The following is a 57671-nucleotide window of genomic DNA, read 5'->3' as shown; positions in this document are numbered from 1 at the left end:
GAGGGATGAGAGGATGGGCTGGACAGGAGATGCCCAGATCTTCTCAGGGACAGCCTGCTACAACATGGACACATACGCCTTCTATACAAAGTACGGCCGTGACGTGTACAGCGAGCAGCTGAAATTAAACGGCAGCGTGCCGGATGTGGTCCCGCTGGTAAATTTTGAGGGGGACGGCTCCACTGCCTGGGGAGAAGCGGCAACTGTGATCCCGTGGAATGTATACCTGCACTATGGCAAGAAGGGGATACTGAGGCGCCAGTATGCCAGCATGAAGGCATGGGTGGACTACATGAAGGAACAGGATGACAAGTACGGCTCAAAGAGGCTGTGGCAGAGCGGCTTCCACTATGCTGACTGGCTGGCTTTAGACGGCAGGGTCGAGGGCGGAGTGTATGGAGCTACGGATCCGTTCCTTGTATCATCTGCATACTATTATTACTCAACTGATATAGTCGCAAAGGCTGCGAAGGTACTCGGAAATGAGGAAGATGCCGTGAAGTACCAGACTCTGGCCGAAGAGATCAAGGCAGCTTTCCAGGAGGAATACTTTACAAAGACAGGGCGTCTCTCCGTGGATACGATGACGGCATATGTCATGTCCCTGTTCATGGGCCTGACTCCTGAAGGGGCGTATGAGAGGACATGCAAGGGACTGCTCAATAAGCTGAAAGAAAACAATTACCATCTCTGCACAGGATTTGTGGGGACGCCGTATCTGTGCCGTGCCCTTTCAGACAATGGAATGAATGACCTGGCATACCACCTGCTCATGGAGAAAGGTTTCCCGGGCTGGCTCTATGAAGTCATCATGGGGGCAACTACAGTGTGGGAGCGCTGGAATTCTGTTCTTCCCAATGGAAAGATCAGCGGAACGGAGATGAATTCCCTGAACCACTATGCATATGGTTCCATCGTAGAATGGATGTACAGGGATATGATCGGTATCTGTCCGGCAGAGGGAGAGCCTGGATTTCGGAGGGCGGTCATTGCGCCTAAGCCAAACTATGTGATCGGATGGGCCAAGTGTACGCTTGATACGGCATCCGGGACATACAAGGTAAGCTGGGAGCTGAAAGACAAGAAATTAAAGTTCTGTGTGACTGTTCCATTTGATACACAGGCTAAGCTTGTACTGCCTGATGCAGATGCAGGCAGCGTTGAAGTAAAAGCGGCAGAAGGCTGCAGTGAGGCGGCTAAGGTCCAGGCAGGTAAGAATGTTGAGATCGAACTTGCTCCGGGAGAATATGAGTTCACTTATGAACCTACAGTGCCTTACAGAAAGATATACAGCATATACAGCCCGGTGGAGGATCTGATGGAGAATGAGGCCGCCAGGAAGATCTTGCAGGAAGATTTCTTTGATGTGTACGGAAGGATCCCGTTTGTGAAGGAAACTCCTGTACTTTTGGATCTGGCAAATGGGCCGTTCACACAGATGCCTTATGAGAAGCAGGCTGAGATAGATGCAAAGCTGAGACAGGCAGAATAAAATAAGAATTAGAAAGCGGGCAGGGAGTGCTTTATAGACGTTCCCTGCCCGCTTTTCTGTATTCACCAGGTGTCATGCCATAGGCGGTTTTAAATGTCCTCATGAAATGCTCCGGATTTTTGTATCCGGCCAGTTCGCAGACAGAAGAAATGGGGAGCCGTGTCTCCTTTAAGGCGCGGCAGGCCTGTCCCAGTTTTATGTCCCTGATGATCTGCAGAAAGGTCCTGCCTGTCCCTTCTTTGATCAGGGTACTGAAGTGGGGCGCGGAAAATCCGAAATGTCCGGCAGCCTCGCCAAGAGTGACGGATTGGTAGTTGGCGCTTAAGTAATTCAGGATGCTTGTGATAGATGCGCTGCCATATTCCTTAGTCAGCATACATTGGATATCATTCTCATGGTAGCGCAGAAGCTGCGCCCAAAACATCATCAGCATGGTATTTAAAAAAGCAGTGCTGTATTTCTGGCGGCTGAGGTATTCAATATAAAGGTCCTCAAGTGAAGAACGCACTCTGTCATCACAGCCTGTATGAAAGATCAGGTAGTTCCCCTTCGTCTTTCGATACAGCACGTGGGTAAAAAACTGTGACAGGGCATTGTCAGCGGCCAGCAGCTGGAAGAAGGTGGATTGAAACGTACTTCTCCGCACAATGATGTTGATGGCAATGCTGTCATCAAAGATCTCAAGCCGGTGGCTTGTATCAGGGGGGATAATGCAGATGTCCCCGGCTTTGAGGTGATGCTCCATCCCCTGTATTAATGTACGGACTTCCCCCTCATAGATACATAATATTTCAAAAAATTCATGCTCATGAGTATAGCCCGGAGTATACCTGTAATGTTTGGACAGCAGGATATTGCCGGGAATATTTAAAAATGTGGCTGCCTCATCCAGGTATGGGATCCACTCAGGATTGCCCAGAGCGGGAACGAACAGCTTGCGGTCGCGTATATAATTTCTGTCAAGTGAGGCTATGTATTGAGGGAAGGTCTCCGGATGTGTATGCTCCTGTATATAGAGGTCCCTGTAAAAGAGCTCATCTTCCTCATATGCAGTAATATATTCATAAAAATTTTCTTTCCTGATCTCCATTTAAAGTCTCCTCTCTGGGATTTATTATATCATGGAGGAGGGAATTTTGCTGTGATATCTGAAAAAATATCAGTTAAATCTCTTAAAAGCCTCAATTGGATATGCCGGAAAAAGAGGTAAAATAGTTATGACAGAGTATCTGATAATTTAATTAAGAAAATTAATTTTAACGGGAGGTTTTTATGGCAGCTGTAAGCAGTGATATCAATATGGTGAGAGTTACAAATGAGGAATTCGTTAAAAAGGCGCGTGACTGTGAGCCTGTACTTCTGGAAAAGACAGTCTATCCGTCACATATTGTAAAGATTGAGAAAAACGGGAAGACATATCCGGATGTATCTGTGACTGGCACCCCGGAAGATCTGCCGGATCATCATATGAAAAAGGGAGACAGCATCTGCATGGATTTTGGTGACCACCAGGTAGGATATGTGACTTTGAAGCTGGCTTCAACAGGCAGCCCCCAGGATTCACCGGCGTATTTCAGGCTGAAATTCGGGGAGATAGCAAAGGAGATGACAGAGGTCTCGGAAGAATATGACGGCTGGATCAGCAGAGGCTGGATACAGGAGGAATTTATCCACGTGGATGTGCTTCCGGCGGTTGTTGTCCTGCCAAGGAGATACGCGTTCAGATACCTGGAGATACTGGCCATTGACACAAGCCCGAAATGGCAGCTGGTGGTTGAGGAGGTGTCATGCAGGAGCGTATCAGCAGTGGATATGGAGAGCGTTTTGCCTGTCAATACTGAGGATGAGTTACTGCGGCGTATGGACCAGGTGAGCCTGAGAACCCTTCAGAACTGTATGCAGTCTGTATTTGAGGATGGGCCTAAACGTGACCGCAGGCTCTGGATCGGCGACTTGAGGCTGCAGGCCCTTGCAAATTATGAGACTTTCAAAAATTATGACCTTGTAAAGCGCTGCCTTTACCTGTTTGCAGGCCTGACAAGGGATGACGGCAGGGTGGGAGCCTGTCTGTTCATTGAGCCGGAATATATCGTGGATGATACTTTCCTGTTTGATTATTCACTTTTCTTTGCCCCTATCCTCCTGGATTATTATGAAGAGACAGGCGATAAGGAGACACTTAAGGAGCTGTGGCCCTGTGCATACAGGCAGATAGAGCTGCTAAAGGGGATGTTTGACGAGAATAACCTGATGGTCTGCGCTGAGGGATTCTGGTGCTTTATCGACTGGACAGAAGGGCTTGACAAGCAGGCAGCTGCCCAGGCAGTCTACATTTATTGTGCCAGGAGGGCGGCAAAGATCGCGGGCATATTAGAAGAGTTGGATAAAGTGAAGGAGCTGGAAAAGGAGATCGGTGATAAGGTAAGGGCATCTTTGGAATATCTGTGGGATGAAAATACAGGGCTGTTTACAAGCGGAAGCAGCAGGCAGATCTCCTATGCCAGCCAGGTGTGGATGATACTGGCGGAAGTGGTGGATCAGGAGAAAGGCAGGGCTGTATTAAAAGAGCTGGAACGCCGGAAGCCTGAAAAAGGAATGGTTTCCCCGTACATGAACCATCATTTTACAGAAGCGATGATCCAGTGCGGCATGAAGGAAGAGGCACTGGAATATATGAAATACTACTGGGGAGGAATGATACGGCTGGGGGCAGATACTTTCTGGGAGCTGTATAATCCTGAAAATCCGGCGGAATCACCTTATGGCTCCAGTATCGTGAACAGCTACTGCCATGCATGGAGCTGCACGCCTACATACCTGCTCAGAAAATATTTTCTCAGCTGATCAGGTATGAATGTTTCTTTTTATTAAGACCTTTCGGAAAATCAGTGCTATAATAACGATAACAAAATAAACACCGGGAGGCAGCAGCTTGAACAAAATTGTAAAAGATATCCTTGAGTATATAGAAGACAATCTGGATGAAGAACTTTCACTTGACAGGATCGCAGGGAAACTGTGCTATACAAAATATCATATAAACCGTCTGTTTTCACAGGAGACGGGGACCAGCATCTATAAGTATATCCAGACAAGGCGCCTGTCAGAGGCAGCCAGGAAGCTTTCAGAGACAGATATGCCCATTGTTGATATAGCGTATGAGGCGCATTATGGTTCACAGCAGGCGTTCACTCAGGCCTTTGGCAGCGTATATATGTGCAGCCCCATGGCTTACAGGAAGATGCATGCAGGATGTGCAGTACAGATCATTGAGAGATTTGGCAGGCTTGAAAGAGCAGGAGGAAGCAGCGGATTTACCGGCTGCATGAGAGGAGGTATGGCGGCATGAGCATAGTGCCATATGTGATCCAGAGGACAGGCCAGGGGGAGCGGAGTTACGATATATTTTCCAGGCTTTTGTCTGACAGGATCGTATTTTTGGGAGAAGAGGTCAGCGATGCCTCAGCCAGCCTGATCATAGCGCAGATGCTGTTTCTGGAGGCGGAGGACCCGGGAAAGGAGATACAGTTCTATATCAACAGCCCGGGAGGGTCCATCAGCGCAGGGTTTGCCATATATGACACAATGCAGCATATCAGGTGCGATGTGTCAACCATATGCCTGGGGATGGCGGCCAGCTTTGGGGCGTTCCTTCTGGCAGGCGGAGCAAAGGGCAGGCGTATGGCGCTCCCCAATGCAGAGATCGTGATACATCAGCCCCTTGTGGGAGGAAACGGCATTCAGGGGCAGGCGACTGATATCATGATCGCCTCAGAACATATCTTAAAAAACAGGGAAAGGCTGAACCGTATCCTGGCTGAAAATACAGGACGGACTGCAGAGGAGATCGCCAGAGATACAGAGAGGGATAATTATATGAGTGCGGCGGAAGCGCTGGAATATGGGCTGATCGATAAAGTGCTGGCTCCGCGCCAAAATTAAAGAGCAGCAGGGCTGGGATGAGTGTATGTACTGGTTACAAGGTGAATAGTAAGGCGGGCTTTCAGGCTGTTTTCAGGTTTCTCTAAAGAGGTGCTATCTCCTTGACAGATTGAGAAGTTTATGATTAAATATGGCCATAGGGCACTTGAACTGCAGGTGTTCTGATCTAACTGGTGACATGTGAAAAGTGATCAATATCACCCGGTATGCAGGGCTGGATCCGGGATATTGACTGAACCAAGGGGATAAATATATGGTATATTTAAAAAGAACTGCCGGGATTGCCGTGCTGCTGGCAGCAGCGCTTGGCATTACAGGCTGCGGAGATACGATGCTTGAGCTGCCCGCCTCCGCCCAGCTGGACATACCGGAGGTGTTTCAGATGCCTGAGCTGCCTACCGGATGTGAGTCAGTGGCGCTTACAATGGCATTGATGTATGAAGGGTTTGAGCTTGATAAGACAACGATAGCGGATGACTATCTGGTCTACAGTGAGGATGGGGATTTTTCCGGCGGATATGTGGGGGACCCTAAATCCGCGGAAGGTGCAGGATGTTTCCCGCCGACGATCGTGGAGACTGCAAATGCCTACCTGAAAGAACAGAATTCCACAAAAACAGCTGTAGATGTGTCAGGGCAGTCTATGGAGACTCTGTTCCAGTATGTGGCTGCGAACAGGCCGGTACTTGTGTGGACCACAATGTATATGCTGGATCCGGAATATACGGATGAATATTTCGAGATACAGGGAAAGCAGTATTTCTGGTACGGCCTGGAGCACTGTGTTGTTATTTCAGGATATGATATAGAGAGCGGCACAGTTACCGTGAATGACCCTCTGGAAGGAATCGTGGAGCGGTATATGGATGACTTTGAAAGATTGTACAATGATACAGGAAAATATGCTGTTGTATTAATGTGACAGTGATGCTAAAAAATTGAATCAGGATACCCGGGCCGGCAGGATGACATGCTCCCGGGTTTTTTGATTTCCGGATAGGAAAGCTGAGGTAAAGCATATGAAAATGAAGGACGGATGTCTGCCCTGTGTGGTGAACCAGGTGATCAAGGTAGCGGATATAACAGATGCGAAGGAGAGGGAGAAGCTGTACCGCCATGCGTTTGCATATCTGAGCACTATGGATTTTGAAAAAACGATCCCGGAGAATATGGGAGAAATCTTTGATATGCTGAAAAAGCATATTGGAAATGAAGATCCCTATAAAGAGATACGCCGTTTCTATAATGAGCTGCTGCTGGGGGTGAGCGGACAGTTTGAAGAGCGGATAAACAGGGCAGAGGACCAGTTCATGCAGGCCATGAAATATGCCGTCTTAGGTAATATCATAGATTTTGGACCCATGCATGATATCACTATGGATGATGTCATGAGCCTCTTCGACGCCTCAGACGGGCTGGAGTTCAAGATCAGCCAGGCTGCCGGGCTGAGGGAGGATATAAGTAAGGCGTCAAGTCTGCTGTACCTGGGGGACAACTGCGGGGAGATATGTCTTGACAAGCTCTTTATAAAATATATCAAGAAGCAGAATCCTGAGATAAAGATTTATTTCGGAGTGAGAGGCAAGCCTGTGCTCAATGATTCTATTGAGGAGGATGCCTATTTTGTCGGTATGGATGAGTATGCCAGGATCATCAGCAATGGTGACAGCTCTGTGGGCACAGTTCTGGAACGCACCAGCGGGGAGTTTAACAGGATCTTCGGGGAAGCAGATGTAATACTGGCAAAGGGGCAGGCTAATTACGAATGCCTGAGTGAGTACAGGGAAAAGAAAATCTATTTTCTCCTTATGGCAAAATGCCGGGCTATAGCCGAAGATATTGGTGTGGAGGAGAAAGCGCTGATCTGTATGTCAAACATGTCCGCGGGTTGACAGCAGGGTTAAGATGTGCTAGACTGTCACAAATGAAAGGCGGGCCGGTATTATGTACAGACTGAAGTTTGCGAAGCTTCATAGGGACGACGATATCTGGCGCTTGTAGCTGTGTTTGATTCAGACATAGGTGCAGGCGCTTATATTGCTGTGCCTGTGTGGAATGGATAAGAGAAGGCCACATTGGTGAATTTTTTACCTTTGTGGTCTTTTTTTGTTATATATAGCTGCGAAGGCACTGGACAGCCGCTTTTAAGAAGACAGGAGGAATGATATGATGCAGTCAAGGACACACACATGCGGAGAATTACGTAAAGAAAATATTGGCCACACAGTTACTCTGGCGGGATGGTATGAGAATCTGCGCAAAGTCAGCAGAAATCTGGGATTTCTTATAATCAGGGATTTTTATGGGGTCACCCAGGTCGTGATCGAGACAGAGGAAATGATGCGGACGGCAGAAGAGATCAACTGTGAATCAACCATCTCTGTCACCGGGACGGTGCGGGAGCGCTCTAATAAGAACAGGGAGATTCCCACAGGTGAGATCGAGGTGGTGCCTGAAAAGATAGAGCTTTTGGGGCACTGCAGGTATAATGAGCTTCCCTTTGAGATCAGACATTCAAAGGAGGCGGATGAAAATGCCAGGCTGAAATACAGATACCTGGACCTGCGCAATCCCCGGGTAAAAGAAAATATTATCCTGCGCTCAAAGGTCACATCAAGGCTCCGGGAAAGAATGACAGGCCTTGGCTTTATGGAGATCACAACACCCATACTGACAGCCTCATCCCCGGAAGGGGCCAGAGATTATCTTGTGCCCTCCAGAAATTTTCCGGGTAAATTCTATGCCCTGCCCCAGGCTCCCCAGCAGTTTAAGCAGCTTTTGATGGCATCCGGCTTTGACAGGTACTTTCAGATAGCTCCCTGTTTCAGGGATGAGGATGCCAGGGCGGACAGGTCTCCGGGAGAATTCTATCAGCTGGACATGGAGATGGCATTTGCTTCCCAGGAGGATGTGTTCAGCATTATGGAGGAGGTGCTGGCCCCTGTATTCAGTGAATTTGGCATCTATGAAATTGTGTCAAGGCCGCCTTTTAGGAGGATACCCTACAGGGAGGCCATGGAGAAGTACGGCTCTGACAAGCCGGACCTGAGGATCAGTCTGGTATTGGAGGACATATCTGATGATCTCAGAGGCTGCAGCTTTAGTATTCTGGGAGATGAAGGCGCGGTCGTTAAGGCGGTTGTGATAAGAGGCTTCAGGGAGAGCCGCAGATTTATTGATGAGACATGCGCCCAGGTACAGGTCCAGACAGGCAGGCCTGTCTACTGGTTCAGGGTGAATGAGGCAGGAGGATTCACAGGCGGGGTATCTAAGCATCTGGCAGGCTATGAGGACGGACTGAGGGCCAGGCTGTCATTAGAACCTGGTGACCTGGTGTGCATGGCAGCGGGAGATAAGCTTTTAGAGGTTCAGAAGACGGCGGGCGTTATTAGAAAGATATTCGGCACAAAGCTGGATTCCTGTATTGACAGGGATAAATATGAATTCTGCTGGATCGTGGATTTTCCCATGTATGAGATAAGCGAGGAGACAGGAAAGCTGGTATTCTGCCACAATCCGTTTTCCATGCCCCAGGGAGGCATGGAGGCCCTGCTTTATAAGGAACCGCTTGAGATCTGTGCATACCAGTATGACCTGGTCTGCAATGGGACCGAGCTCTCTTCCGGCGCGGTGAGGAACCACGATCCGGATATTATGGTAAAAGCATTTGAACTGGCCGGGATGGGGGAGGAAGATGTCAAAGCCAGGTTCCCGGCTATGTACAGCGCTTTCTGCTACGGCGCCCCGCCTCATGCAGGCATAGCTCCCGGTGTTGACAGGATGGTCATGCTGCTCTGCGGGGAGGAGAATATACGCGAGATCATACCATTTCCAATGAACAGCAGGGCGCAGGACCTTATGTGCCAGGCGCCGGGGGAGGTAAGTGAAGAGCAGCTTGAGGCGGTACACATTGTCCCGCGGGATATGGCTGTCAGGAGGAAAGAATGGAAAATACCAGAGATATGACAAAAGGGAGCCCGGCGAGGCTGCTGTTTTTCTTTGCTATACCGCTGATGCTGGGAAATCTGTTCCAGCAGCTGTATACCATGGTGGATACGATAATCGTGGGGCAGGGCGTGGGCGTGCAGGCGCTTGCATCCCTGGGAGCTGCAGACTGGCTCAACTGGCTTTTTCAGGGGATCGCCACGGGGCTGACACAGGGATTTTCTATCTTGTTTGCCCAGTTCTACGGCGCCAGGAATGAGGAGGCTCTGAAGAAGTCCATTGGAAACTCTATTGTGCTGACACTGGCTGCGGCAGTTCTGCTCACAGCCGCAGGAGAGATACTGCTGACAGGTATACTGAACCTCTTAAAAACACCGCAGGATATCTACGGAGGAGCCAGCATATATCTGAGGATCATGTTCGGCGGGATTCCCGTTGTACTGTTTTATAACCTGGAAGCAGCGCTGCTCCGGGCCCTGGGGGACAGCAAATCTCCGCTTATTGCAATGGTAGTGGCAGCATGTACAAATATTGCGCTGGACCTGCTTTTTGTAATGGTATTTCACTGGGGGATACCGGGAGCTGCAGCTGCAACCATAATAGCCCAGTGTGTGTCTCTGCTTTACTGCCTTGCTGTCATCAGGAAGATCAGTATAGTCAGGCCGGGCAGGGAAGACTTCAGGCTTGGCAGAAGCCTGTGCCGGCAGCTGCTGGGGCTGGGGATTCCGGTGATGTTCCAGAATACTGTCATCAGTGTGGGAGGCATGGTGGTGCAGTCTGTCATTAACGGGTTTGGATTCCTGTTTGTGGCAGGATTTACAGCTACGAACAAGCTATATGGACTGTTGGAAACTGCCGCTATTTCTTTTGGCTTTTCTATTACCACTTTCGTGGCGCAGAATATGGGGGCCGGAAACTACGGGAGGATCAGAAAGGGCATGAGAAGCGGCGCTGCCATGGCTCTGCTGACATCAGTAGTAGTCTCCGCCATCATGCTGCTCTTTGGAAGGCAGATTTTGTCCCTCTTCATATCTGCGGATGCAGGGCAGGCGGATGAGGTGCTGTACATAGCGTTCCATTATCTGACCATTATGAGTATTTTCCTGGCAGTGCTCTATGCGCTTCATGCATACCGCTGCGCACTTCAGGGCCTGGGAGATACTGTCACCCCTATGGTGTCAGGGATAGCGGAATTTGTGATGAGGGTGCTGGCCGCCCTTCTGCTGCCCAGGGTGATGGGACAGGAGGGGATCTACTATGCGGAGATCCTGGCCTGGATCGGGGCGGCTGCCATCCTGGTGACTGCATATTACAGAAGGATGGGCAGAGAAAAGGGGAGAGTCTGATAATCGTGAAAAGTAATAGATTATCTCGTTTTTTAGCAGAATTTATAATAATATGGTTTACAAAGATGCCGTTTGGCTGCATAATAGGAAACATAAGTTAGAAGGAACATTAATAAGGAGAGGGGACGTAAGTAATGCAGCAAAAGAAGAGTAGAAAGCGAAGATCCGGCTTAGCCGCATACATTGTGCTGGGGAGCATTCTGTTGATCATAGCGGCGGCTTATCTTGTCATGGTAAATCATTATACCAACAGGTTTTTACCGGAATCCAACCTGAATGGAATGGATGTATCAGGCATGACGCCTGAGGAAGTGAAAAAGGATATACAGGCTTCCATCACGTCATATCAGCTGACGATCAAAAAACTGGACGGCCAGGAAGAGGTCATCACATCTAAGGATATGGGCAGAGAGTACGCGGATGACCATAAGGTGGAAGAACTGATAGACAGTCAGAACCAGTGGCTCTGGTTTGAAGCATTATTCTCAAACGAAAGATATGAGATGACTGCCGGGGCTGTATATGATGAGAATCTTCTAAAAGCCAGTGTGGACGGGCTGGATTGTTTCAAACCGGCACTTGTGACCGCACCGGAGGATGCATATATCCAGGAGGATGTCACAGGCTACAGGATCGTTCCGGAAGTAGAAGGAAACACCCTGGACAAGGAAAAGGTTATGAAGGCCGTGAAGGAGGCCGTGGATGCCGGGAAAACAGAGATTGACCTGGCTGCTCTGGAGTGTTATATCAAGCCGGAGGTTTACAGGGATGACGCCAGGCTGAACAGCCAGGTGGAGAGCTTAAACAGGCTGACATCTGCAAATGTCTATTATGATTTCGGCGATGAGCGCATAGAGATCATAGGCAGGGACATGATAAAAGAGTGGCTTGTGGAGGACGGGGATATCTACCGCCTGAACGACACATCCGTCTATAATTATGTGGCGGCCCTTGCAGAAAAATATGATACATATGCCATGGAGCGGGAATTCACCACTCATGACGGAAGGACGATCAAGCTCAACAATGGTGAGAATACCGGAGTCTATAAAGGCGAATACAGAGGTGACTACGGCTGGGTGATGAACCAGGAAGAAACAGCCATGGGTCTGATAGAGGCTGTCAATGCGGGTCAGACAGGGCAGATCGAGCCTGTGTGGCTGTATGAAGCCATGAGGCTTGGCATAGATGATATAGGCGGCACATATGTGGAGATCAGCATAGAAGAGCAGAAAATGTGGTGTTATCAGGACTACAAAGTAGTGGTGGAGACACCTGTGGTGACAGGCAATCCGAATACCGGACATGCTACGCCCCAGGGAGGCTGCTGGGCAATCGATGCCAAGATCACAGACACCTTCCTTGTAGGTGAAGACTACAGAGCGCCTGTAAAATTCTGGCTGCCTTTCGATTCCCCCAACGATGTGGGGATCCACGATCTGGAAAGAAGTGAATTCGGAGGGACTGTATACCAGTCAAACGGTTCCCACGGATGTGTTAATACGCCTTATGATGCTGTGGAGCAGATATTCAACATCGTATCTGTGGGAACAGCGGTAATTGTGTATTAAGGATAAACAGGAAGAGTTTTTATGCTGTTCCCGGCGGAGTAAGTTTTGACCGCCGGGAGCAGTATTTTTTTACCAATAGTTACAACCATTTTCCTATTGACAATCTGTGTCAAAATGATAATATATAGTATATACTTTAATAAAATATTTTATAAAAGAAATATACTAAAACAGGAGGGATTTTATATGCTGCAGGAAATTATGGTGAAGCCTGGTAAAATTGAATTTCAGGAAGTGGAGATACCGCAGCCCGGGGAGAACCAGGTATTGGTGAAGATAATGAAAATAGGGATCTGCGGATCCGATATCCATGTGTACCACGGGGAGCACCCCTTCACATCGTATCCTGTGACACAGGGACATGAGGTATCAGGGGAGATAGTAAAGCTGGGAGAGAAAGTCAGGGATCTCTATGTGGGGCAGAAGGTCACAATAGAACCTCAGGTATACTGCGGTGAGTGCTATCCGTGCCGCCACGGCAAATACAATCTCTGTGAAGAACTGAAGGTGATGGGGTTTCAGACAACTGGAACGGCCTCAGAATACTTTGCCGCAGATGCCTCAAAGGTGACTCCCATACCCCAGGAGATGTCTTATGATGAGGGGGCTATGATCGAACCTCTGGCCGTGGCCGTGCATGGGGTGAAGCAGGTAGGAGACGTGAGGGGAATGAAGATCGCCGTTCTGGGAGCAGGGCCCATTGGAAACCTTGTGGCACAGACAGCGAAGGGCATGGGAGCTGAAAAAGTCATGATAACAGATATCAGTGACCTCAGACTTAAAAAAGCAGAAGAGTGTGGAATCCATGTGTGTGTAAATACAAGGGACAAAGACTTTGGCGAAGCTATGCTGGAAACCTTCGGACCGGATAAGGCAGATGTGATATATGACTGTGCGGGAAATAATACCACCATGGGGCAGGCGATCAAGTATGCCAGGAAGGGCAGCATCATTGTGCTGGTGGCGGTATTTGCAGGTATGGCGCAGATAGATCTGGCGGTGGCTAACGACCATGAGCTGGATATCAAGAGCACCATGATGTACCGCCATGAGGATTATCTGGATGCGATCCGGCTTGTGCAGGAGAAAAAGGTACATCTGAGTCCGTTAATATCCAGAAGCTTTGCATTCAAGGATTACCAGAAGGCTTATGAATATATTGATGAAAACAGGGAAACAACAATGAAAGTTCTCATTAATGTGCAGGAGTAGAGGAAGGAGCAGATATACGTATCCGTGTATTCCTTGTCATATCTGTCTATACATATTGACAAAATAAGATTACAAGTGTAAGATAATAACTATTACAGATGTAGGATAAAAGCCATGCCTGCTTTCGGGCATGGCTTTTGACAAAGTTAAAATCTTACAAATGTAATAGAATAAAGACATGACAAGGGGCGATAAGATGAAAATTAAAAAAGGTATCTCAAGGCTTGCCATACTTGCGGGACTTTTTACAATTATGGGAAGTATTCTGATCTTCCGGCTTTATCAGCTGCAGATCATAGAGGGAAAAAGCTATGAAGAAAATTTTGAACTGAGGATAAAGAAGACCTTGACAGAGAAGGCCGTCAGGGGAAACATCTATGACTGCAGCGGAGAATTGCTGGCAGGCAACAGGCTGGTCAGTACAATTACGATTGAGGACAACGGTACTTACGAGACTGACAGGGAGAGGCAGCTTACTCTGAATGGGACGATCTACCGTGTCATGAAGCTGCTTAAGGAGCAGGGGGAAGAGCTGATCAATGAACTGAAGATAGAGCCGGGGCAGGACGGCGGTTACAGATACCTGGCTGAAGGTACGGCGCTGGCAAGATTTAAAGCTGATATATATGGTAAAGCGTATATAGAAGATATGACCTCCCAAGAGGCGGATATGGATGCTGATGAGATGATCAAGTACCTGAAAAGTGAGGATATGTATTCGCTTTACAGTGAGGGCGGCAGGCCATATACTGACAAAGAATACGCAGAATACGGACTGCCCGGTAAGATGACTGAGGAGGAAGAGCTGGCTGTTATTGGAGTCCGGTATATGCTCTCATTAAATTCTTACCGGAAATATCTGCCGGTGACCATAGCCAGGGAGATATCGGAAAAAACAGCTGCAGCCGTCATGGAGAACAAGGCGGTCCTGCAGGGAATAGATGTGTCAGAAGAATGGATGCGGGTCTACAATGGAGGGGATGCCTTTGGCCATATCCTGGGATATACGGGAGTGATCTCGGCGGAGGAGATGGAGAGCACCCGAAAGAGGGGGGAAGACCCGGCTGCAGATGACATAGTGGGAAAGACTGGCATTGAGTATTATATGGATGAGTGGCTGCAGGGGCGGGACGGAATAAAAGAAGTCTATGTAAATAATACGGGAAAGGTGCTGCAGGAGGGGGAAATCATCAGGGAGGAAAGTCCGGGCGGCGATGTCACACTGAGTATCGACAAAGAGCTACAGGAGGCAGTCTATCAGATACTGGAGCAGAGGATAGCCGGTATCCTGATACAGAATATTATAGATGCCAGGAGTTTTGATGTGACATCTGTGGCTGATGCTTCAGATATCAAGATCCCTGTATATGACGTATACTATGCCCTGTTTGACAATGATGTGATAGATATGGACAGGATGGGGGAGGATGGGGCGTCCGCCCTGGAAACAGAGCTGAATGCCCGCATAACCGGAAAAACCGCTCTGGAGGCGGGGAGGATACGTACAGCCCTGGAAAATGAAAAGGCAGATTACGGGAGTATGCCGGAAGAACTCCAGATATACCTTACATATATGCTGGATGACTTCCTGGAATGGGAGGAAGACAGGCTGGATAAAAGCGATGGTATCTACCGGGCATGGCAGCAGGGAAAGCAGACTGACATCAGGGAACTGCTCATGCGGGGAATCGAAAAAGGATGGTTTGCTGCCGGAGGGGCAGATGAGGGAGATAAGTATCTCACAGGCGGGGAATTATATGCGCTTTTCCTGGATGAGACTCTGGAAGGACTGGAGAATGATAAAGGTTTCAGAAAGCTGGTTTGCAGGCAGATGATCCTGTCAGATGGGATATCGCCTTCAGAAGTATGCAGACTGCTGTATGAACAGGGGGAACTGGAAGAAGACGAAGATTACGGGAGACTCTTGTCAGGCGGGATCTCCCCATATGATTTTATTATTGCAAAGATAGCTTCACTGCAGATCACACCAGGGCAGCTGGCCTTGGCGCCGTGCTCCGGTTCCGCTGTAATTACTGATGTGAATACAGGAAAGGTGCTCGCCTGCGTCAGCTACCCCGGATACGACAGCAGCAGGCTGGCAAATGAGATGGATACAGATTACTATTATAAGCTGTATCATGATAAGTCAGCCCCTTTCTATAACAAGGCTACTCAGCAGCTGACAGCGCCGGGCTCTACATTTAAGCCGGTCACTGTCATAGAAGGGCTGCAGGAAGGCATGATTGATTATCATACTGCTCTGGAATGTGACGGAGTGTTTGACAAGGTGGAACCTCATCTGAAATGCTGGAACTGGTCAGGCCACGGGCTCATCACGGGGGCAGCTGATGCCCTTAAAAATTCCTGCAATGATTATCTGTGTGAGATATCCTACAGAATGGGCATGTCCGGCAGGGAGGAATTTTCAGATGACCAGGCATTAGAGTACATACAAAAGTATGCCAGCCTTTTCGACCTAGATAAAGAGTCAGGGATAGAGATCACAGAAAGCAGCCCTCAGATATCAGACCATTACGGTATCCCCTCAGCGATCGGCCAGGGGACCCACAATTATTCTACATCACAGCTTGCCAGGTATGTGACAACACTGGCTAATCAGGGGACAAGCTATAAGCTTTCCCTGATCGAAGAGGCAGGCACGCAGCAGGCTCCCAGGATCGAAAGCAGGATAGACCTGCCCCCGGAGGTCTGGGATACGGTGAAGGAGGGGATGGAGGAATTCGCATCATCGGCCTCATATCTGGGAGAGCTGAATATCAGGACTGCGGGAAAGTCCGGGACTGCGCAGGAATCAGATATCAGGCCGGACCATGCGCTTTTTGTAGGCTATGCGCCGGCAGATGCTCCAAAGATAGCTGCAGCAGTCAGGATAGCGAACGGATATACATCGGGGAATGCTGTGGCAGCTGCGGCAGATATGTTTAAGTATTACTTTGAGGGAGATGAATCTGTGCTCAACTCAAAAGCTTCCCAGGCTTCCACGGTGAGGACAGACTAAAAGCAGCGGCGCCAAGTATTTTCATGCAAAATACGTGCGAAAACACCTGGCGGGACACTAAAAAGCTGGACTGCAACGTAAACCTGCTTTTATTATAAAATCTGCTTGACTTTCCGGAAGAACCTGTATTAAAATAAAAAAAGTACGGACTCGGACTAATTTACAGCTTATCATTGTCAGAAACGGACAGTCCGGGAAGAACTTTGATCTTAAATATAGGAATCTGGGAGGATAAGAATATGAACAGGGAAGAAATGAAGAGCCAGGTCAGGCGGTATTACAATATATGGAGGGAAATGCTGGTCAGCTATGAGGAGTGGGCAAAGGAGTACGGTATCTCATATAACTGTCTTCTGGTGCTCTACTCCCTCTGGGAAGACAGGGAAAACTGTACACAGAAGGAGATCTGCCGCCAGTGGGTGCTGCCCAAGCAGACGGTCAATACAATTTTAAAAGACCTGCAGAAAAAAGGGATGATAGATTTTAAAGTGATGGAAAAAGACCACAGGAATAAATCTATCCATCTCACGAAAGAAGGTGAGGGCCTGACAGAGGAGATCATCCCGGCCCTTCAGGAGCTGGAGGCCTCAGTGATGGAGGAGCTGGGGGAAGTCAGAAGCAGCTCTCTCATAGAAAATACAGCATTGTTTGCAGAGTATTTCAGAAAGGGGAAGGAAAAAAGAAAATGAGGGAAAAGAAAGAGTTTTTATTATATGTGATCCCCTCAGTACTGGCTTTCGCCCTTTCAGGAGTATATGCTATCGTGGACGGCTTTTTTGTGGGAAACAGCATAGGGGATGCGGGGCTGGCGGCTATCAATGTGGCCTATCCTGTGACAGCCCTGCTGCAGGCTCTGGGAACGGGGATAGGAATGGGCGGGGCAGTGCAGTATTCCATCCATGCAGGAGAAGATAAGAGAGAAGAGCAGAGAGCATATATTAGCTGGACCCTCCTTCTGCTGGCGGTTTCAAGCCTGGCGGCTGTGCTGCTCCTCTTTCCTTCTGTGTCAGCTATCCTGTCTGCTTTTGGTGCAAAAGGGCAGCTGCTGGAGATGGGAAAGGAGTATCTCCGGATGATCATTCTTGGAGCAGTTTTCCAGATATTCGGGACAGGTCTTGTGCCTCTCATCAGGAATATGGGAGGTTCTGTTTTTGCCATGTGTGCCATGATCGCAGGCTTTCTCACAAATATCCTTCTGGACTATCTCTTTGTGTGGGTATTTGGATATGGGCTGGGCGGCGCTGCGGCCGCAACCATCATCGGCCAGACAGTTACTGTGGCGGCATGCGTGGTGTTTGTACTGAAGAAGGGACCCGGACTGTCATTAAAGTCAGGGATAAAGCCTGGAAGGCTGTCAAGAAATATCATGAAGGTGGCAGTGTCGCCTTTTGGACTTACCTTTTCGCCGAACATAGTGCTGATCCTTATGAATAAGTTTTCTATGATGTACGGGGGAGAGGGCGCAGTGGCTTGCTATGCAGTCATTGCCTATATCTCCACAATAGTGCTTCTGCTCCTGCAGGGAGTAGGGGACGGGAGCCAGCCTCTTGTAAGCAGGTATTACGGAAGGGGGAGGGCAGAGAGTGTCAGGTCAGTTGGAAGAATGGCATATATCAGCGCTTTTCTTCTGGCAGCAGCCTGCATAGCGGGTCTTTATGCTGCAAGGAATCTGATAGCCCCTGTATTTGGGGCATCTGCGGAGGTCAGTAAGATGTCGGCGGAGGTACTGCCGTTCTTTCTGGCAGGATTCATGTTTATAGCATACCTGAGGATAACTACAGCCTGCTGCTATGCCACGGAAAAAAATGTAAGGGCGTTTATCCTGATATACGGCGAGCCTGTTATGCTGTTTGCAGCGCTTTTGCTTCTTCCGGAATTTATGGGGCTGGAAGGAGTGTGGGCTGCAGTGCCGGTATCACAGTTTCTGACCGCGGCATGCGGCGTGATCATTCAGAGACTGCCGGCTTCCTGAGCCGCTTTGCGAACCCGCTGAGGAGTATCACCGTACAGCCTTTTAAACGTCCTCATGAAAACCTTATAATTGGTGATTCCGTTTTTTTCCATGAGGAGGGTGACACTGTCATCAGTCCTCTTCAGATCCTCATACAGATGCATGGTACGGACTGCATTCAGATATTCAAGGAATGTCTGGCCTGTATATTTTTTGAACATCCTGCAGAAATATTCTCTGCTGAGTCCCAGAAAATCAGCCGCATCATCCAGAGACAGGGAATCCTGAAAATGCTGTCGGACCCATTCCATTGCACGTGTGATCCTGTACAGGTCCCGGCTGGCAAAGCCGGATTCCTGGGGGATGGAGCGGCTGGAGTAATCCTTATAGAGATAGTAGATCAGCTCATACAGCCTGGAGGTGAAAAGCAGCTGGTATCCGTCCTCCTGAGCCTGGTATATTTTCAGCATCTCCTGTATATAGAAGAAAACCTCATCAGGTTTCTCCGGGCCGGGGGATATCAGTGTCTGGAAATGAAGAAATTCAAACCTGGGCAGGTACTGCTTTATCTGTTCCACAGATATCTGCAGCAATATGTAGGTAGTGAACCCATATGTCTGCGTCATATGCAGATCTTTGGAATTAATGACGATGATATCGCCCGGTGCCATATTATATGTCTCCGCCTGCACAACAGCTGTAAGCTCACCGCTTATGAGGTACAGGATTTCCAGATACTCATGCCAGTGGGCAGGGATCGTATTTGTGGAGCACTTTACGAGATTGAATCTTGCCGGCAGGTATTCAGTTTCTGCGACGACTTCATGTGTATATTTGGGCATTGTCTCATCCTTTCGTCATTCTTATGTGTTGTCATCATTATGTTATTTGCCGGGGCGTCTTCCTGGTGTCTGATATAAGCCTGATACGAACTATATCAATTATGACAAATTTTAATTACAAATATTCTATCAGAATCATATAAAAATATCAATATCAACCTATAAAAGGATAAAATGGAGTCTAGAAAACCAGCCCTGGATCATGCATAATAGATGATAACAGTCATGCTGCCGCAGCTGTTTTACAGCTTGGATTTATGAAGGCATGTATCGCAAGGTTATATATGATAATGAGGAGGATATACAATGCAGTTAAAGACGAGGACATTTACAGGAACTACATCTGATGGGGTGACATCAAGAGAGCTGGCAAACAGAAAGCTTGCACGCAGGGCGGCAGCAGAAGGGTTTGTGCTCTTAAAAAATGAAGGGCATTTCCTTCCTGTGGAGAAAAACAGCAAGATCGCGCTCTATGGTGCAGGAGCAGTGAAGACGATCAAGGGCGGGACAGGCTCAGGTGATGTGAACGAGAGGGACTGCGTAAGTATCTGCCAGGGAATGAAGCAGGCAGGTTTTATTATAACGAGTGAGAAATGGCTGGATTCCTATGCCGCCCTGTATGACCAGGCGAGGCTTGAATGGAAGGAGGCCATCATGAAGAGAGTAGAAGAATATGACGGGAATTTCTTCAGGGCATACTCTTCCATACCATTTACCATGCCCTGCGGCAGTCCTCTTGATATGGAGGCAGCCAGGGCAGATGATGCGGACACTGCAGTATTTGTGCTCAGCCGTATAGCGGGAGAAAATAAAGACAGGCATGATGAGGCGGGTGACTATTATATCACAGAGGAAGAAAAGGCGCTGCTCTCACAGGTGTCAGAGGCTTATGAAAATATCGTGCTTGTGATCAACACAGGTGGTCTTGTAGACCTTGCATTTACAGAAGAGTTTACAAATATCAGGTCCATCCTGCAGTTTATGCAGGCAGGTCAGGAAGGCGGAAGTGCATTTGCTGATGTGATAACAGGTGAAGTGACTCCTTCCGGAAAAATGACAGATTCCTGGGCAATGACATATGGAGATTATCCTAATTCATGCACCTTCAGCTACAAGAACGGCAATACTGACACTGAAAAATATGAAGAGGGCATCTATGTGGGATACCGCTATTTTGATACGTTTGACATACCGGTGCGCTATTGCTTTGGTTACGGTCTGTCCTATACAGAATTTGATATCTGCCCGGGCAGCATAACAGTAGACGGAATGGGGACGGAAAAACCGGAAGTGACAGCCAGGGCAGCTGTAAAAAATAACGGCAGCCAGTATTCCGGCAGGGAAGTGGTGCAGGTCTATGTATCCTGTCCTCAGGGCAGGCTTCCAAAGGAGTACCGCCGTCTGGCAGGATTTGGGAAGACACGCCTTCTGAAGCCGCAGGAGACACAGGATATGAAGATAACATTTCCTCTGTATCAGCTGGCTTCATATAGTGAGGAGAGATCAGCCTGGATCCTGGAGGCTGGAACATATGGAATCTGGACAGGAAATTCATTAAATGATGCCAGGCTGGCAGGTACGCTTACACTGGATGAGGATGCAGTAATGGTCCAGTGCAGCCATATCTGTGAGCTGAAGGAAGAGTTAAAGGAACTTGTGCCTGATGAAGCAAAGATGAGGGCGAAGGAAGAAAAATGGCTGAAGGAGGCTGAGAGCCTTAAGGTACAGAATATAGCCATAAAGGCTGAGGATATCCTGACAGAGACTGTAGAGTATTCAAGCATACCGGATGAGTTTTCAGGCAGGGCAGGTGAAATAGTAAATACACTTTCCGAGGAGCAGCTGATTCAGCTTGCAACAGGTGATCCCGGAAAAGGCCAGGGAAATGCACTCGGCAGCGCAGGACTTACAGTTCCGGGAGCGGCAGCAGAGACATCCGGTGCGGCAGCTCTGGAACCGTGGAATGTGGCAAGTATGGTTTTGGCTGACGGGCCGGCAGGACTCAGGCTGAATAAGACTTACCAGGTGGTGGACGGCAAGATCAAACAGGAGGATTTCCTCAAGTCCTTCGAGGGCGGTTTCTTTGCTCCTGAATCAGAAAAGGAAGGAACTACTTATTATCAGTTCTGTACAGCCATCCCTGTGGGAACGCTTCTGGCTCAGACATGGGATACGGAGCTGGTAAATGAGATAGGCGAAATGATAGGCCACGAGATGGAGCTGTTCAATGTGACATTGTGGCTGGCGCCTGGAATGAACATCCACAGGAATCCTCTCTGCGGCAGGAATTTTGAATATTATTCAGAAGATCCGCTGCTTGCAGGCATCATGGCTTCAGCCATGACACTGGGAGTGCAGAAGGTGCCAGGCTGCGGGACCACGATCAAGCATTTTGCGTGCAACAACCAGGAAGACAACAGGATGGGTTCAGACTCTGTTCTTTCAGAGCGCACTCTCAGGGAGATATATCTGAAGGGCTTTGAGATAGCAGTGAAAAATGCCCAGCCAATGTCCATGATGACATCCTATAATATGATCAACGGGGTCCATGCAGCCAATTCTTATGATATCTGTACAAAGGCAGCACGTGATGAGTGGGGATTTGCAGGAGCCATCATGACAGACTGGACCACCACAACTGATTCCACAAGAGGGATCTGTACTGCAGCAGGCTGCATGAGGGCAGGAAATGATATGGTAATGCCGGGCGTGCCTGAGGATCATGACAATATCAGGGCGGAATTAAAGGACGGCACACTGGACATCAGATGGCTGAAGAAATGTATCTGCAACACAGTGAACCTGGCCCTTCAGTCAAACCAGTATGAGGGGGCTGTCAGCTACCTGGATCAGTTTGAAGGCCTTGATACATATATGAAAGCAAGATAATTGAAAAAATATACGACAGATATACAGGGGGGCTGCACTGGCAGCGCCCCTTTGTTTTGTTCACTGAATAAAATTATTTATTTGGGTCAATACTCTAATCAATTAAAGTATATGTACGCCCTTTCGGGGCGGCAGGACAGGGGGAAATTGTATGTTAGAGTCGATAGAAGAAAAAACAATGGTACATTTTTTGAGCAGATTTACAGATCATCCTTTTGTGATAAAGTTCAGGGACCACGAGTTTCCTGTGGGTGAGGGCAGCCCGGCGTTTACAGTTGTATTTAAGGAGGCTATACCTGTTTCAAAGCTTCTGACCAGCACATCCCTGGCTCTGGGTGAGGCCTGCATGGACGGAAAACTGGAGGTTGAAGGGAATCTCTACGAAGCACTGGACCATTTTCTGGGCCAGATGGGGAAATTCTCCACAGATGAGAAGGTACTTAAAAAGCTGATCCACACCTCCACCTCTAAGAAAAACCAGAAAAAAGAAGTAAGCAGCCATTATGACATAGGGAATGATTTCTACAGGCTCTGGCTGGATGAAACCATGAGTTACTCGTGCGCCTACTTTAAAAATGAGAATGATACTCTCTATGAGGCCCAGGTAAATAAAGCAGATTATATTCTGGAAAAGCTTTACCTGAGGGAAGGAATGTCACTGCTGGATATCGGCTGTGGATGGGGCTTCCTGCTGATCGAGGCTGCCAGGAAATACAAGATAAAGGGCACCGGGATCACATTGAGCCAGGAGCAGGAGAAGGAATTTAAAAGGCGGATCAGGGAGGAAGGGTTAGAGGATTATCTGGATGTAAAGCTGATGGATTACAGGGACCTGCCGGATTCAGGCCTGTCATTTGACAGGGTAGTCAGTGTGGGTATGGCGGAACACGTCGGCAGGGAAAATTACAGACTCTTTATCGACTGCGTGAATGGGGTATTAAAGGAGGGCGGCGTATTCCTGCTGCATTTTATCAGCGCCCTTAAAGAGCATCCCGGGGATGCATGGATCAAAAAATATATCTTTCCGGGCGGGGTGGTCCCTTCGCTGAGGGAGATGATCTACGGATTGGCTGAGGATAATTTTCATGTGCTGGATGTGGAAAATCTGCGCCTTCACTACAACAAGACCCTGCTGTGCTGGGAAAAGAATTTTCAGGAGCACATCGGGGAGGTAGAGCAGATGTTTGATGAAAAATTCGTGAGAATGTGGGAGCTTTACCTGTCGGCATGTGCTGCAACCTTCCACAACGGAATCATTGACCTGCACCAGATCCTGGCCACCAAAGGCGTCAACAACAGCCTGCCAATGGTGAGATGGTACTAAATAGCAGCTTAAAATCCACGCAGGCCGTTGTAATGATCGATCAAATACGAGAGGCGCAGCAGAAAGCAGGTATGCACATCCTCCAGATCAAGTCCGCAGACTTCAGAAATTCTGTCCAGCCGGTACACAAGTGAGTTGCGGTGGATGTAGAGCTGCTCTGAAGAGAGCTTGATGCTTCCGCCGCAGTCTAAATATACACACAGTGTCTCATAGAGCTGTGTGTTATTTTTATGGTCATACTGCCGGAGCCGGGCCAGGGCCGGGTGGCAGAAACGCCCGAGGGAATCAGGGGAAGAGACTGCGGAAAAGAGGTCGAAGACCTGATAATCCACATATCTGCAGACCTCCTGGTCAGGAGAAAATCTCTGTCCCAGTTCAAGGGCGGCATAAGCCTGTTCATAGTGGGATACAAAGTTCTCCATATTAGAGAATGTATTGCTAATCCCCAGACGTACATGCTCTTTGGATGAGTACTGGCCGAGCAGGGTATATACATGTTTCTGCGCATCTGAGTCCTTCTCTGCGGGGACAACGGCTACGATCCCGTTTTTATGGTAAGTGACATGGGTGCCCGGAAGCAGTGACTTGAGGTTTCTGGCTGTATATTCCTTGAGGTGGCGTCTTCCCATATATTGGGTGGGCCGCACAAAAAGTACATACATGTGTTCAGGAAAAGCCATCTTGTCCAGACGGGGAAGGATATCCCCGGAAGGGGCGCCGATAAGCATATCGTAGAGCAGCTGCTGGTAGGGGCTGGGGCCCTGGTAGAGATCAGGAACATAGTGGCCCACAGTATAACTGAGAGCCTGGCTGACTGTACTCAGCATTTCCCTGTGTGAAGGTATGAACGCAGTCTCCCCCTCTATCATGAGCACGAAACCGATCTGCATTCCTCCGTGGAAGACCTTACAGCTGAGCTTGCGGTAGGGGGATTCCGGGCAGGTGACCTCCACGGCATCCAGAGTCATGGCAGCATTTTTCAGAGGCTCCAGTTCTTTCACAGCGCTGATGAAATCATAGCTGCAGTATCCCTGGCGTATATTTTCCTTCCACAGAGGATCAATGACAGGGATAGAGGAAGAATTGGCTATGATCTTAAAGGTCATATCGTTAAAGACAAGAGAATTGCCAAGCCTGATAGCGGCAGCATTCAGCACTGATTCAAGGGAGTGTGTCTCATCAGCCAGCGCTTTCAGTTCTTCGTAGAGCCCCCGGCTTCTGTTTGATTCTATATACGTCCTGGCCTGGTTGAAAATAGAAAAGAGGGAGGAGCTTTCAATAAGGGCGGCATTCCGGAATGGGAGAGCCGCGAGAGGGCCATAACAGGATGTTTCAGAAGACAGGCTGCTGCAGCCAAGTATGCACTGGGGAGGCAGGGGCTGGCCGGGATTTATTTGGTCACTGTAACCAAAGTAAAGCGTGCTGGTGTTGTAGCGGAACTGGCAGTTGTCTATGAGAGCCACATCCTGGATCTCCCAGCTGTCTGAGGCCCGCAGAATGTGTATTTCGCATTTATTGGATATTTTTTCAGTCAGATATATAAAATTCATGGCATATTCCCCCTTCTGCATGCAGGCGCATCCCTGTCAGGAATATATGGGGCTCCTGTCTGCGGACTTGCCAAACCGGCTGTTTTACATTGTCTTAAGTAGAGTATAGTGCACGGTGCACAAATTGTCAAATATTTATCATTCACGGTACACGTTGAAAAGAAATGCAAATTTGTATAAAGTTAGGGGTAGAAAAGAACGGAAAGGAAATTCATTTTATCCGCCCTGCACAGATTAATACAGGCGCGGGTACAATACAAGGAGGCAGCAGTATGTACGAAAAAATGTTTTCACAGGGAAAGATCGGAAATGTAACAATTAAAAACCGTCTTGTAATGTCACCAATGGGGATCGGGCTGGCAAATCTGGACGGAACGCCGTCAGAGGATATGATAGCTTACTATGAGGCCAGGGCAATAGGCGGGGCAGGGCTCATCATTCCTGAAATCACCAGGGTCAACGATGTCCACGGAGCGGGCCTGCTGCGCCAGCTGTCCGTGACAAAGGACAGACATATCGAACCCCTTTCACGGCTGGCGGATGCCATACATAAGCACGGCAGCAAGATATTTATACAGCTGCATCACCCGGGACGTGAGACTGTGTCGGCGCTGCTTGGAGGACAGCCGGTGGTGGCGCCTTCTGCCATACCCTGCAAATATCTGCAGCAGAATACAAGGGCTCTGACAACCGAAGAAGTGAAAGAGCTGACCAGTCAGTTTGCAGAAGGTGCCGTCAGAGCCAGGAAAGCAGGATGCGACGGAGTAGAACTGCACGCTGCGCATGGTTATCTGCTTCAGCAGTTTCTGTCACCGTATACAAATAAGAGGGAGGACGAATACGGAGGCAGTTTTGAGAACAGGCTGAGGATCGTCACAGAAATTATTGAAAAGATCAGAGCGGCCTGCGGGGAGGAATTCCCGGTGGGTGTACGTTTAAGTGTGGAGGAATTCCTGGATCAGACAGGTGTCACAGAAGATTACATACACATTCAGGACGGTGTGAAGATCGCAGCAGCCCTGGAGAAAACAGGCATTGATTTCCTGGATGTGAGCTGCGGGCTGTATGAGACTGGTATGACATGTGTGGAGCCCATCTCATTTGGACAGGGATGGAGGCGTGACCTCATTGCTGCAGTAAAGAGCAGGGTAAAAATACCTGTGATAGGTGTGTCGGCTATCAGGGAGCCTGAGGAAGCTGAAAAATTCCTGGAGGATGGCATTGAAGATTTTGTATCCATGGGACGTGCCTGGCTGGCAGATGAAGAGTGGGGGCGCAAAGTCCGGGAGGGCAGGGAGAGTGAACTGAGAAAATGTATTTCCTGCCTGCGCTGCTTTGAGAGCCTGAATGAATATAATGCAGCAGGAATGCCGCCGGAATGTGCCGTGAACCCCAGGCTTGCAAAAGAGAGGAAGTACAGTGGACTGCCGCATGTCACAGACAGCCGCAGAGCAGTTGTAATAGGAGGCGGCCCTGCCGGCATGAGTGCAGCCAGGACACTTGCCTTGCGGGGCGTGAAGGTAACACTTATAGACAGGCAGGATACACTTGGCGGGACAGTCAATCTTGCAAAGAAACCGCCACTGAAGGAGCGGATGCAGTGGGTTGCCGACTATTATGAGGAGGAATTTAAGCGCCTTGGAGTAGAGGTCAGACTGAATACGCAAGCAGATGCAGACATGGTTATGGAGTGCCGTCCTGATGCAGTCATCGCAGCTACAGGCTCTGTGTCTGTTGTGCCCGGAAAAATACCGGGTATCCATGGGCCGAATGTATATACAGTGGAGGAAGTTTTAAAGGATGAGGCCAGGCTGGACGGAAAAAAGGTGACAGTTATCGGAGCAGGGCTGACAGGTCTGGAGACAGCTGAGTATCTCTGCGCAAAGGGGTGCAGCGTTACAATTGTAGATATGCTGGATAAGCCCGCACCGGCAGCAAACCATACAAATGTGATGGATGTATGCGGCCGTCTTCAGAAATACGGGGCCAGATATCTCCTGGGCCATACACTAAAAGAAATCGGGGAAGACGGTGTGACGGCAGAAAGTGCAGAGGACCATAAAGAGAAAAAGGTACCTGCAGATGCAGTAGTCTTATCTCTGGGCTTCCGGCCGGACTGCTCCCTGGCTGAGGAGTTAAAGAGCCGGGGTGTGGAGGTCAGGATCGTGGGAAGCGCTGTAAAAGACGGCAATATCGCACCGGCAGTACGCACTGGATATGAGGCGGGGCGTGAGCTGTTTGCAGAAAAAGCGAAGGTTCCAAGCTTTAAAGTATCTCAGGAAGAGATTTCCCAATTTGGAAAAGTGTCCCTGATGGATGGGCAGGAAGGGCTTTACATGGCCTATCTGACCGACCCGGCAGCCATAGCCAGGCTGCTTCCGCCGCCTCTTGTGCCGTTTTCCATGCCGGTAGTCACATTATCTGTCTGCCGTATAAAGAACCCCACATTCGCTGATGATTATTATGAAGCGATCCTGGGAGTATATGCCACATACGGGAAGAATCTCGGTCTGTATCCTCTGGGACTTGTGCTGGGAGGCCCGGGCGCGGAGATGGCAGTGCAGTGCGGCCGTGACAACGGCAGCATCCCTAAAAAAATGGGCGCTGAATTCGTGATCCGCCGAAACGGAAATACGGTGACAGCGGGAGTGACAAGAAGAGGGACCCAGCTGGTAGAGGCCGCAATGGAGCTGGGCGAATACAACAGCCCCCTGACACACATGCTCTATCAGGCTCCAGGAGCCGGGAAGAAGACATTTGGGGGCGGATTCTACTATCACTTTGACAGGGAGCCGGATGAGAACGGTATATCCCATTTCAGAAACGGAGCGCTTCTTATGAACCAGTGCGAATATAATTACGAATCCTGGGAGCCGGGATGTGTCTCGCTGAATTTGAAATCCAGTATAGATGACCCGTGGGCAGAACTTCCTATAAATACTATTATAGGCGGAGCATATTCTAAGAACAGCCTGCTGGTGCATAAACTGAATCTGGCGCAGAATCTGGATGCCGATACAGTGATCCCTTATCTGCTTACAGGACGCTATGACAGGACAGCATTTATGGAGACCGGCCGCATATAGGCCGCAGGAAAGGATGGTATGAAATATGACAGGATTATTTGATCTTACAGGAAAAACAGCAGTAGTTACAGGAGCTAGCTCAGGACTTGGGGCAGACGCGGCGCTGGCCTATGCACAGTCGGGCGCAGATGTGGCTCTTCTGGCAAGGCGGGTGGATAAGCTGAACCAGGTAAAAGAAGAGATAGAAAAGACGGGGCGCAGGGCTGTCGCACTTGCATGTGACGTGACAGAGGAAGGGAGCGTAAAAGGAGCCGTCGAAGAAGTCCTTAAGGAATTCGGACACATTGACATTCTGCTCAATAATGCGGGAGTAGCTGTCCGCGGCGGCGTTGATTCCATGTCGGAGGAGGACTGGGACAGATCCTTCAATACAAATGTAAAAGGCATCTTCTTTATGTCAAAATATATAGTGCCCCAGATGAAAGAGCGCGGCTACGGAAAAATTGTAAATATCGCTTCCGTAAATGCAGTTATAGCTGACAAAAATGATATGTTTATCCGGCATTCTTATAATGCATCAAAGTCTGCAGTCCTTGGACTTACGAAGGGAATGGCCTGCTCCTACGCAAGATACGGGATCACTGTAAATGCTGTAGGCCCCGCTCTTTTTGAGACGGAGATGACCGCCGGGACGCTTTTCAAATCAGAGCAGTTCCTTCAGGGATATTCAGCCATGAATCCGGCAGGGCGTCCGGGAAAGAAGGGAGAGTTAAACGGTACAGTACTCTACCTCTCCAGTGATGCATCCAGCTATGTACAGGGACAGTTTATTGTGGTAGACGGGGGAGGAGCCATCGTATAAAAAGCATAAAAAGCTGCAGATGGTTTCTAAATATACCTTGAACTGACCGTATATTTTTGGTATAATATTTATGAGAATAATCAGACTAAAACAATATATACTTGAAGGTGCCTGAAATTAATAGGGTGTACATTCCTGTTCTTTCACAATCAGTCAGAACATAAATGTACAGAAAGGAGTGCTTATGAACAGCGCAATAATCTGGCTTCTGATATTTTTGTTTAGTCCTGTTATAATACTCATAATCTGTGCAGTCTGGTCCAAGATCGATTATAACAGGCAGGTGGCAGGCAAGAAAAAAGTCAGGGGACTCAAAAAAGATCAGGTGATCTTAGATGATAAAGGGGTTCCCAATGTAGAAACCGAGATGCTTCGGAATGAAGCGAAGATGAAGAGTGCACAGAATGCCATGAGCATGATGAATCTGAAATAATACAAAATAAAATCCTGGTCAATACCATAAATGTTGACCAGGATTTTGTGCGGGAAAATGGAGGATGGGTAAATGGAAGGAATCATCAAAAGGGCGGAGGAATTTTTGCACCATAAGTTTAATGACAGCAGTTATTTTCGTGAACACCCCGGAGAAAAGGCGTACAGGCTGGAACACAGCATCAGGGTGGCGAACATTGGGGCTGCAATAGCGAGGCAGGAGGGGATGAATACAGAAGCCATGGCAATAGCCTGTCTGCTCCATGATGTCAGTTATTGCAGGGGTATCACTGCAGTGGAGGACTGGAAAGAGCATGGAAGAGAAGCGGCCAGAATAGCAAGGCCTTTTTTAGAATCACTCCATCTGTCGGAACATACAGCAGAACAGATCATGTACGGCATTGCTGCGCATGTAGATGGAAAGACGGATTTTGCCGGTGAGCCGACTGCATTTACAGAAACAGTCTGCGATGCAGACAATATAGACCGCTATGATGTGTACCGCCTGTTCGAAAATCTAAGTAACAATGGTTTTATGGAAATGACACTGGACGAGAAAGAAAAATATGTAGTACAATTAAGTGATAAATTGTCCTGCTACAGAGATGAAGAATTAGCCACGGAGACGGCAACACTGATGTGGAGGGAGAAAATTAACTTCCAGCTTACGTTCTTTGAACACATGGAACGGCAGCTGAAGGACAGCAGAAGTTACCGTTTACCGGAGTGAACGGCAACAGGCTGAAGTCTTCAGCACTAATAAGCAGCAGGCTGAAAAGAGAGGAAATAAAATGGAACGAGAAATACCGGCAGAAGATTTAAAAAAGCTATATGGCTCAAATGATATGGTAAAGGCAGACTGTGGCGGCTGCAAAGGGTGCTCAAGCTGCTGCAGCGGGATGGGCGAATCAATCGTGCTGGATCCCCTGGATATCCACTTCCTGAAAACGAATCTGGGCATTTCATTTGAAGAGCTGATGCAGGAGAGGATAGAACTGAATGTAAAGGATGGCATCATACTGCCGAACCTGAAGATGGCTGGGGAGCGGGAGGCATGTACTTTTTTAAGCCCGGAGGGGCGCTGCACGATCCACTCCTTCAGGCCGGGCCTTTGCAGGCTCTTCCCCCTGGGCAGGTATTATGAGGGTGGATCCTTCCGGTATTATCTGCAGAGCAGGGAATGTCCGAAAGAAGATAAGACAAAGGTCAAGGTAAAGAAATGGCTGGGAATACCTGACCTGAGGCAGAATGAAGAGTTCACTTCAAAATGGCACTATTTCCTTAAGAGTATAAAGTTAAAAGCTGCCGGGGAGCAGGATATGCGCTTCAGCCGGGAATGCAGCATGTATGTGCTGGAGAATTTCTATATAAAGGATTATGCGCCTGATAAAGACTTTTACAGCCAGTTCTATGAAAGACTTTCTCATGCGGAAAAACTGCTTTCAATGTGACAGCGCAGCGGAAACGATAATTATTGTTTGTCTGCAGTCTGCGGGACCGCCTCAATCGAGGCGGTCCTTTCTTTACATTTTGCACAAAATATAAGCCTGTCTATATTGATAATTATGACGAAATTGCATTTATAATCAAAAAAACACTGACAATTTATATTTTAAAATGATAAGATACAGTTATAAAAATAATGGTTATAGAAAGGCAGGAAATGCGATGAGAAGAATTATTAGCGCCTGTTTGCTGCAGACAATGAAATTTGATACTGCACATGACGCGGATCCCGGGAAAGAATTTGAGATGTACTGCAGTAAACTCGACAGGCAGGGAGTCAGATATGTGATCGAGGAAAATAAGCTGCAGGATGATGGCTCTATAGTTGTAAAAATCAGGAAACAGTATAATGCATATAAAACAGAGGGGTATCTGGACTGACAGTTGCTGCAGGTACAGATGGCCTTTCTGGGACTGCAGAAAGGATGAAATGCGGATGTTTGGAAAAGGTGACTATGTAGTTTATGGAAGCACCGGTGTGTGCAGGATAGAGGATATCACTGTAATGGACATGGAGGGAGTGCCAAAGGACAGGCTGTATTATCTGCTCTGCCCTCTGGGGCAGATGGGAGGCAGGATATTTACTCCTGTAGATAATCCCAAGGCTGCTATGAGAAGCGTGCTGGTCCGGGAAGAGGCATTAAGCCTGCTGGAAGATATACCGGAGATAGAGGAGGTAGTCGTCCCTAATATCAAGCTCCGTGAAGAGAAATATAAGGAATGTGCCAGAAGCGGTGACTCCCGTGATTGGGTAAAAATCATCAAGACACTTTATCTGAAACGTCAGAAGAGGATACGGGAGGGAAAACGCCTGCCCGCCTCAGATGAGAGATATCTGAAGATGGCTGAAGAGAATCTGTTTACAGAACTTTCAGTGGTATTTGGAGAGACACAGGAAGAGGCAGAGCGCAGGGTCGCTGAGAGGATGCTGGCTGAGTGCGCAGACAAAAGCCAGATGGCTGAAATGTAATAAGGGCAGATTTATTCTGCCCTTATTCTATTTACAAATACTCTGCGGTATGGTTATAATAACCTGGAGCGTGTTTAAAAAAAGCTCTTTAAATGACAGAAATCAATCGAAGGAGACGCAGATGCTTTTTTATTTTGCACCAATGGAAGGAATTACAGGTTATATATACAGGAATGCGCATGCCAGGTATTTTGGCGGGATCGATAAATATTTTACGCCCTTCATCATGCCAAACCAGAACAGATGCATGAATACTAAGGAGTTGAATGATGTTCTGCCGGAACATAACAAGGGAATGGAGATTGTTCCGCAGATTTTGACAAATAAGGCAGAGGATTTTATAAACGCAGCAGAAAAACTGAAGGAGCTGGGGTACAGTGAAGTAAATCTGAATCTGGGATGTCCCTCCAGAACAGTTGTCTCAAAGGGAAAAGGAGCCGGCTTCCTGGAATATCCCGACCGTCTTGAGAGATTTTTAAACAGTATATTTGAAAGCTCCGGTTTGAAAATATCTGTAAAGACAAGGCTGGGAATGTATGAGCCTGAGGAATTTAACAGGCTTCTGGAGATATTTAATAAATTTCCGCTGTCTGAGCTGATCATTCATCCCAGGGTCCAGACTGATTATTATAAAAATAAGCCGGTCCTGGAAAGCTACAGGAAGGCTGAAGAGTCGTCCGAAAATATTCTCTGCTACAATGGAGACGTGTTCACCAGGCAGGATTATGAGGCGGCAGTATCAGGATTTACAAGGACAAATGCAGTCATGATGGGGCGGGGGCTGCTTAGAAATCCAAATCTTGTACATAATATCAGGCAGGGAGCTCAGACAGACAAAAAGATCCTGAAGGCTTTCCATGATGAGATCTATGAAGGCTACAGAGAGATACTGCCAGGTGAGAAACCAGTCCTGTTCAAAATGAAGGAGCTGTGGACATATATGCTGGTAAGTTTTTCAGATGCTGAGAAGTGCTGGAAGAAAATAAAGAAAGCAGACAGGCTTACAGCTTATGAGCTTGCGGTAACTGAATTGTTTGCAGAAAAAGATATTGACAAAAGCAAATGTATCTGATATAGTTACAGTATGAAATGTATCTATAAAAGTTACAGATTAATCTGCAAAGGGTTAGAGCGTATTTGAAAATGCTCTGGGAGGTACTATGAGGAAAAAACTGACAGGGATCGTATTGGCGGGAATACTGGGCTGCATGATGGTTTTGGGTGCATGTTCTGCCGCCGGAAAAGGGGAGAGTGAGACAGGCACTGAGCCCGTATCAGCTGCCGGGCAGATGCAGGAAGCTGATGAGGCCTACCACAAAATCACAGCCGAAGAAGCGAAGAAAATGATGGATGAGGGTGGCGTGACAGTGGTGGACGTGAGGACAGCCCAGGAGTATACAGACGGGCATATACCGGGAGCAGTTTTAGTCCCCAATGAAGAGATTGGTGATGAACAGCCATCAGCCCTGCCTGATAAGGATGCTGTCCTTCTTATACACTGCAGGACAGGAGTGAGAAGCAGGCAGGCTTCTGATAAGCTTATAAAGATGGGCTATAAGAATGTATACGATTTTGGCGGTATAGTAGACTGGACATATGAGACAGAGACAGGAGAAGCATCGAATTAGTTAAATAACAGGATAAAGATATCTGGATAGAAAGGGGAAATACAAATGAAACAAGTATTAATGATGATTTTATCAGACTGCCCTCACTGCAGAAAGGCGTTGAGGCTGATGGAGGACCTGAAGGAGGAAAATCCCGAATATGAAAAAGTAGAGGTCCGTATTGCAGACGAAGAGAAGGAAAAAGATCTTGCAGAGTCCCTGGATTATTATTATGTGCCCACTTATTTCGTAGACGGCGTGAAGGTCCACGAAGGAGTTCCTACAAGAGAAAAGGTGCGCCGGGTATATGAGCAGGCGCTGGAAGATTAAAGAAAAAAATCAGAGAAAAAAACGCTTTTTTGTGTATAGAGCCGTTACAGGGCAGTGCACAGAAGAGCGTTTTTTGTTACTATTTACACGCCACCAGTTACTGTTCACTTCGTGACCAGTAACGCGCGTACAATTGTCTTTATCTTGAAAGCAGGATTAATAAAGGTTATAATAACAGAAAAGGCGAAACAGTGGCTCGTGAATAGTAACCAGAAAGTAGCCATGTTTGGAATCTGGCGGTGACAGAGAAGGAGGATGTGGGATTGCATATAAAAGAACAGTCTGAAAAGGACGGGATCTGCAGAATTGTATTAGATAATGGCAGGACTCTGGCATATTCTGCGGGATCGGGCGTTTCAGTAATAGAAAGGGACGGTTTTTATTTTAAAGATCTGGAAAAAAGCGGGGAGCTTCTTCCATATGAGGATTGGAGGCTGCCGCCCTGGGAAAGGGCAAAGGACCTGGCAGGAAGGCTGACTGTTGAAGAGATAGCCGGCCTGATGCTCTATTCTCCCCACCAGGCAGTGCCGCCGGCAAAGGGAGGCCCCTTTGGAGGAAGCTTCGGGGGAAGGCCTTTCTGGGAATCGGGAAATCAGCCCTGGGAATTGTCTGATGAACAGAAAGAATATCTTTCGGAGGAACACATACGCCATATCCTGCTGATGACAGTAGAAAATGCAGAGGTCTCTGCCAGGTGGAGCAATGAGCTTCAGAAAGTGGCAGAGAGCCTTCCGCATGGTATACCCGTAAATCTGTCCTCAGATCCCAGAAGCGGTGCAAGAGAGTCGGGCGCTGAATTTAAGAGTGCAGGACAGGATGTAAGTAAGTGGCCGGAAGGACTGGGTTTTGCAGCCTGCTTTGACACTGAGGTAGTAAGTGATTTTGCAAAGACTGCATCCAGGGAATACAGGGCGCTTGGAATCACTACAGCGCTGGGACCGCAGATCGACCTCTGTACAGACCCCAGATGGATGAGGTTCGCTGATACCTTTGGGGAGGAGGCAGAGAAAACCAAGGAAATGACAAAGGCTTACTGTGACGGTATGCAGACAACGCCGGGAGCGCCTGACGGCTGGGGCGCAGAGAGTGTCAATACGATGGTAAAGCACTGGCCCGGCGGGGGAACAGGAGAAGGCGGGCGGGATGCCCATTATGCGTTTGGCCGGTATGCTGTTTATCCGGGCGGAAATTTTGAGATGCACCAGAAGCCATTTACGGAGGCTGCCTTCTGCCTGGACGGGCCTACGAAATATGCCGCTTCAGTTATGCCCTATTACACAGTATCCTGGGGTGAAGATAAAAAGAACGGCAAAAATGTGGGGAATTCTTACAGCGAATATATGATCAGGGATCTGCTCAGGGAAAAATACGGTTACCAGGGAGTGGTATGCACAGACTGGGGCATCACTCAGGATCCTGATGCCAGGATTGATTCCTTTGGAAGCAGGTGTTATGGTATGGAGGATGTGACGGAGGCCGAGAGGTGTCTGTGTGCCATTATGAATGGAGTGGACCAGTTCGGAGGGAACAGCAGAATGGAGCCGGTGATACAGGCCTGCAAATTGGGCTGTGAAAAATACGGCGAAGAAGCTATGCGTCAGAGAATGGAATTATCTGCTGCAAGGCTTCTGAAAAATATTTTCCAGTGCGGCCTCTTCGAGGATCCATATCTGGAACCGGAGAAATCTGCCCGGATCGTGGGCTGCAGGGAATTTGTCAGGAAGGGCTACCAGGCGCAGCTAAAGTCAGTAGTGCTGCTGAAAAATAAAGACTGTCTGCCGCTTGCCAGGGGGATAAAGGTATATATTCCAGAGAGGAGGATAAAGGCGTCAAAAGGATTCTTCAGGCAGGATATACCAGAGCATACAGAAGACCCGGCTGCCGCTGATGTTATTTCAAAGTATGCAGTGAGGGTGTCAGATCCCGGTGAAGCGGACGCGGCGGTCGTATTTATTGAGAGTCCGCAGTGCAATCCGTATTCCGAAGAGGACGCGGCAGCAGGAGGCAATGGATATCTGCCGATTACGCTGCAGTACCGCCCCTACACGGCGGTAAATGCCCGGGCCGTCAGCATAGCCGGAGGGGACCCGAGAGAGAAGTTTGAAAACAGAAGCTATCGGGGAAAGACTAACACATCATATAATGAGGCGGATCTGGATAATATTCTGGAATGCAGAAAGGCCATGGGAGATAAGCCTGTAATTGTGTGCGCTGCACTCAGCAATCCCATGGTTATGCATGAATTTGAAAAACAGACAGACGCCATCCTTGTTGAATTCGGAGTGTCAAAAAGTGCAGTCCTGGATATTCTGTTTGGTGAATATAGCCCGACGGGAAGGCTGCCGGTCCAGATTCCAAGGGACATGGAAACAGTTGAAGAGCAGTGCGAGGACCTGCCGCTTGATATGGTTCCTTATAAAGATTCAGAAGGGAATACATATGACTACGGATTTGGCATGAGTTACTGATGTCTGTCCGAAAACCAGCGGGCAGACATCTGCGGCTGCAGCTAAAGCCCCGCAGCAAACAGACGGGGATATTAAAAGGGGGATCATATGGAAATAAAACTGATTGAGGCAATACAGAAGAGTGAAACGCATTTTAGAGGTTATGTTGATCTGCTGGAACTGGCCCGGCTTCTAAGGGATTATCCGTTTGAGGACGAGGTTCTTCAAAAGGCCAGGATCTATAAGAAATACATGGAAAACGGCATTATAAATTTTAAAGTGACTGTCAGGCTTGAGCCGGACACGGATATATCAGAAGACGGGGATGACAGGGTCTTCAGTTTCAGCCAGTGTGAGATCAGAGACGGCAAGAGCCGGGCGGCAGCTTTGTGCATGCTGCCAGAGGATATCCTGGAAGACAAAGAGACAGAGGCAGAGATTTTTTTGGCAACAAAAGAAAAGATGGATAAACTGGAACAGAACAAATTGTAAGTCAAAAACCTCGCAGAAATAAAAGAGCATGCCCGGATTTATATAACTCGGAACATGCAACTGTTCAGTACCTTCACAGTTACATGCAAAAATCCATTTAAAATCGCCTCCGGCGATGGGATTTTTGCACGCTTGAATCATTTTCTTACGGTCTGTGCAGTAAATGCACAGACCTGCTGAATAGTTATCTTTGACTTTATATGAGGTAACGTAAAGTGCACTTTTGCTCTGATCAGAGAGTCACTCCCTGTTTGAATATAGCCATATCATGGAATCCGGCTTCCTCGGATTTTACTTTTTCTCCTGAAGCTACTCTAATAATATAATCAAAGAACTCGTCACGCAGCTTTGTCAGGTCTGAATCTTCCACAAGGGTGCCGCAGTTAAAGTCGATCCAGTTATTTTTCTTATTGTATAAGGCTGTATTCGTTGAAATCTTTACTGTAGGCACAGGAGATGCAAAGGGAGTCCCACGGCCTGTGGTAAACAAAACGATATGTGCTCCGGAAGCTGCCAGGGCAGTAGAGGCCACCAGGTCATTTCCGGGTGCGCTCAAAAGGTTAAGGCCTTTTGTCTTTACAGGTTCACCGTATGCCAGCACGCCGCGGACTGGAGCGCTGCCTGATTTCTGGGTACATCCCATGGATTTATCCTCCAGGGTAGAGATACCGCCCTTTTTATTGCCGGGAGAAGGATTTTCATAAATCGTCTGGTCGTGGCTGATAAAGTAATTTTTAAAGTCATTGATCAGGTCCACTGTCTTGTCAAACAGCTCTTCAGACTCGCAGCGGTTCATTAAGAGAGTCTCTGCGCCAAACATTTCAGGAACTTCAGTGAGGATAGTCGTTCCGCCCTTTGATATAAGGAGGTCTGAAAATGCGCCTACTGCAGGGTTGGCTGTTATACCTGAGAGACCGTCGGAGCCGCCGCATTTCATGCCGATTATCAATTCACTGCAGCTGACAGGCTCACGCCTGGCGCTCCCGGCATAATCAACCAGCTCTTCTATCAATGCCAGGGAGTCAGCTATCTCATCCTCAGATTCCTGTGCAACCAGGAATTTGACCCTGTTCTCATCGTAATTCCCAATATATTTTTTCAGTTCATCAATATTGCTGTTTTCACATCCAAGGCCTAAAACAAGAACGCCGCCGGCATTGGGATGGTTGATAAGATCAGCCAGAATCTGGCGCGTATGTTCCTGGTCATCTCCCATCTGTGAACATCCATATGGATGGGGGAAGGCGGCGATCTCATCAACAGATCCTTTTTTCAGTCCCTGGGCTTTTCTCTCAACAGCAGTTGCCACATTATTTACACAGCCCACAGTAGGGATGATCCATATCTCATTGCGCACCCCGACTTTCCCGTCAGCGCGCCTGAACCCATCAAAAAAGCGTTCCTCCGTAGGCGGAAGCACGGCAGCCTGCTTCTCATATGTGTAAGTCAGAAGGTCGCCCAGGCCTGTCTTTAAGTTATGCGTGTGGATCCAGCTGCCGCATTTGATATCCTCCCTGGCTACGCCGATCGGACTGCCATATTTAAAAATACGGGAACCTGCAGGTATGTCGGTGAGAGCAAACTTGTGTCCCTGGGGGATATCTTCTAAGAGATGAATCTGCTGTTCCTCCAGACTGATGTCAGAAGCAGCTGTCAGCGGACAGAGTGCAACAGCAACATTATCCTGGGGGTGGATCTTAATATAATTTTTCATGAGCAGTGTCCTTTCTTTATCTGTATCTATTTAGTTATAACAAAATGTAAGTACTTACATTTAAGGTACAACATTTTTGAGAAATAGTCAATAACAAAACAATTTTTTCCGCGGGAATACAATTTTCAAAAATTGGGAAGTATATGAGGAAAACAGGAAAAGTATGGAGGCGGAAGCAGTGGCTAAAAATAAATTCAGTAAATATGCAGCAGTCTTTGCGGGGCTTGTTCTGCTGACAGTGTTGACAGGATGTGCAGGGCAGGGGGAGAGCAGGAGGATAATCAGGATCGCCCATGGACAGTCTGAGACACATCCGGAGCATCTGGGGCTTCTGGCGTTTAAGGAGTATGTGGAAGAAAAACTGGGAGACAAATATGAGATACAGATATTTCCTAATGAGATCCTCGGATCAGCCCAGAAGGCGATCGAACTGACACAGACAGGCGCCATTGATTTTGTGGTGGCCGGGACGGCAAACCTGGAGACTTTTGCAGATGTATATGAGATATTCAGCATGCCATACCTGTTTGATTCACCGGAAATTTATGAATCAGTCATGAATGATAAAGATTATATGAAAAATATATATGAGTCTACGGATGAGGCGGGCTTTGAAGCTTTGACATGGTATAACGCGGGAACCAGGAATTTTTATGCCAAGAAGCCAATCTATGCGCCTGAAGACCTGAAGGGGCAGAAGATACGTGTACAGCAGAGCCCTGCAAGTGTAAAGATGATGCAGGCATTTGGGGCGGCTGCGTCTCCAATGAGTTTTGGAGAAGTCTATACGGCCATCCAGCAGGGGGTTATCGAGGGAGCTGAAAATAATGAGCTGGCTTTGACAAATAACAAGCATGGGGAAGTGGCAAAATATTATTCCTATGACCAGCATCAGATGGTACCAGATATGCTGATAGGAAACCTGAAATTTCTTGAGGGACTTACAGAAGAGGAAAGGAAGATATTTGAGGAGGCAGCTGATATCTCTACACAGACAGAACAGGAGAAGTGGGCAGAGCAGATAGAGGAGGCAAAGAATATTGCTGAAAATCAGATGGGCGTGGAATTCATAGAGGTGGATGTAGACGCGTTTAAAGAAAAGGTACTTCCCCTTCATGAGGAAATGCTTGAAAAAAATGAGGATATCAGGGATTTCTATGAGTATATCCAGGAGATCAACGAAAAGGCAGCAGAGGACTGAAGGAGGAGCGGTATATGAAAACGGTAAAGACAGCCAGATCATGGCTGGATAAAATACTTGGAACTGCATGTGCAGCCATTTTTGCATTTATGGTCTGCATCGGCACCTATCAGATCGTCATAAGATATTTCTTTAATAGCCCCAGTACCGTTTCAGAAGAGCTTCTGACATACAGCTTCACATGGATGGCTCTTCTGGCTGCTGCTTATGTATTTGGAGAGAGGGATCATATGAGAATGGGATTCCTTGCGGATAAGCTGAGGGGAAACGGACGGCTGTGGCTGGAAGTTCTGATTGAGTGCCTAATTTTTGCTTTTGCGGCTATTGTAATGGTCTATGGGGGCATCAGCATCATGAAGCTGACGATGACCCAGGTAACTGCTTCCCTGGGGATACCCATGGGCGCAGTATATACAGTAGTGCCGCTTTCAGGAGCGCTGATCATGATCTATAATGTACTGAACGTGATCACACTCTTCACAGATAAGGACAGGGAGGGATATGAATAATGGATATTGCAGTCACATCAGGATTAATCATTTTAGTATTGCTGCTGATCATGCTGGTGGCGGGAGTGCCCATCGCGGCAGCGCTGGCAGTGTCATCTGTGTGCGCCATCCTCCCGGTGCTGAACTTTGAGGCCGCCGTTGTCACAGGGGCACAGAGGATATTCTCAGGGATCTCCATTTTCTCCCTTCTGGCCATCCCTTTTTTTATTCTGGCCGGAAATATAATGAACAAAGGCGGGATAGCCATAAGGCTTATCAACCTTGCAAAGCTTGTGACGGGAAGGACTCCCGGGGCGCTGGCCCAGACTAACGTAATTGCCAATATGCTTTTCGGGGCTATCTCAGGTTCAGGTACAGCGGCTGCATCCGCAATGGGTTCCATCATCGGTCCTGTGGAAGAAGAGGAAGGATATGATCCTAACTTTTCAGCGGCTGCCAATATAGCCACAGCGCCAACCGGACTTTTAATACCGCCCAGCAATGTAATGATAACATTCTCGCTTGTGAGCGGGGGAACTTCAGTTGCAGCTCTTTTCATGGCCGGATATATTCCGGGGCTTTTGTGGGGGCTGGCGTGTATGCTTGTCATCTATATGCTGGCAAAAAAATTTGGCTACAGGAGCAAAACGAAATTTGAGGCAAAAGAAAAGCTGAGCATTCTCTTTCAGGCTCTGCCCTGCCTGCTTCTGATCATTATCGTGATCGGGGGGATCATATTCGGGATTTTTACAGCTACAGAGGGTTCAGTAGTAGCAGTTGTATACAGCCTGATCCTTTCTCTGTTCTTTTATAAATCCATCCGTTTTAAGGATCTTCCTCAGATTTTCAGAGAAAGCGCCAGGATGACGGGGATCATAGTCTTTTTGATAGGAGTTTCTGCGATCATGTCGTGGGTCATGGCTTTCACAGGACTGCCCACAGCTATTTCCCGCGGACTTCTGGGACTTACGGACAATAAATTTGTGATCCTGTTTATCATTAACATTATACTGCTTTTTGTGGGAACCTTCATGGATATGACTCCTGCCTGCCTGATCTTCACCCCTATATTTTTACCTGTGTGCACAGCGCTGGGGATGAATACTGTGCACTTTGGAATCATGCTGATTTTTAATCTCTGTATCGGGACGATCACTCCTCCGGTAGGGACAACACTTTTTGTCGGCGTGAAGGTTGGAAAAGTGAGGATCGAAACTGTCTTTAAGCAGCTTCTGATATATTTTGCAGCTATTTTTCTTGTACTGCTCCTTGTGACATATATTCCTCTGCTGTCCCTGTGGCTGCCCGGACTGATGGGATACGTATAATTTGCCTTTATGTTGAAAAACTGGAATACTTTTTAGGAGAGACTCCCACGGCTCTGGAGAAGGCCTTCAGAAAATTGCTGTAATCATTGAAGCCGGATTCTTCACATGCTTCGTTGACTGTTGAGCCTTCTGTGAGAAGAGCCTTTGCGATGGTGATCCGTTTTGCGGTAATATATTTATTGATAGTCGTGCCCGTGGCCTGCTTGAATATGCGGCAGAGATAGGAAGAGCTGAGATAGAAATGTGATGACAGCTCTTCGATAGTTAGGGGATTTTTTATATTCTGGTTAATATAACTGAGTATCTGATCTACCTCTTTATGATAATTACTCCCCTCGTTGAATTGTCTTTCATGACAGCTCTCGCAGAATATCCTGTTCAGAAAAACCATCATTTCTACAAAGCCGGACTGCTCCAGCAGATCTTCGCCGTATCCCTGAATGCTGCAGAGCTTGTGTATGTAATACCTGAAGCGTTTCTGGTCTTCAGGCGGGAGGGAGATCTTATGATGGCAGCCCCGGTCCCGGTGGGAGAAGCAGTAGTTGAGGTCAGTGGCCTTAGTACATAAGTTTTTCAGATATTCCGGATAGATAGAAAGTACGATGCGTTCATGGATCTGGCTGTCTATCTGGGTCAGATGGTGGCTCTCGTACTGATTAATAAAAAATATATCGCCGGGCTGGATATCGTAAAAACGGTTATCTATTAAAAACTGTTTTCCTCCGGAGATAGAGTAATAGATCTCATAGCTGTCGTGTATGTGCATATCCATGGGTTTTTCATCCTTATAGAGATGGGCGATGGCAAAGGACTTTTTGTCTATGCAGGAATCGATGGCATCCTTACAGGAATTAAATTCCTTCATTTTATTCACCTCCATTTAATCTCTGTGGTTTCTTACGGCTATTATAACATTCTCAGACAGAAAAATGTACAATATTTGCAAGGTTTTTGGCAATAAATCACAAGAAACTGATAATCCGGCATGTTATGATAGATAGCATAACACAGCCGGAAAACTATGGACGACAGTCAAAGATAAGAAAGGGTGCAGGAAATGGAATTAAGGACAGCTTCATCTCCAAGAGATGTAAAACACTATACAACGGAGAGGCTCAGAGAGGAATTTTTAATACAGGGGCTTTTTACTGCTGATGAGATCAAACTGGTGTACAGCCATATTGACCGTATTATCACAGGCGCGGCAACTCCTGTCAATGAAAAGCTGGTACTGACAGCAGGTGAAGAGCTCAGGGCAGAATATTTCCTTCAGAGAAGGGAAATGGGAGTCATCAACATCGGAGGCCCGGGAAAGATAAATGTTGACGGGAAGGTGTACGCAGTAGGTGCAAGAGAAGGCATGTACATTGGAATGGGGAAAAGGGAAGTTGTGTTTGAGAGTGATGACAGCGCAGACCCTGCCAAATTCTATATAAACAGCGCACCGGCCCACAGAACATGCCCTACAGTATTAATAAAGCGGGAGGGTGTCCCTGAGGAAGGCACAGTGATCATTAAGGACGAAAATAAAGTAGAACTGGGATGTCTGGAAGAGTCAAACCACAGGACGATCTGTAAATATATCCTTCCCGGACAGGTGGAGAGCTGCCAGCTGGAAATGGGTATGACAAGCCTGGAGCCCGGCAGTGTCTGGAATACTATGCCCTGCCATACTCATGACAGAAGGATGGAGGTGTATCTGTACTTTGACATGCCACAGGACGCATTTGTCATGCATTACATGGGAGAGCCGAATGAGACAAGACATATTGTGATCCGCAATGAAGAGGCAGTCATCTCTCCGAGCTGGTCAATACATTCGGGAAGCGGAAGCAGGAATTACACCTTCATATGGGGAATGGTGGGAGAGAACCAGGACTTTGACGATATGGATGCAGTGGCAATGAAGGACCTGATGTAAACAGGCTGCAATAAAAGTAAGTACATGGACAGGAGGACAAATATGGATATTATGAAGAGCTTTTCACTGGAAGGAAAGGTTGCGCTTGTGACAGGGGCAGCTTACGGGATTGGATTTGCCATTGCGGAAGCATATGCAAATGCCGGTGCAAAGATTGCATTTAACTGCCGTGGGCAGGAACACATGGATAAAGCCATGGAAGAGTACAGTGCAAAAGGAATTGACGCAAAGGGATATATCTGCGACGTGACTGATGAGGACCAGGTCCGGAAGATGGTGTCTGATATTGAATCAGAGCTGGGCACAATAGATATCCTTGTAAATAATGCGGGAATTATAAAGAGGATCCCCATGCATGAAATGTCAGCCGAGGAATTCAGACAGGTGGTGGATATAGACCTGAACGCTCCGTTTATCATGTCTAAAGCTGTCATCCCCGGTATGATCAAAAAAGGACATGGCAAGATCATAAATGTCTGCTCAATGATGAGTGAGCTGGGACGTGAGACAGTGTCTGCCTATGCGGCTGCAAAGGGCGGCCTTAAGATGCTCACAAGGAATATATGCTCTGAATACGGAGAATACAATATCCAGTGCAACGGGATCGGGCCGGGGTATATCGCCACGCCACAGACGGCTCCCCTCAGGGAGACACAGCCGGACGGCACAAAACATCCCTTTGACAAATTTATTATAGGAAAGACACCGGCAGCCAGGTGGGGAACACCTGAAGACCTGATGGGACCGGCAGTATTTTTGGCATCAGATGCCTCTGACTTTGTAAACGGGCATATTTTATATGTGGACGGCGGAATTTTGGCATATATTGGGAAACAGCCGTAACCCGGGTCAAATACCCTGCCGCATCAATCAAGGATCAATAATGGAGGAATAGAAAATGAAAATAGCACTTATCAACGAAAACAGCCAGGCATCAAAGAATGCCATGATCTTAAATTCATTAAAAAAAGTAGTTGAGCCCATGGGGCATGAAGTATTTAATTATGGAATGTACACGGCAGAGGACGAATGCCAGCTCACATATGTCCAGGTAGGGATTCTGGCAGCAGTTCTTCTGAATTCCAAAGCAGCGGATTATGTGATCACAGGCTGCGGCACAGGAGAAGGGGCCATGCTGGCCTGCAATTCATTCCCGGGTGTGATCTGCGGCCATGTGGAAGATCCTCTGGATGCATACACATTTGCACAGATCAATGACGGCAATGCAATTGCGATCCCCTTTGCAAAAGGATTCGGATGGGGCGGAGACCTGAACCTGGAGTATATATTTGAAAAGCTGTACGTGGAAGAGAGCGGGCAGGGCTATCCCAGAGAGAGGGCTGTTCCGGAACAGAGGAATAAAAAGATCCTGGATGAAGTGAAGAAGCATACATATACAGATCTGGTGACTATCCTTAAGAATCTGGACAGAGAGCTTGTAAAAGGCGCCCTGTCAGGGGAGAAGTTCCGGGAGTATTTCTTTGAAAACTGTAAAGACGAACAGATTGCTGAATGCGTAAAAGAAATCCTTCAGTAAAAAATGCTGCCCCACAGCTGAGTTTCTATGCTGTGGGGCACTTTTGTTTTCATCTTCAGCTGAAATATTCTTTCATGAATTGTATAAAATCCTTCAAAGGCTGGTTTCTCTGCAGTGTCTTATAATACAGACCGAATGACTCCGGCTGGACACCTTCCAGCAGGACATGGGAGAGGGCGCTGCTGTGCTCAGGCAGTATAGCAGGAAGTATTATAAAGCCAACCCCAGCCTGCACCAGTGTTATTCCGCACTCAATATTGTCACAGAAATATACATCAGAAGGCGTCCTGCAGCCGATCAGCTGTCCCTGGATCCTGGATACTGCCGCAGAGGTTTTACGAGGACTGCATATAATAAGCTTTCCCTCTTTAAGATCCTCCAGGCGGAGGCTCTCCCTGCTGGACAGTGGATGGGAGGGAGACATGACACAGGCCAGGGGGGCTTTTGTAAGTTCTACATATACTCCCGGCAGTTTCTTTGAGTTTTCATCCAGGAATCCCATCATTACATCTATATTTTCCTCCTGAAGAAGATTCTGCAGTGCCTGAAACGGCACCATCTTCAGCTCAGGGTGGATATCAGGGTATTTCTTTAAAAAAGCATTCAGCGGTTTTGGAAGCAGAGAGAGTTCCATGGGGCTGTGGCAGCCGATCCCGATAGAACGTATCTCTTCCGTATTATGGCTTGAAAGGCGTGCTTTAGCCATATGTGTCATATTCAGGATGGTTTTTGCGTCGTTGAAGAAACTCCACCCTTCTTCTGTCAATTCTACAGTTCTCGTTGTTCGCTTGAATAATTTTACATCCAGCTCTGATTCCAGAGAATTTATCTGATGGGTGACGGCAGGCTGGGTTATGTGAAGATGCTCAGCGGCCCTGGCGAAGTTCAGTGTCTCGGAAACAGCCAGAAAGCACTCTAACTGTACAGTATTCAAAATTATCCTCCTTTTAAATAAAAGCTGTTAAACAAAATTGATAAAGGTTGTTTATTAATAATAACATTTTTTGATTTCACTTTCAACAGGAACAGTGAGAAAATGTTATAAGAGATTGAAATGAAGGAGGAAGCATTATTTATGATAAAAATATTGTTGAGCCAGGTTAAGGAGTATAAAAGAGCATCTCTTCTGACGCCGCTTTTTTCGGCGCTGGAAGTTATAATGGAGGTTTTGATACCGTTTGTTACGGCTGCGATCATTGACAGGGGGATAGAGGCAGGAAACATCAGCCAGGTTTATTTTTATGGCGCCCTGATGCTTCTGCTGGCGGCATTCAGCCTGTTATCAGGAGTCCTTGCAGGAAAATATGCAGCCAGCGCGTCATCGGGATTTGCGTGCAATCTCAGGGATGGCATGTACAGTAATATACAGACATTTTCATTTTCAAATATTGATAAATACAGTACAGCGGGACTTGTGACAAGAATGACAACAGACGTGACAAACGTGCAGAACGCATACCAGATGATACTCAGGATCGCGGTGAGGGCGCCTATGATGCTGGTGTGCAGCATGTTTATGTGCTTTTTTATTAATGTGAGACTGAGCCTCATCTTTGTGGCTGCGATCATAGTACTGGCGGCTGTGCTCATTCTGGTTATGACCAGAACGACAAAGATTTTTGACGTAGTATTTAAAAAGTATGACGCCTTAAATGCCAGTGTCCAGGAGAATGTCTCCGCCATACGTGTTGTAAAGGCATTTGTGCGGGAGGATTACGAGAATGAGAAATTCACAGAGGCGGCAGGGAGGCTTTACAAGCTTTTTGTTAAGGCGGAGGGCATTCTGGCCTTTAATAATCCTGTCATGATGCTTGTTATCTACGGATGTGTCATTGCACTTTCCTGGTTTGGGGCCCACTATGTTGTGGCAGGAAATCTGACTACAGGGGAGCTCACTTCCATGTTCAGCTATATCATGGGAATCATGATGTCCCTGATGATGCTTTCCATGATATTTGTAATGGTCACTATGAGCGCTGCCAGCGGGCGGCGTATAGCGGAGGTGCTCACTGAAAAGGCCAGCCTGACGAATCCGGAAAAGCCGGAGACAGAGATCAGGGACGGGAGTATTGATTTTAATCATGTGAACTTCACCTACAGACAGGGAAGCAAAAAAGATACACTTCATGATATAGACCTTCACATCAGCGCAGGGGAAACCATAGGCATCATCGGAGGCACGGGCTGCGGCAAGTCGAGTCTTGTGAATCTCATCAGCAGGCTCTATGATGTGACAGAAGGCTCTGTCTGCGTGGGAGGAAAAGATGTGCGTTCCTATGACATGGAGTGCCTGCGTGACCAGGTGGCTGTGGTGCTGCAGAAAAATGTCCTGTTTTCAGGAACTATCCTGGATAATCTCAGATGGGGCGATGAAAACGCTGATGAAGAAGAGTGCATAGAAGCATGCCGTCAGGCATGTGCGGATGAGTTTATCGAGCAGCTGCCGGACAAATATAATACTTATATTGAGCAGGGCGGCTCTAATGTCTCAGGAGGGCAGAAGCAGAGGCTATGTATAGCCAGAGCGCTTCTCAAAAAGCCCAGAGTCCTTATCCTGGATGATTCCACCAGCGCTGTGGACACGGCCACGGATGCTAAGATCAGGGAGTCATTTACAGCCAGGATCCCAGGCACTACAAAATTGATCATTGCCCAGCGAATTTCAAGTGTACAGGATGCTGATAAGATACTGGTGCTGGAGGACGGCAGGATAAATGGATTCGATACCCATGAAAGACTGCTTGAGAATAATGAAATATACAGAGAGATATATAATACCCAGATAAAGGGCGGAGGCGACTTCGACCAGGCTGAGGGAAAAACAGATGTAATAAAAGAGAAGGCGGTGTGACAGATGGCGGAAAATGCAAAGATCATAAACGGTCCCGGAGCCGGCAAAACCGGTCCCAGGCCTCACGTTGAGAATCCCGGGAAAATTTTAATAAGACTTATAAGCTATATGCTTAAGAACTACAAGTTCTCGTTTTTTATGGTAGCAGCCTGTATCATCGGTACAGCTTTAGCCACTTTAAGGGGAACCTTATTTATGCAGAAGCTGATAGATGATTATATCGTACCCATGACGCAGTCATCATCTGCTGACTTCGGCGCTCTGGCGGGGGCGCTGCTGTCAATGGCGGGCACATATGCCGCAGGTATTCTCTGTGCATACGCATATAACAGAATCATGGTCAATATCAGCCAGGGCACTATGAGGAACATACGTGTAGACCTGTTTACCCATATGGAATCCCTGCCTGTCAAATATTTTGATACCCACGCCCACGGAGATATCATGTCAGTGTATACAAATGACGTGGATACGCTCCGCCAGCTTATCAGCCAGAGCATTCCCCAGGTACTCAATTCAGCTGTCACGATCCTTTCCACATTTATCAGCATGGTGGTGCTTAATATTCCTCTGACCGCAGTGACACTTGTGATGGTTGGAATCATGATGATCACCACTAAAAAGCTGAGCGCCAGGTCAGCTGAATACTTTACAAAGCAGCAGAAGGATCTGGGGGCTGTGAATGGTTACATTGAGGAGATGATGGAAGGCCAGAAGGTAGTAAAAGTCTTCTGCCACGAGGAGAAAAGCCTGGAAAATTTCAGAAAAGTAAATCAGGAACTCAGAGCCAGCGCAGACAGCGCAAATAAATTTGCAAATATTATGATGCCGGTAAATGCCAATCTGGGCAATATCAGTTATGTGCTCTGCGCTGTAGCAGGCGCGCTTCTGGCGCTGGGAGGCTTTTACGGGCTGACGCTGGGAACACTTGTCTCATTCCTGACATTAAACAAAAATTTTACCCAGCCGGTAACACAGATAAGCCAGCAGATGAACAGTATTGTGATGGCCATGGCAGGAGCCAGCCGTGTCTTCGGGCTTCTGGATGAACAGCCTGAGAAGGATGAAGGGTATGTGGAACTGGTAAATGCCAGAGAAGAAGAGGACGGAACCCTTACTGAGACAGAGGAGAGGACTGGCATATGGGCCTGGAGGCACCCGCACAGGGCTGAGGGCACAGTCTCATATACAAAAGTCATGGGTGATGTGACATTTAACGACGTGGATTTTGGATATAATGATAAAAAAATCGTGCTGCACGGTGTGAAACTCTATGCAGCCCCGGGGCAGAAGATAGCATTTGTGGGGAGCACAGGGGCAGGAAAAACTACGATCACAAACCTGATCAACCGATTCTATGACATCCAGGATGGAAAGATCAGATATGACAATATCAATATAAATAAAATAAAGAAAGCAGACCTGCGCCGCTCCCTTGGCATTGTACTCCAGGATACCCACCTGTTTACAGGCACAGTCATGGATAATATACGTTACGGGCGTCTGGATACTTCAGACGAAGAATGCATAGCAGCAGCGCGGCTGGCAAATGCAGACAGCTTTATCAGGCGCCTCCCGGACGGATATGACACTATGCTGACAGGAGACGGCAGCAATCTGAGCCAGGGACAGAGGCAGCTGCTGGCCATAGCCAGAGCTGCGGCTGCAGACCCGCCCGTACTGATACTGGATGAGGCGACCTCCTCCATTGATACCAGGACAGAGGCACTGGTTCAGCAGGGGATGGACCGGCTTATGAAGGGAAGGACTACCTTTGTCATAGCCCACCGCCTTTCCACAGTGCGCAATGCAGACTGCATCATGGTCCTGGAGCAGGGCAGGATCATTGAAAGAGGTACCCATGACCAGCTGATAGCCAGAAAAGGAAAATACTATCAGCTCTACACAGGCAATTTTGCAGAAGAATCGGCATAGATCCTGCTGTCAATATAGGATTCCATATACCTTTTCATGCGCTCCATGGTAAGGGCCGTCTGAGGATTGGTGTATGGGATCCTGTCTATGATTCTGGAAACATAATTTTCCTCCCGGATGACTGACAGGCTTTCCGCAAAATTAATATCATAAAAATATGCCACATAAGATACCCAGTAATCAACTTTTGTGATCCTCTCAGAGAGCAGGATGCATTTGTTACTGAAAAAAGTCCCGGCTATTTCAGGCGTGACTTCCATGGCGCCGACTTCCACGGGGGAGGCGTCCAGGAGAACCTCAACAGGTTCCTCCAGCTTAACACGGCAGTTATCCAGCTTATCGGCATCACGTATCAGCCGGGCATGGAGCAGTGTGCGGTCATCTCCTGTTATGTCAAGACTGTAGGCGCTGTGGTGTGCAATGGCTGTCCTGATCATGGCGTCCCATGTATCTTCATCAATAAACCGGCGGATCAGTCCTTCGTCAAAGAGCACATGCACACCATAGGCCGCATGGTCCATAACAGATGCATCCCAGGAGTGGAACTGCTTCAGCTGTTCAAATCTTCCTATATCGTGGAGAAGGGCAATGATCCTGGCAAGAGTCACATCTTCCTCTGAAAGCCCCATTCTGCGGGCCACTTTTTCACTCTGTTCAGCCACGCCATATGTATGTATGATCTTTAATTTTATCTTATCATCCGTCCGGTCATATCCGTCCAGATATTTCTCAAATTCATTTCTGGCTTTTGAATAATCCAACATGTATGATCTGCCTCCCTGTATATGAATGTAAACACAGATGGATTATACCATGAAAATCCGGGGATGGGAATAGTAACAAACCTCTTGCGGAATGGAAGGGTTTGCTATATAGTATGTGCAAAGAGAGCAGCGGCAGGCCAGGTCCTGACTGCTGTCAGAAACAGGAGGACGGTATATGGAAAATAATGAGATATTGATGATATATGGGAAGAATTATAAAGAGATGACAAAGGAGATCCTGGAGGCTTCAGGGCTGGAGGAGAGGGTGCCGGGGAGAAATGCGAGGATAGGGATCAAGCCGAACCTTGTATCTCCTACGCCTGCCGGTTACGGAGCGACTACACATCCGGAGATCGTTGCAGGCATAATCGAATACCTGAAAGAGCGCGGGTATGAGAATCTGGTGATACTGGAAGGCTCGTGGGTGGGAGACAGGACAGAGGAAGCCGTACATGTATGCGGTTATGATGCTCTGTGCAGTGAGTATGGGACAGAGTTTCTGGATACGCAGAAGGACAGCCACAGTCTCCATGACTGCGCAGGAATGAAACTGGATATCTGCGATGCTGTGACGGAACTTGATTTCCTCATAAATGTGCCGGTGCTCAAGGGTCACTGCCAGACAAGGATCACATGTGCGCTCAAGAATATGAAAGGCCTTATACCAAATAAAGAAAAGCGCCATTTTCATTCTATGGGCCTTCATAAGCCTATCGCCCACCTGAATACAGGAATTCACCAGGATTTTATCGTGGTGGATAATATATGCGGGGATCTGGATTTTGAAGATGGGGGAAATCCTGTGCAGATGGACAGGATACTGACAGCCGCCGACCCTGTGCTCTGTGATGCATATGTCTGCAGCCTTCTGGAATATGAGTTGTCTGACGTGCCTTATATACAGCTGGCGGAGGAACTGGGTGTGGGAAGGGCTGATCTGTCGAAAGCAGTGATCAGGTGTCTGAACCAGCGTGAAAATGAGGTGAAGATATCGGCGGGAAGGAAGATCGTGGAGCTGAAGGATGCTGTGGAGGAAGTGGAATCCTGCAGTGCATGCTACGGATATCTGATACCGGCGCTGGACCGCCTGAGGGAAGAGGGGATTTTAAAGAAGCTGGATACAAAGATTTCCATAGGACAGGGATACCGGGGGAAAAAAGGACGGCTGGGCATTGGGAACTGTACAAGGGGATTTGAATGCCATCTGAAGGGGTGCCCTCCCACAGAAGGAGAGATCTATGAATTCTTAAAAAATTATATCCGGAAAATAAAATAAAAACACGCTCTAGGATTTTCCGTATTTTAGTGTTATAATAAAGACTGATTTAGCTTTTATTTCACATACGAGGAGGGGTTCTTATGAAACTGGTAATTACAATGAGCCGCCGTTATGGGACGGGCGCCAGCATAATCGCGAATGAATTGTCAAAACGGCTGCAGATACCTGTATATGACAAAGCGGATATTGAACAGGGTCTGGCAGAGAATGACTACAAGACCGAAGAGGCAGCCATCCGTAAGCTGGCAGAGGAGCCATGTATCATACTGGGAAGATGTGCTTCTGAGATATTAAAAGATAAGAGGAATGCTTTTAATATTTATGTTTGCGCTGATAAGGAAGACCGTATTAAACGGATCATGGGAAAAGAATCTCTGTCCTATGAGGAGGCTAAAGAAAAAGTAGAGAAGACGGATATAGAAAGAGCTGATTATTACCATGAGCATACAGGTAGGGCATGGGGTGATGTGAACAATTATCACATGATCCTGGACACGACGAAGCTGGGTATAGAGAATTGTGCGGATATCCTGATGAAGTATTTTGAAAGAATGGAATATATCTAATATCATATAGAATTAAAGAATAGGCTCTTGGAAAGGGGCCTATTTTATTCTATAGGAAACTTTGTTTCCTATAAAATAAAAACCATCCGGGGGATGCGCAGCTGCGCGCGGAACGAAAGCTGCGCTATCCAAAATATAGGCCCGGAGGTACGCAAAGGCAGGAAGGACGGAAAACATGTATTTTAAAAAAGCAGAACAGGAATTAATAAAGACAGATAAGCTGAAGTCTTTTAGTGTGATAGGGGACCCGGGGTGCGAGGGTGTCGGGATCGTAATGATGCAGACTTATGCCAGCGCCCTGACTGCTGCAGAGGACGATGATATGATACTGATCGCCGGGGATATGGTTCCGGCGGGAAACAGGCATTTTTATGAAACAGCGAAAAATCTGACGGAGGCAGTTGCAAAAAAGGATGTATACACATTAAAAGGAAATCATGACACAGGTGATTATGAGAAATACTGCGGGCTTGCCGATTATGTGATCCGCGGGAAGGATTTTTCCATAGCCGTACTGGACAATGCGTCCCGCAGGTTTTCAGATAAAGGGCTGGAACTTTTGGGCAGAGAATTGGAGGAGCAGGAAGTAAAGCAGGTAGTTATAGCCTTCCATATCCCGGTTCCTAACCATTTTACGGGAAATGCTGTATCAGATGAAGAGTTTGCAAGGCTGAGAAAGGTGTACGGGCCTTATAAAGATAAAGTTTCTTATTTATTGTGCGGCCATGTCCACTCCAGGTTTGAAGATGAGGTGGACGGGATTCCCTTTATATGTACAGGCGGAGGCGGAGCCTTTATAGAAGATGTCTCTGAAGATATCAGAGCCTGTGACGTGGACCACCATATCGTCCGGTTCTTCCTAAAAGAGGGGAAGCTTTCCCACAGAGTGGTGGACCTGGAGGGTATTCCTTACAGCCGTGAGGTGCAGGATAAAGTCCTCAGAGAAGAGATAGAGGGTGCGCTGGCAGGAGAGCTGATGGCTCATTTTAAATACCTGACATATGCTGACAGGGCCAGGCGCAGAGGGTATGAAAAGACCGCAAATCTCTTTGAAGCATTGGCAGAGTCGGAATACCGCCATGCCAGATCATTTTATAATTTGATAGAAAAACATACGGCATTTACAAGTGAGGCAGATAAGTACACAGCGCGTGAAAAATTTGAAGCAGAAAATCTCTATCCTATGCTTTCTGAATATGCGTCCGGACAGGGAAAAATCCTCTGTTCCCAGGCTTTTTCAGATGCAGGAGAAGCCGAGAAGGTACATGCCAGGCTTCTGTCAGAGGTTTCTGAGAATATTGAGGGATATCCCCATGATACCATATATGTATGTCCTGTCTGCGGCTATGTGATGGCCGGGGAGCAGGCGCCTGAACGGTGCCCTGTATGTGGAGCACCGTCCAAAAGCTTTAAAAAATTTTCAGAGGCTCAAAATAGGGATTGAAACAAACGCCGGGTAAGAGGCCAGCCTACCACTCACTGATGAAGGGGCGCGGGTTCAGCCACCATTGTTCGAAATCGGCCTCATAGCGGGAAAGAACGGTGCTCAGTTCTTGGGGAACTGGATACGGCAGCCATTTTAGAAAGGCATCCACAAGGCGGTCACATGCCTCATCGCTTAAACTGTCTTCAAATTCACGGCAGAGTTCCATGAAGCCTTCAGGCTTGTTGGCTGCCTTGGCGGCTGTTTCCTCTAATCGGCGGTTGGAGGGAAAGAGAGTCTCATTTATCTGCAGGACCATGCGGCAGCAGGCATAGATGATCTCAGCTGCGGTATGGAGTTTCATATAGCCTGATGGCCGGCAGATCTTCCAGAAGTAATTATAGTTCAGACTCAGATCGCTGTAAAAAGACAGCATCTTATCATCCTTTTCCTTTTGCTGGAAAAGGGGGATCTGTCTGACATATCCGGTGATGTCCTCATCCCGGGTAAAGAGTACCCTGGAGGAGACAAAGGCATTTCTTGTGGGCTCACTGGCTGTTCTGGCTGCAGCCTCAAGGAAATGTTTCGTGATGTACTTGACATCGAAATATCCGCCCTCATATGTACACCATCCGTATATACATTCAGAGAGTGTTCCTTCCGCCATATGTCTTTCATAGCGGCCGGGGGTGACGACTACCATGGCGTCCAGATCTGAATCAGGGCGCTCCATGCCTTTGGCAACTGAGCCGCCCAGGATAAGTGCGATGACGTCCTCTTGCTTCTTGAAATAATCAGTCATGATCTTTATAGATTCCTCGTGATGATTGTACATATCTGTCTCCTTCATTTTATTATTTTCGCGGGGTTTTGACTTATCCTGATTATAATGCGGAAGGGAGGATTTGGCAAGCAGAAGGGGGAGAATATATCCGGAATAGGAGGTTACTGCGTTACTGGTCACGGAGTGAACAATAACGTTATTACACCATGGAATATACAATACCAGATTATTATAAAAAGTTCAGATGTATTGCCGCAGACTGCCCTGACACCTGCTGCACTGGCTGGAAGATCAGCATTGATGAGAAAACGCTGGAAAAGTACAGAGATGTGGATGGGGCATTCGGAAGCCGTCTGAAGAATTCAATTGACTGGGAGGGAGGCTGTTTTCACCAGTATGAGGGCAGATGTGAATTTCTGGACGAAGACGGCCTGTGTGACCTGCAGCGTGAGGCAGGGGAGGATATGCTTTGCCGCACGTGCAGGAGATACCCAAGGCATGTGGAGGTATTTGAAAACAGGCGGGAATATACTTTGTCTCTCTCCTGCCCTGAAGCGGCTAGGCTGATCCTGGGAAATCAGGGAAAGGCCGGATTCCTCCATACAGTGAGGCAGCAGAGGGCTGAACACTTCAGGGATTATGACAGGCTGCTGTTTAGTATGCTGCTGGAAGCCAGAACGGTGATGTATGATATTCTCAGAGACAGGAACGTTGATATAGGCATGAGAACAGGTATTGTCCTGGCATTTGGGCATGATCTGCAGCAGCGCATAGGCAGAGGACGCACAGACAAGACAGGCAGCCTCATAAAACGTTATAAGAGCAGCAGAAGAGAAGAGTATTTCAGGGATTTTTTCTGGAAGTACAGGAAGAGGGCAAACAAAGCTGCCGGGCTCAGAGACAGGATGATGGCCGTTTTTAATGAATTAGAAACGGTAGAGCCATCCTGGCGTGCATACCTGAAAAAGGCGGGGGAGAAAGAGAGCGTCCCGGAATGTAGCAGGACAGAGGAAATATACAGGGAACAGCTGATGATATACTTTTTATCTGTATATTTCTGTGGCGCTGTCTATGACGGAGAAGCATACGCAAAGGTAAAGTTTTCAGCCCTGAGTACAATGTGGATATGCAGCCTGGCCCGGAGAGGGGGCGGGGGCATGGAAGCGGGATATGCGGAGGCTTCATACAGATTTGCCAGGGAAATAGAGCACTCTGATAAAAATCTGGAGTTTCTGGAGAAAAAGATCATGGAGGATGATCTTTACAGCTTTGATAATATCATGATCCTGCTTTTGAATTAGCCGGAAGCCTGCCTTCTGGAAAGTGAGCATATAAAAGGGTGCCCCAAAAGCCGGCCTGGCTTTTGGGGCACCCCCATTTATATCTGAAGCTTGTTACTGTACGGCGCCGTTAAATATCTGGGCTATGGGTGAATCTGATGAGAGGACGACAGTTTTGTCTCCGCCCTTCATAGAAGCTTTTAAAGCATCCAGGCTGCGCACGTAGGAGTAGAAGTCCGTTTTGCTTTCATCAGAATATGCCTCTGAGAGAATTCTCATATATTCAGCCTCGCCTTCAGCGATAAGGATTTCAGCCTGCTTGCTGGCCTCTGATATTTGTATGGCAATTTCCTTGTCCGTAGTGTTGCGGATCACCTTAGCTTCTGAGTCGCCCTCAGCTGTGAAGGTAGCTGCAATGTTGTTGCGTTCAGAGATCATCCGCTCATAGACGGCATCTTTATTGTCATCAGGAAGGTCCAGCTGCTTCAGCTCGAATACAGTCAGCTTAATGCCGTATTGCTCCATATTGCTGCCTATATTGGCCATTACCATGTCAGATAACAGGCCGTCCCGGCTTGTTATGACCTCGTCCTGGTTCATGCTGCTGATTACATTTTTTGTGGCATTGTAGACAGCAGTGTTAATGCGGTTTTCAGCATTTGAAATTGAAAAATTCAGTGTCTGGGCAAACTTTAAAGGATCCTCGATCTTCCAGAGTATATAGCTGTCACTGATCATGGTCTTTTTATCCTTTGTGATCACATCTGAAGGGGCCAGATCGTAGAGCAGCGTCTCCTTTGGAAGTGTGTCTGCAGACTGGATAAAAGGAAGCTTCAGGCCCAGCCCGGCAGAGTCAATGACCCTGTTTACTTTTCCAAACTGCCGTATCAGCTTATACTCATTCTGGTTCGTCACAACTACAGAGGAACCAAGGATGATGACTGCTGCCACAGCCACTATAATACCTATTACATGTTTTTTCTTCATAATCGTTCCCTCCTAATTGCCTGCTTCAGTTTCTTGTTCCGGTGCCGCATCCTCTGAAGGGCTGCCCTCCCCGGAGCTGCTGTTAGCTTCAGTGCCGGCAGGTGCGGCCTTTTCAGCGGCAGGTTTCTGTGGATCTGCAGTTTTGGGCGTCTGAGTACCTGTCTGTGATTCAGCGCTGCTGTCTCCTGTGAAAGAATCAAGAGGGAGCACCTTCTGCACACCATCGCCGTTGTCTATTATGATCTTCATGCCCGGAAGGACTTCTTCCATGGCTTCATAAAACATCCTCTGTTTTGTTACTACAGGATTTTTTTCATATTCCGCATACATGGAATCAAATCGTGAAACCTGGGCCTCAGCCTCATTTATACGTGTCTGTTTTTTTGCCTCGGCATTTTTGATGATCTGGTCAGCTGTTGCCTCAGCCTCAGGAAGTTTTTCATTCCTGTATTTATTTGCATTATTCAGAGAAGTTTCTTTTCCCTGCTTGGCTGTCTCCACAGCTTTGAAGGCCTGCATTACTTCAACAGTGGGGGGCTCAGAATCCTGAATGGTGATATTTACCAGCTGGATGCCCACGTCCTGTTCCTCCATCTTGGTGAGGATCATTTCTTTTATCTTGGCCTGGATCTCACTCTTTCCAGTAGTCAGTACATCATCTACCTTGTAGCTTCCTATGACAGTACGTATGCTGCCCTGGGCGATATTTTTTAAAATATCTTCAGGCTGTTTAGAAGCGTACAGATACTGGACAGGATCAGAGATCCTGTATTCAACAAAGAAATCAACATCGATAAAATTATAATCATTTGTTATCATCACACTTTCTGAATCAAGAGGTTCATTTGTTGCGGGATC

At 47.6% G+C, this 57671-nt stretch carries 49 protein-coding genes (2 of these 49 cut by a window edge); 39 read left to right on the top strand and 10 right to left on the bottom strand.

Annotated elements, in window-relative coordinates; genetic code table 11:
* Positions 1-1492, top strand: the 3' portion of a protein-coding gene (locus tag NSB28_RS11395; protein WP_109627403.1) for an alpha-L-rhamnosidase. It extends 1313 nt beyond the left edge of the window; 1492 of the gene's 2805 nt are visible here — the last part of the coding sequence; the start codon falls outside the window, past its left edge; its stop codon occupies positions 1490-1492.
* Positions 1493-1523: 31 nt separating this feature from the next.
* Here NSB28_RS11395 and NSB28_RS11390 read toward each other — a convergent pair whose 3' ends face one another.
* Positions 1524-2582, bottom strand: coding sequence for a helix-turn-helix domain-containing protein (locus NSB28_RS11390; RefSeq protein WP_109627402.1), 1059 nt, complete (start codon positions 2580-2582; stop codon positions 1524-1526).
* Positions 2583-2764: 182 nt separating this feature from the next.
* Between NSB28_RS11390 and NSB28_RS11385 the strand changes: the two genes are divergently transcribed.
* The 12 genes from NSB28_RS11385 to NSB28_RS11330 all read left to right on the top strand — a co-directional run bounded on the left by NSB28_RS11385 (position 2765) and on the right by NSB28_RS11330 (position 18499).
* The gene (locus tag NSB28_RS11385; protein ID WP_109627401.1) at positions 2765-4336 is read left to right on the top strand and encodes an alpha-L-rhamnosidase-related protein; all 1572 of its coding nucleotides are present in this window, start codon (positions 2765-2767) and stop codon (positions 4334-4336) included.
* 88 nt (positions 4337-4424) lie between these two features.
* A complete protein-coding gene (locus tag NSB28_RS11380) occupies positions 4425-4841 on the top strand; it encodes a helix-turn-helix domain-containing protein (protein WP_109627400.1) in 417 nt (138 codons plus the stop codon).
* Entirely contained in the window at positions 4838-5434 is a 597-nt protein-coding gene (locus tag NSB28_RS11375) for an ATP-dependent Clp protease proteolytic subunit (RefSeq protein WP_109627399.1), read from the top strand. The genes NSB28_RS11380 and NSB28_RS11375 overlap by 4 nt, the downstream gene beginning before the upstream one ends.
* A 253-nt stretch (positions 5435-5687) precedes the next feature.
* Positions 5688-6356 carry a C39 family peptidase gene (locus tag NSB28_RS11370; RefSeq protein ID WP_109627398.1) on the top strand — a complete coding sequence of 223 codons (669 nt, stop codon included), beginning with the start codon at positions 5688-5690 and terminating at the stop codon, positions 6354-6356.
* Between the two features lie 97 nt (positions 6357-6453).
* Complete coding sequence (locus NSB28_RS11365; RefSeq protein ID WP_109627397.1) at positions 6454-7326, top strand: damage-control phosphatase ARMT1 family protein; 873 nt, start codon at positions 6454-6456, stop codon at positions 7324-7326.
* Between the two features lie 274 nt (positions 7327-7600).
* Positions 7601-9400, top strand: a complete 1800-nt coding sequence (gene aspS, locus NSB28_RS11360; protein WP_109627396.1) for an aspartate--tRNA ligase — start codon at positions 7601-7603, stop codon at positions 9398-9400.
* Positions 9379-10725 carry an MATE family efflux transporter gene (locus NSB28_RS11355; RefSeq protein WP_109627395.1) on the top strand — a complete coding sequence of 449 codons (1347 nt, stop codon included), beginning with the start codon at positions 9379-9381 and terminating at the stop codon, positions 10723-10725. Before aspS ends, NSB28_RS11355 begins: the two co-directional genes overlap by 22 nt.
* A gap of 134 nt (positions 10726-10859) precedes the next feature.
* Positions 10860-12296, top strand: a complete 1437-nt coding sequence (locus tag NSB28_RS11350) for a L,D-transpeptidase family protein (protein ID WP_109627394.1) — start codon at positions 10860-10862, stop codon at positions 12294-12296.
* A 186-nt stretch (positions 12297-12482) separates the two neighbouring features.
* Positions 12483-13508, top strand: a complete 1026-nt coding sequence (locus tag NSB28_RS11345) for a zinc-dependent alcohol dehydrogenase (protein WP_109627393.1) — start codon at positions 12483-12485, stop codon at positions 13506-13508.
* A gap of 196 nt (positions 13509-13704) precedes the next feature.
* Positions 13705-16527 (top strand): penicillin-binding transpeptidase domain-containing protein, encoded by a 2823-nt coding sequence (locus NSB28_RS11340; protein ID WP_257497735.1) that lies wholly within the window; start codon positions 13705-13707, stop codon positions 16525-16527.
* A gap of 239 nt (positions 16528-16766) precedes the next feature.
* Positions 16767-17216 (top strand): MarR family winged helix-turn-helix transcriptional regulator, encoded by a 450-nt coding sequence (locus NSB28_RS11335; RefSeq protein ID WP_109627389.1) that lies wholly within the window; start codon positions 16767-16769, stop codon positions 17214-17216.
* On the top strand, positions 17213-18499 hold the full coding sequence (locus NSB28_RS11330; RefSeq protein ID WP_109627387.1) for an MATE family efflux transporter: 1287 nt from the start codon (positions 17213-17215) through the stop codon (positions 18497-18499). The genes NSB28_RS11335 and NSB28_RS11330 overlap by 4 nt, the downstream gene beginning before the upstream one ends.
* On the opposite strand, the gene NSB28_RS11325 is transcribed toward NSB28_RS11330, so the two are convergent.
* Positions 18478-19320 (bottom strand): AraC family transcriptional regulator, encoded by an 843-nt coding sequence (locus NSB28_RS11325; RefSeq protein WP_109627385.1) that lies wholly within the window; start codon positions 19318-19320, stop codon positions 18478-18480. The genes NSB28_RS11330 and NSB28_RS11325 overlap by 22 nt on opposite strands.
* A 306-nt stretch (positions 19321-19626) precedes the next feature.
* Here NSB28_RS11325 and NSB28_RS11320 point away from each other — a divergent pair, with 306 nt between their 5' ends.
* Both NSB28_RS11320 and NSB28_RS11315 read left to right on the top strand, forming a co-directional pair.
* On the top strand, positions 19627-22209 hold the full coding sequence (locus NSB28_RS11320; RefSeq protein ID WP_109627383.1) for a glycoside hydrolase family 3 protein: 2583 nt from the start codon (positions 19627-19629) through the stop codon (positions 22207-22209).
* A 151-nt stretch (positions 22210-22360) separates the two neighbouring features.
* A complete protein-coding gene (locus tag NSB28_RS11315; protein ID WP_109627381.1) occupies positions 22361-23533 on the top strand; it encodes an SAM-dependent methyltransferase in 1173 nt (390 codons plus the stop codon).
* A gap of 8 nt (positions 23534-23541) precedes the next feature.
* On the opposite strand, the gene NSB28_RS11310 is transcribed toward NSB28_RS11315, so the two are convergent.
* Complete coding sequence (locus NSB28_RS11310) at positions 23542-25083, bottom strand: PucR family transcriptional regulator (RefSeq protein WP_109747150.1); 1542 nt, start codon at positions 25081-25083, stop codon at positions 23542-23544.
* Between the two features lie 272 nt (positions 25084-25355).
* Between NSB28_RS11310 and NSB28_RS11305 the strand changes: the two genes are divergently transcribed.
* The 12 genes from NSB28_RS11305 to NSB28_RS11250 all read left to right on the top strand — a co-directional run bounded on the left by NSB28_RS11305 (position 25356) and on the right by NSB28_RS11250 (position 36755).
* The gene (locus tag NSB28_RS11305; RefSeq protein WP_109627379.1) at positions 25356-28169 is read left to right on the top strand and encodes an FAD-dependent oxidoreductase; all 2814 of its coding nucleotides are present in this window, start codon (positions 25356-25358) and stop codon (positions 28167-28169) included.
* Between the two features lie 25 nt (positions 28170-28194).
* On the top strand, positions 28195-28971 hold the full coding sequence (locus tag NSB28_RS11300) for an SDR family NAD(P)-dependent oxidoreductase (RefSeq protein ID WP_109627377.1): 777 nt from the start codon (positions 28195-28197) through the stop codon (positions 28969-28971).
* A 184-nt stretch (positions 28972-29155) separates the two neighbouring features.
* A complete protein-coding gene (locus NSB28_RS11295; protein ID WP_109627375.1) occupies positions 29156-29404 on the top strand; it encodes a hypothetical protein in 249 nt (82 codons plus the stop codon).
* Between the two features lie 72 nt (positions 29405-29476).
* Positions 29477-30133: an HD domain-containing protein gene (locus tag NSB28_RS11290; protein ID WP_109627373.1), complete on the top strand. Its 657-nt coding sequence runs from the start codon at positions 29477-29479 to the stop codon at positions 30131-30133.
* Positions 30134-30194: 61 nt separating this feature from the next.
* A complete protein-coding gene (locus NSB28_RS11285) occupies positions 30195-30854 on the top strand; it encodes a YkgJ family cysteine cluster protein (protein WP_109627371.1) in 660 nt (219 codons plus the stop codon).
* 217 nt (positions 30855-31071) lie between these two features.
* Positions 31072-31290, top strand: a complete 219-nt coding sequence (locus NSB28_RS11280; protein WP_187374210.1) for a protein pyrBI — start codon at positions 31072-31074, stop codon at positions 31288-31290.
* Between the two features lie 55 nt (positions 31291-31345).
* On the top strand, positions 31346-31879 hold the full coding sequence (locus NSB28_RS11275; protein ID WP_109627627.1) for a CarD family transcriptional regulator: 534 nt from the start codon (positions 31346-31348) through the stop codon (positions 31877-31879).
* Positions 31880-32000: 121 nt separating this feature from the next.
* The gene (locus tag NSB28_RS11270) at positions 32001-32951 is read left to right on the top strand and encodes a tRNA dihydrouridine synthase (protein WP_109627369.1); all 951 of its coding nucleotides are present in this window, start codon (positions 32001-32003) and stop codon (positions 32949-32951) included.
* Positions 32952-33039: 88 nt separating this feature from the next.
* Complete coding sequence (locus NSB28_RS11265; protein WP_257497736.1) at positions 33040-33507, top strand: rhodanese-like domain-containing protein; 468 nt, start codon at positions 33040-33042, stop codon at positions 33505-33507.
* A 45-nt stretch (positions 33508-33552) separates the two neighbouring features.
* The gene (locus NSB28_RS11260; protein ID WP_109627366.1) at positions 33553-33816 is read left to right on the top strand and encodes a thioredoxin family protein; all 264 of its coding nucleotides are present in this window, start codon (positions 33553-33555) and stop codon (positions 33814-33816) included.
* A gap of 263 nt (positions 33817-34079) precedes the next feature.
* Complete coding sequence (locus NSB28_RS11255; RefSeq protein ID WP_109627364.1) at positions 34080-36284, top strand: glycoside hydrolase family 3 N-terminal domain-containing protein; 2205 nt, start codon at positions 34080-34082, stop codon at positions 36282-36284.
* 87 nt (positions 36285-36371) lie between these two features.
* Entirely contained in the window at positions 36372-36755 is a 384-nt protein-coding gene (locus NSB28_RS11250; protein WP_109627362.1) for a hypothetical protein, read from the top strand.
* A gap of 232 nt (positions 36756-36987) precedes the next feature.
* On the opposite strand, the gene NSB28_RS11245 is transcribed toward NSB28_RS11250, so the two are convergent.
* Entirely contained in the window at positions 36988-38469 is a 1482-nt protein-coding gene (locus tag NSB28_RS11245) for a UxaA family hydrolase (RefSeq protein WP_109627360.1), read from the bottom strand.
* Positions 38470-38647: 178 nt separating this feature from the next.
* Here NSB28_RS11245 and NSB28_RS11240 point away from each other — a divergent pair, with 178 nt between their 5' ends.
* The 3 genes from NSB28_RS11240 to NSB28_RS11230 are packed head-to-tail and all read left to right on the top strand — an operon-like array spanning position 38648 to position 41486.
* The gene (locus tag NSB28_RS11240; protein WP_330581432.1) at positions 38648-39670 is read left to right on the top strand and encodes a TRAP transporter substrate-binding protein; all 1023 of its coding nucleotides are present in this window, start codon (positions 38648-38650) and stop codon (positions 39668-39670) included.
* A gap of 14 nt (positions 39671-39684) precedes the next feature.
* The gene (locus NSB28_RS11235; protein ID WP_109627356.1) at positions 39685-40179 is read left to right on the top strand and encodes a TRAP transporter small permease; all 495 of its coding nucleotides are present in this window, start codon (positions 39685-39687) and stop codon (positions 40177-40179) included.
* Positions 40179-41486, top strand: coding sequence for a TRAP transporter large permease (locus NSB28_RS11230; RefSeq protein ID WP_109627354.1), 1308 nt, complete (start codon positions 40179-40181; stop codon positions 41484-41486). The genes NSB28_RS11235 and NSB28_RS11230 overlap by 1 nt, the downstream gene beginning before the upstream one ends.
* A 7-nt stretch (positions 41487-41493) precedes the next feature.
* Here the strand turns inward: NSB28_RS11230 and NSB28_RS11225 are convergent, their stop codons facing one another.
* Positions 41494-42351, bottom strand: a complete 858-nt coding sequence (locus NSB28_RS11225; protein WP_109627352.1) for an AraC family transcriptional regulator — start codon at positions 42349-42351, stop codon at positions 41494-41496.
* A 192-nt stretch (positions 42352-42543) separates the two neighbouring features.
* Here NSB28_RS11225 and kduI point away from each other — a divergent pair, with 192 nt between their 5' ends.
* Genes kduI through NSB28_RS11210 form a run of 3 tightly spaced genes read left to right on the top strand, consistent with a single transcriptional unit; the run spans position 42544 to position 44944 of the window.
* The gene (kduI, locus tag NSB28_RS11220) at positions 42544-43407 is read left to right on the top strand and encodes a 5-dehydro-4-deoxy-D-glucuronate isomerase (protein WP_109627350.1); all 864 of its coding nucleotides are present in this window, start codon (positions 42544-42546) and stop codon (positions 43405-43407) included.
* A gap of 42 nt (positions 43408-43449) precedes the next feature.
* Positions 43450-44250 (top strand): gluconate 5-dehydrogenase, encoded by an 801-nt coding sequence (locus tag NSB28_RS11215; protein ID WP_109627347.1) that lies wholly within the window; start codon positions 43450-43452, stop codon positions 44248-44250.
* A gap of 55 nt (positions 44251-44305) precedes the next feature.
* The gene (locus NSB28_RS11210) at positions 44306-44944 is read left to right on the top strand and encodes an RpiB/LacA/LacB family sugar-phosphate isomerase (protein ID WP_109627346.1); all 639 of its coding nucleotides are present in this window, start codon (positions 44306-44308) and stop codon (positions 44942-44944) included.
* Between the two features lie 55 nt (positions 44945-44999).
* Here the strand turns inward: NSB28_RS11210 and NSB28_RS11205 are convergent, their stop codons facing one another.
* Positions 45000-45878 carry a LysR family transcriptional regulator gene (locus tag NSB28_RS11205; RefSeq protein ID WP_109627344.1) on the bottom strand — a complete coding sequence of 293 codons (879 nt, stop codon included), beginning with the start codon at positions 45876-45878 and terminating at the stop codon, positions 45000-45002.
* 141 nt (positions 45879-46019) lie between these two features.
* On the opposite strand from NSB28_RS11205, the gene NSB28_RS11200 reads away from it, so the two are divergent.
* The gene (locus NSB28_RS11200) at positions 46020-47795 is read left to right on the top strand and encodes an ABC transporter ATP-binding protein (RefSeq protein WP_109627622.1); all 1776 of its coding nucleotides are present in this window, start codon (positions 46020-46022) and stop codon (positions 47793-47795) included.
* 3 nt (positions 47796-47798) lie between these two features.
* Complete coding sequence (locus NSB28_RS11195; RefSeq protein WP_109627342.1) at positions 47799-49730, top strand: ABC transporter ATP-binding protein; 1932 nt, start codon at positions 47799-47801, stop codon at positions 49728-49730.
* On the opposite strand, the gene NSB28_RS11190 is transcribed toward NSB28_RS11195, so the two are convergent.
* Positions 49697-50494, bottom strand: a complete 798-nt coding sequence (locus tag NSB28_RS11190) for an HD domain-containing protein (RefSeq protein WP_187374211.1) — start codon at positions 50492-50494, stop codon at positions 49697-49699. The genes NSB28_RS11195 and NSB28_RS11190 overlap by 34 nt on opposite strands.
* Before the next feature lie 175 nt (positions 50495-50669).
* Here NSB28_RS11190 and NSB28_RS11185 point away from each other — a divergent pair, with 175 nt between their 5' ends.
* The 3 genes from NSB28_RS11185 to NSB28_RS11175 all read left to right on the top strand — a co-directional run bounded on the left by NSB28_RS11185 (position 50670) and on the right by NSB28_RS11175 (position 53783).
* On the top strand, positions 50670-51770 hold the full coding sequence (locus tag NSB28_RS11185) for a DUF362 domain-containing protein (RefSeq protein ID WP_109627340.1): 1101 nt from the start codon (positions 50670-50672) through the stop codon (positions 51768-51770).
* Positions 51771-51853: 83 nt separating this feature from the next.
* Complete coding sequence (locus tag NSB28_RS11180) at positions 51854-52339, top strand: cytidylate kinase-like family protein (RefSeq protein WP_109627338.1); 486 nt, start codon at positions 51854-51856, stop codon at positions 52337-52339.
* 175 nt (positions 52340-52514) lie between these two features.
* Positions 52515-53783 (top strand): ferritin family protein, encoded by a 1269-nt coding sequence (locus NSB28_RS11175; RefSeq protein ID WP_109627336.1) that lies wholly within the window; start codon positions 52515-52517, stop codon positions 53781-53783.
* Positions 53784-53808: 25 nt separating this feature from the next.
* Here NSB28_RS11175 and NSB28_RS11170 read toward each other — a convergent pair whose 3' ends face one another.
* Positions 53809-54597 carry a nucleotidyltransferase domain-containing protein gene (locus tag NSB28_RS11170; RefSeq protein ID WP_109627334.1) on the bottom strand — a complete coding sequence of 263 codons (789 nt, stop codon included), beginning with the start codon at positions 54595-54597 and terminating at the stop codon, positions 53809-53811.
* A 155-nt stretch (positions 54598-54752) separates the two neighbouring features.
* Here NSB28_RS11170 and fliB point away from each other — a divergent pair, with 155 nt between their 5' ends.
* Positions 54753-55847: a flagellin lysine-N-methylase gene (gene fliB, locus NSB28_RS11165; RefSeq protein ID WP_109627332.1), complete on the top strand. Its 1095-nt coding sequence runs from the start codon at positions 54753-54755 to the stop codon at positions 55845-55847.
* Between the two features lie 93 nt (positions 55848-55940).
* Here fliB and hflC read toward each other — a convergent pair whose 3' ends face one another.
* Both hflC and hflK read right to left on the bottom strand, forming a co-directional pair.
* Entirely contained in the window at positions 55941-56813 is an 873-nt protein-coding gene (hflC, locus tag NSB28_RS11160; RefSeq protein WP_109627330.1) for a protease modulator HflC, read from the bottom strand.
* Positions 56814-56825: 12 nt separating this feature from the next.
* Positions 56826-57671: the 3' portion of an FtsH protease activity modulator HflK gene (gene hflK, locus NSB28_RS11155; RefSeq protein ID WP_109627328.1), read on the bottom strand. Its footprint extends 321 nt past the window's final position; only the last 846 of its 1167 coding nucleotides appear in the window; its start codon lies beyond the right edge, outside the window; it ends in the stop codon at positions 56826-56828.

Origin of the sequence: Murimonas intestini, from assembly GCF_024622195.1 — a bacterium.
In the GTDB taxonomy this organism is placed as follows: Bacteria; Bacillota; Clostridia; order Lachnospirales; family Lachnospiraceae; genus Murimonas; species Murimonas intestini.
Note: the sequence above shows the minus strand (reverse complement) of the source record. Positions and strands in the feature narration are given on the sequence as shown.

Bases quoted from the DNA above. Each gene is read 5' to 3' on its own strand.
- NSB28_RS11300 (WP_109627377.1), top strand. From the start codon at position 28,195: ATGACAGGATTATTTGATCTTACAGGAAAAACAGCAGTAGTTACAGGA.
- NSB28_RS11330 (WP_109627387.1), top strand. From the start codon at position 17,213: ATGAGGGAAAAGAAAGAGTTTTTATTATATGTGATCCCCTCAGTACTG.
- NSB28_RS11390 (WP_109627402.1), bottom strand. From the start codon at position 2,582: ATGGAGATCAGGAAAGAAAATTTTTATGAATATATTACTGCATATGAG.
- NSB28_RS11210 (WP_109627346.1), top strand. From the start codon at position 44,306: ATGAAAATAGCACTTATCAACGAAAACAGCCAGGCATCAAAGAATGCC.
- NSB28_RS11235 (WP_109627356.1), top strand. From the start codon at position 39,685: ATGAAAACGGTAAAGACAGCCAGATCATGGCTGGATAAAATACTTGGA.
- NSB28_RS11245 (WP_109627360.1), bottom strand. From the start codon at position 38,469: ATGAAAAATTATATTAAGATCCACCCCCAGGATAATGTTGCTGTTGCA.
- NSB28_RS11370 (WP_109627398.1), top strand. From the start codon at position 5,688: ATGGTATATTTAAAAAGAACTGCCGGGATTGCCGTGCTGCTGGCAGCA.
- NSB28_RS11230 (WP_109627354.1), top strand. From the start codon at position 40,179: ATGGATATTGCAGTCACATCAGGATTAATCATTTTAGTATTGCTGCTG.
- NSB28_RS11190 (WP_187374211.1), bottom strand. From the start codon at position 50,494: ATGTTGGATTATTCAAAAGCCAGAAATGAATTTGAGAAATATCTGGAC.
- kduI (WP_109627350.1), top strand. From the start codon at position 42,544: ATGGAATTAAGGACAGCTTCATCTCCAAGAGATGTAAAACACTATACA.
- NSB28_RS11225 (WP_109627352.1), bottom strand. From the start codon at position 42,351: ATGAAGGAATTTAATTCCTGTAAGGATGCCATCGATTCCTGCATAGAC.
- NSB28_RS11175 (WP_109627336.1), top strand. From the start codon at position 52,515: ATGTATTTTAAAAAAGCAGAACAGGAATTAATAAAGACAGATAAGCTG.
- NSB28_RS11285 (WP_109627371.1), top strand. From the start codon at position 30,195: ATGGAACGAGAAATACCGGCAGAAGATTTAAAAAAGCTATATGGCTCA.
- NSB28_RS11345 (WP_109627393.1), top strand. From the start codon at position 12,483: ATGCTGCAGGAAATTATGGTGAAGCCTGGTAAAATTGAATTTCAGGAA.
- NSB28_RS11260 (WP_109627366.1), top strand. From the start codon at position 33,553: ATGAAACAAGTATTAATGATGATTTTATCAGACTGCCCTCACTGCAGA.
- NSB28_RS11355 (WP_109627395.1), top strand. From the start codon at position 9,379: ATGGAAAATACCAGAGATATGACAAAAGGGAGCCCGGCGAGGCTGCTG.
- NSB28_RS11335 (WP_109627389.1), top strand. From the start codon at position 16,767: ATGAACAGGGAAGAAATGAAGAGCCAGGTCAGGCGGTATTACAATATA.
- NSB28_RS11265 (WP_257497736.1), top strand. From the start codon at position 33,040: ATGAGGAAAAAACTGACAGGGATCGTATTGGCGGGAATACTGGGCTGC.
- NSB28_RS11365 (WP_109627397.1), top strand. From the start codon at position 6,454: ATGAAAATGAAGGACGGATGTCTGCCCTGTGTGGTGAACCAGGTGATC.
- NSB28_RS11280 (WP_187374210.1), top strand. From the start codon at position 31,072: ATGAGAAGAATTATTAGCGCCTGTTTGCTGCAGACAATGAAATTTGAT.
- NSB28_RS11180 (WP_109627338.1), top strand. From the start codon at position 51,854: ATGAAACTGGTAATTACAATGAGCCGCCGTTATGGGACGGGCGCCAGC.
- NSB28_RS11185 (WP_109627340.1), top strand. From the start codon at position 50,670: ATGGAAAATAATGAGATATTGATGATATATGGGAAGAATTATAAAGAG.
- NSB28_RS11250 (WP_109627362.1), top strand. From the start codon at position 36,372: ATGGAAATAAAACTGATTGAGGCAATACAGAAGAGTGAAACGCATTTT.
- NSB28_RS11195 (WP_109627342.1), top strand. From the start codon at position 47,799: ATGGCGGAAAATGCAAAGATCATAAACGGTCCCGGAGCCGGCAAAACC.
- NSB28_RS11295 (WP_109627375.1), top strand. From the start codon at position 29,156: ATGAACAGCGCAATAATCTGGCTTCTGATATTTTTGTTTAGTCCTGTT.
- hflC (WP_109627330.1), bottom strand. From the start codon at position 56,813: ATGAAGAAAAAACATGTAATAGGTATTATAGTGGCTGTGGCAGCAGTC.
- fliB (WP_109627332.1), top strand. From the start codon at position 54,753: ATGGAATATACAATACCAGATTATTATAAAAAGTTCAGATGTATTGCC.
- NSB28_RS11200 (WP_109627622.1), top strand. From the start codon at position 46,020: ATGATAAAAATATTGTTGAGCCAGGTTAAGGAGTATAAAAGAGCATCT.
- NSB28_RS11315 (WP_109627381.1), top strand. From the start codon at position 22,361: ATGTTAGAGTCGATAGAAGAAAAAACAATGGTACATTTTTTGAGCAGA.
- NSB28_RS11275 (WP_109627627.1), top strand. From the start codon at position 31,346: ATGTTTGGAAAAGGTGACTATGTAGTTTATGGAAGCACCGGTGTGTGC.
- NSB28_RS11310 (WP_109747150.1), bottom strand. From the start codon at position 25,083: ATGAATTTTATATATCTGACTGAAAAAATATCCAATAAATGCGAAATA.
- NSB28_RS11320 (WP_109627383.1), top strand. From the start codon at position 19,627: ATGCAGTTAAAGACGAGGACATTTACAGGAACTACATCTGATGGGGTG.
- NSB28_RS11170 (WP_109627334.1), bottom strand. From the start codon at position 54,597: ATGTACAATCATCACGAGGAATCTATAAAGATCATGACTGATTATTTC.
- NSB28_RS11375 (WP_109627399.1), top strand. From the start codon at position 4,838: ATGAGCATAGTGCCATATGTGATCCAGAGGACAGGCCAGGGGGAGCGG.
- NSB28_RS11270 (WP_109627369.1), top strand. From the start codon at position 32,001: ATGCTTTTTTATTTTGCACCAATGGAAGGAATTACAGGTTATATATAC.
- aspS (WP_109627396.1), top strand. From the start codon at position 7,601: ATGATGCAGTCAAGGACACACACATGCGGAGAATTACGTAAAGAAAAT.
- NSB28_RS11290 (WP_109627373.1), top strand. From the start codon at position 29,477: ATGGAAGGAATCATCAAAAGGGCGGAGGAATTTTTGCACCATAAGTTT.
- NSB28_RS11215 (WP_109627347.1), top strand. From the start codon at position 43,450: ATGGATATTATGAAGAGCTTTTCACTGGAAGGAAAGGTTGCGCTTGTG.
- NSB28_RS11325 (WP_109627385.1), bottom strand. From the start codon at position 19,320: ATGCCCAAATATACACATGAAGTCGTCGCAGAAACTGAATACCTGCCG.
- NSB28_RS11340 (WP_257497735.1), top strand. From the start codon at position 13,705: ATGAAAATTAAAAAAGGTATCTCAAGGCTTGCCATACTTGCGGGACTT.
- NSB28_RS11385 (WP_109627401.1), top strand. From the start codon at position 2,765: ATGGCAGCTGTAAGCAGTGATATCAATATGGTGAGAGTTACAAATGAG.
- NSB28_RS11305 (WP_109627379.1), top strand. From the start codon at position 25,356: ATGTACGAAAAAATGTTTTCACAGGGAAAGATCGGAAATGTAACAATT.
- NSB28_RS11350 (WP_109627394.1), top strand. From the start codon at position 10,860: ATGCAGCAAAAGAAGAGTAGAAAGCGAAGATCCGGCTTAGCCGCATAC.